The sequence below is a fragment of the Scytonema millei VB511283 genome, from assembly GCF_000817735.3.
In the GTDB taxonomy this organism is placed as follows: domain Bacteria; phylum Cyanobacteriota; class Cyanobacteriia; order Cyanobacteriales; family Chroococcidiopsidaceae; genus Chroococcidiopsis; species Chroococcidiopsis millei_B.
On sequence record NZ_JTJC03000004.1, the window covers coordinates 461,372 to 517,735 of the forward strand.

Below are 56,364 nucleotides of genomic sequence, written 5' to 3' on the forward strand. Positions count from 1 at the left end.
GCGATGCAGCACGTCAGCCGTCCAATCGGGCGCGAGATAGCTGCCATGTCCCCAAATACTGCCAATGTGTTGCCCGCCGCGTGCCAGATAGATTTCTTGTCCCGCTTGTATCTCGGCTCGCGTCAGGATAATTTCTTGTTGCGGGGATTGCAGCACATCGGGGACGGGTGGGGCATTTTTCCAGATCGCTGCTCCGGCAGCTAGCAAGGTTGTAAAGGCAATGATGCAGATGAGTACTAACCAGGCAGGTAGGCTGAGCGATCGCCCTCCAGTTGTGGCGCGATCGCCACTCACTGCTATAGAATCAGTCATTGCCGCACCTCCAAATACAAATAGAAGAACGCCGATTGCAAATCGAATCGTGCCAGTCGAACTCAGTTCAACCCACATTCGCACTCGCAACCTTCATCTCGGTCGTACTTTGAGTTTGACAAACCTGCTCGATGGCATCTCTGAGCTAGCTCATAGTTCGATCCTTCACATAGTTATATACAAAAAACAGCGATCGAGTTGATGTAAAAATTGCCATTGATGTTATTTTTATGACACATAACTGTGTATTGCTTGAAACTTAAAAAAAAGCAAAAAAATTTAGTAACTAGAAGCGATCGCCCAATTGCTAAAACAGGAGTAGAGCGGGCAATTGAAACTGATGAAGCAACAGCGATCGCCTGGATGAACCAGCGACTTGAAATCTTGGGAGTAAAACTAACATGACCATCACTGCAATAGAACTGCCGATGGAGAAAATTCGAGACTTTTGCGAACAATGGCAGGTAGCAGAATTAGCCCTATTTGGTTCCGTTCTCCGAGATGATTTCCGCCCCGACAGCGACATTGATATTTTGATCGCTTTTTCTCCAACCGCAAAACGTGGGTTAACCGAAACCATGCAAATGCGCGATCAACTCCAAGGAATTTTTAATCGAAAAGTAGACTTAATCGTTAAAGCGGCGATCGAGCGCAGTGAAAATTGGTTGAGACGTAAAAACATTTTAGAATCAGCACAAACTATCTATGTCGCGCGATCGAGAATCTCTCATTGACATCGCCAACGCCATCAGACGCATTTTGCGCTATACAGATAGCGTCGGTCGAGCCGAACTAGAAACTAATGATGAAAAGTTGTCTGCAATACTCTATCAAATTACGATTATCGGCGAAGCAACCAAACGACTATCTCAGCCATTTCGTCAGCAACATCCAGAAATTCCTTGGCGAGAAATGGCGGGAATGCGAGATTTCATTGTCCACAAATACGATCAGCTTGATTTTGAGGTTGTATGGGATGTAGTTCAAAATAAACTTTCAGAACTTTTAAGCTCGATTGAGGTTTTGTTATAAGGTTATTAATCCAATCTTGGAGCCGAAAAAGCGAAAGTTGTCTTCTCCTAAACCTCTCTACATCAAATTGAGCGGATCGACATCGATGGTCAAACTCACATTATGAGGACAAAGCGATCGCACCTGCTGCCAATCGGGTAATACTGGTTGCAAATCTGGGGCAATTTTGAGCAGAATTTGCCAACGGTAACGATTAGCTACCCGCAAGATATTCGCTGGCGCTGGTCCCAAAATTTCCCATCCAGGCGTAATGTAATTATTGAAATAGGATGCGATCGCTTGCGCTGTATTTTCTACCGCACTTGCCTCAACACTACTCAAACGCAACAAAATCAATCGTCCGTGAGGCGGATAATTCAACGCCACCCGCTGTTGCAACTCCGCTTCTACAAACCTTTCATATTCATGCTGCTGTACGGCTTGAATCACCGGATGATCGGGAGTGTAGGTTTGTAAAATCACTCTACCAGGATCGTCACCCCGTCCTGCCCTTCCCGCTACCTGAGTTAAAGTTTGAAATGCCCGTTCTGCGGCTCTGTAATCGGGTAAATGCAATAATCCATCCGCCGCTACCACACCAATCAAAGTAACTTGGGGCAGATCTAACCCTTTCGTCAGCATTTGCGTCCCAATTAATAAATCTGCCTCCCTGTTGGCAAACTGAGTTAACAGCGTCCGGTGCGCCCCTTTAGTCCGAGTTGTATCGCTATCAAACCGAATAAATCGCAATTGGGGAAACAATCGCGTAATTTCCTGCGCTACCCGCTGCGTCCCGCTACCAAAAAATTTCAAATAAGGGGAACCGCATTCGGGACAATTACGAGGATGAGATTGACTGTAATTGCAGTAATGACACCGCAACAACTGCGGTGCACCCTCTTCTACATGGTGATAGGACAACGACACATCGCAAGCAGGACACTCCAGCACGTAACCGCAACTGCGACACGAAACAAACGTACTGTGTCCCCGCCGATGGATAAATAAAATTCCCTGCTGTCCCCGTGCTTGCAACTGCTGCAAAGCCTCCGACAGAGAACGGCTGAAAATCGAGCGATTGCCCTCCTGAATCTCCTGACGCATATCTACCACTTCTACAGGTGGTAAGGGGCGGGATTGGATGCGTTCTGGTAAGGAGAGGTAATGTGTTGGTTGATGGTTGATGGTTGACGGTTGACGGTTGATGGTTGACGGTTGATGGTTGACGGTTGTTGGTAATTCCTCCGACTCCCGACTCCCGACTCCCGACTCCCGTTTTCTGACACTTATCCAACTTTCCAACGAGGGGGTTGCAGAACCTAATACTAAGGGACAGTTTTCTAATTCAGCGCGCCACTGGGCGACGGTACGGGCGTGGTAGGTGGGAATGGGGGAATCTTGCTTAAAGCTGCTGTCGTGTTCCTCGTCTAAAATAATTAAGCCAAGACGGGGTAAGGGGGCAAAAATAGCAGAACGAGTACCAATAACAACTTGGGGTTCTCCTAAGAGCATTTGTCGCCAGGTATCGTATCTTTCTCCATCTGAGAGGGCGCTATGGTAGACGCATACTTTGCTACCGAAGCGAGCGCGAAAACGATCGGTAAGTTGGGGAGTTAGACCGATTTCTGGTACTAAAACTAGAGCCGATTTACCTTGACTTAATATGGGCGCGATCGCCTGTAGATAAACTTCAGTTTTACCCGATCCCGTCACCCCATGCAATAAGACGCGATCGCATCCTTCTAGTTGAGTAATTGCCTCTACTGCTTGTAACTGAGCTGCTGTCAGTGTTTTTGGCGCGTCTGCTGCTTGCAACACTCCTTGTTCTTGCCGCAGCATTTCCCGTTCTTCAATGACAACATAGCCCTTCTGTTCTAATGTTTTGAGGGTACTAGGACTAGCGTTACACAGTCGTAACAGTTCGCTCAACCAAATATCGCCGCCCTGCCGTCGCAACACGTCTAAAATTTCCTGTTGTCGAGACGTAAGATCTCGTTCTAACCCGGTACTTACCAATGTCACCGCTTTTTGCAACTTGGGGCGTGTCAGGCGGGGTGGTTCTAGATAACTTTCTACCAACGACAGGCGCAACAATTCTCGCACGCCCCGATAGGCATTCCTGACTTGTCTTTGCAGGTAAACAAAGCTGTAGTCCTTATTCGGTTGAGCTTGCAGCAGTGCCAAAATTTCTTTCGCCGCCGGAGTGCAGAACGCATCAACACCAGGTTTGATTTCCCCAATTAGTTTAATCCGACGCTGCGATCGCCCTAACAATCCAGGGGGCAAAGCAACGCGAATTGCTGCAATCAAGGGAGTGTAGTAGTATGCTGCCACTCGATTGAGTAGTTCCCAATAAGCAGGTGGGAAAAAGCCGCGACTCACCACATCCTCAACAGCTCGAATTTTGTCTGGGGATAGATCGACAGGAGGCTGCTCTACAAATCGTAAGGCGATCGCTCCAACTTGATTTGCTCCAAACGGCACGCTCAGAATATCTCCCGGCTGCACCGTCAATTGAGCTGGCAACTTATAGGTATATATCTCCTGCGTTCCCGGACAATCTACCAAAACTTCCAGCCAACGCTGGTTCGTTTGCGATTGGTAGTATCCTTGTAGTTCAGCTACCACAGATCTGCCTGTTAAATTTACCCCGACCATACCTAAATTAGCCTACTCCTACAATTACCCTTGGCGCGACCTGTGGTAATCCATATTACAATTTGCCTTCTGAATTCGCAATGAAGGAAGCAGTTGTCAGTTATCAGTTATCAGTGGGTATGGTGTGTGTGACTTCTCTCCCCCAGCCTCTCCAGCTCTCTTCTAACTTCTGGCTTCTGAATTCTAATAAGTATTTTCTCCCTATTGATAGAGATTTAAATAGTTAATTCTATGCCATCCTAATTTTTAGGAACAAATACTTTAAGAAAATTTAATTAATTAGGTTGACATATGTGTATAATTAGTAAATTCTATTACTAGCCTAGCATACATTTAGGAATACTAAACATCCTATTGGCTTGGTATACATCATAACTTTCGGAAGAACTATTTGTTTTTCTGAAATACACACCGAACTTTAACAAAAACTTAATAAGTTTGCCATAGAAAAACAGGAAATCTCTTACTATTTACATTGCATTTCAAACGATAATTAGCCTACGATAAGCATGGTTGGAAAATTTAATAAAACTCCCGCTCTCAATTTACAGCGTTTATTGCCGAGTGGATTTGGTGATAAAAAATACGAATTTGAAAGGTTTTCAAGTCGAAAAAAACTGATAATAAGCTTCTAATAAGAAGATAATTACCCAGACAAGTTTCAAGCCTGAAACTTAATTAAAAATTAAGTAGTCTCCCATCTACCTTGTGCCAGTGTTTATGTACGAAAGAAAGCAGCCGTACCAACACGATCGCTTCCCTACCCCGGAATTCAATAGCGATATAGAAATTGCCGAAATAGAGGTAATTACCGCTTTGAATCGAGAAGTCGAATCGGAACCAGAGCAGCTACCCGAGCTAACAACACCCAATATAGAAGAAACAGCGATCGCCTTGACAGAAGGATGGGAGGCAGACGAGCGAGACTTTGATGGGATTGGAGCAGCAAGAGCTTCGGAGTATCAAAAAACTCAGTTTGACGATGCAGTGGGAGCGTTTTTTAAAGAAATGGCGCGTTATCCCTTGCTGAAAGCAGAAGAAGAAGTAGAATTGGCGCGTCGAGTCCGGTTTTTAGTTGAAGTTGAAGAAATTCAAAAAGGACTACAAAAGCAACTCAAACGTCAACCAAACCGCGAAGAATTGATAGCACAGTTAGGAATTTCAGAAAAACAATTAGAACACCACCTGTATTTGGGACGAGTGGCAAAGCGGAAAATGATCCGTTCTAATTTACGCTTGGTAGTTTCCATCGCCAAACGCTATTTGAATCGCGGTTTGCCATTTCTAGATCTGATTCAAGAAGGCGCAATGGGACTCAATCGCGCCACAGAAAAATTCGATCCCGACAAGGGATATAAGTTTTCTACCTATGCCTATTGGTGGATTCGTCAAGCAATTACGCGGGCGATCGCTAATGATGCTAGAACAATTCGGTTACCAATTCACATTGTTGAAAAATTAAATAAACTTAAAAAATATCAACGCGAGCTGAAGCAAAAACTTCAACGCAATCCCTCAGAAATTGAATTAGCCGCAGCATTAGAAGTTCCGCCAGAACAATTACGTCAATTACAACAGTTACGGCGCAAGGCTTTATCTCTGAATCATCGAGTCGGGAAAGAGGAAGATACAGAATTAGTCGATCTCCTAGAAGACAACGACGCTCAATCCCCCGAACAACAGATGAGCGAAACCATGATGAGACAGGAAATTTGGGATGTTTTAGGCGATGTTCTTACTCCCAGGGAAAAAGACGTAATTTCTCTGCGTTACGGTTTGACGACAAGCGAACCTTGTACTTTGGAGGAAGTCGGTTGTTTGTTCAATCTCTCTCGCGAGAGAGTCAGACAAATCCAAAGTAAAGCCATGCGGAAGTTGCGTCGTCCTCATATTGCCAAACGCTTGAAAGGGTGGCTGTTGTAATTTTGGTCGCGCCAAGACGCAAAGGCGCAAAGCGTTACTGATGAATGGTAACTTTTTGCTAGGCATTATACAAAAAAGATATTTTCTTTTAAGACTCGATTACTCTCAAGAAACTCTTCATTCCTTTGCGTCTTGGCACGACACTATCTTAAAATGCCTGATGGACTCTAAATTTCTTTTGCGTCCGGCTCAAAGCGCCGATACAGATGCAATTTTCGACCTAATTAAAGCTCTGGCGGAGTATGAAAAATTATCTCATGCAGTCATTGGTAGTGTTGAGGCATTGCAAGAGCATCTATTCGGTTCTCGTCCTTATATAGAGGCGATTGTAGCTGAATGTGACGAGAAAGCTGTAGGATTTGCACTGTATTTCTACAATTACTCTACCTTTCTCACAAAGCCAGGAATTTATTTAGAAGATTTATTTGTCTTGCCAGAGTATCGCCGCCAGGGGATCGGTAAGGCAATATTCAAATATTTGGCAAAGTTAGCAGTCGAAAAAGATTGCGGTAGATTGGAATGGAGCGTACTAGATTGGAACGAACCCGCGATCGCTTTTTATCAACAGATGGGCGCTAAGATTTTGCCAGATTGGCGAATTTGTCGCCTCACCGATACAGCTTTGACAGAGTTAGCCAGCGATCCCCGCTTGTAGTTACCATTTCTGTAGGGTGCGTTATACGTAACCCACCCTACAAATTCTAAATTACGAAATATGAACTATAGCGATCGCCTAACTTCGCGCTACGAAATTCAACAACAATTGGCAAAAAAAGCCGGACGCAAAACGCTGTTAGGGCGGGATTTAGAAACTCAGCAATTAGTTGTTATCAAACTTCTCTCCTTTGGAATAGATTTTGAGTGGGAAGCATTGAAGTTATTTGAACGGGAAGCAGAAACTTTAAAAGCTTTATCTCACCCCGCTATTCCCAAATATTTAGATTTTTTTGAATTCGATACACCCTACAGTAAAGGGTTTGCTCTGGTACAGTCTTATGTGGAAGGAAAATCTTTAGAGACAGAACTCAAGGCTGGACGAACTTTTAGTGAGGTGGAAGTCAAACAATTAGCTAAATCAGTACTAGAAATTTTGCTCTACCTCCACGGACAAAAACCACCCGTCATTCACCGCGATCTGAAACCTAGCAATATTTTGCTTGGGGATCGCATAGAAAAAATATATTTAGTCGATTTCGGTTCCGTCCAAACTCTAGCTTCCAAGGAAGGCGGAACGATGACAGTCGTGGGGACCTACGGTTATATGCCTCCCGAACAATTTGGCGATCGCGCCGTTCCCGCCTCCGATTTATATAGCTTGGGTACAACTTTAATTTACTTGGTTACGGGGACTCATCCCGCCGATTTACCACACAAAAACGGACACATTCAATTTGAATCGGTGGCAAGTTTGAGTCCTGAATTTACCCGCTGGTTACAGTGGATGACCGAACCAAATTTAGATCGGCGCTTGAGTTCGGCTCGGGAAGCATTAGCAGCTTTAGAACAACCCGTAAATATCGTACCGACAATTTCGCAACCGTTTGGGAGTAAGATTAAATTACATCAAGATGCCAATTTTGTAGAAATTTTGCTTCCTAGCAAAGGTTTTAGTCCTGAAATTGTCTCTTTAAGCTTATTTGCGATCGCGTGGAATTCGTTTTTAGTATTTTGGCTAGCCTCGGCTCTCATAACAGCACCAATGGGCATGAATCTCTTCTTCGCCTTATTTTCACTTCCTTTTTTGGGCGCGGGTGCAAGCATGGTTTGGCGAATTCTCTCAGCTTTATTTGGTAAAGTCCGAATTACTATAGATCCTCAACAAATATCCCGCAGCTACGAAATGTTGGGCTTCCGATTTAAACAGCCGCGCCATCAAGCACCGAGACAAGCGATTGAAAAACTGGCGATTTTATCTTTTGGTCGTGTCTCTCGCCTGACAATTTGGGCGGGAACCAGAAAATACGAACTCGGTAACGATGGTTCCATCTCTCCCTCAGAAGTTGACTGGCTAGCTCAAGAACTCAGCACGTGGTTGGGAATACCGATTAATAAGTCGTAAGTCGTAAGTCGTAAGTCAGAAGTAACTGATAACTGATAACTGATAACTGATAACTGGTTACTGTACAAGCGCGATCGCATCCCATCTATGATTAGTAAGAGAGCAGGTTGACAGGAGAATTCTATGTTTGGTCTAGGATGGGCAGAAGTCGGAGTCATCTTTATCATCGCAATTCTCATCTTTGGTCCCAAGAAAATTCCCGAAATCGGTAGTTCCCTCGGTAAAACACTACGCGGCTTTAAAGAAGAACTGAAAAATCCTCAAGAAGATCGCCCTGAATCGGAAGATTAAACAACAGAAGTCACAAGTCACAAATCGCAACTCGCAATTCAAAATTTCCTGATTCCTGTACGGGCGGGTTCACCTATACTCTCTGTTTAGTACGGAGTTTTTTGGTAAACCTGTCCCTACGACTTCTGACTCCTTGCAAATGACAACTACCAACTACCAACTACCTAAATCTGATTCACCGACGACACGATCCCAGTTGGTGAATCTTGCGCCGCCACGCTGGGAGGCTGGAGGGAATTATCGCTCAAGGGGTTACGGGCTTGAATTAAGCTAATGGCACGGCTGACGCTTTCTGGCAGGATCACAACCAAACTACCATTAGAAGCAGTATCTAAACCCGTATTGATTGCTGTCGTCTCATCTAAGACGATCTCGTAACGACAATCGGACTTAACTTGCATAATCCCCTTGGAAATTAACTCAGCCGCATCTCCTCTAGGGCGACCTCTGTTATCGTCGTCTTCTTTAATAATGATGCGATCGAAAATTTCAGCGGAAAGCTTACCCAGGATGATAAAATCTTCGTCACGGCGATCGCCTGGACCTCCGATGACACCGATCCTTTCTCCTGCCGTCCAGTTGCGCACAAATCCCCCTAACGCCTCGTAGCTGTGAGGATTGTGGGCGTAATCTACCAAGGCATGATATTCACCCAGGTTGAATAAATTCATCCGTCCAGGAGTCTGACTGCTAGAAGCGCGGAACGTAGCTAATCCAGCACGGATCTGTTCGATCTGCACGCCATAGGCATAAGCTGCTAAACTTGCGGCTAAAGCATTGGCAATCATAAACGGTGCGCGTCCGCCCATAGTTAACGGTACGTTCGCCGCCTGTTCGATCCGCAGCGTCCAATCTCCTTGCAAAATTGACAGGTAGCCGTTTTCGTACACCGCAGCCAATCCACCCTGCTGGGTATGCTCCCGTACCACAGGATTATCTGGAGACATGGAAAACCAAGCTAGCTTAGACTTGACGCGATCGCGCATTTCTGCTGTAAGCGGATCGTCGGCGTTGAGGACGGCATAACCATTCGGTTGCACGGCTTCCGCCACCACGCTCTTGAGGTGTGCCATTTGTTCGAGCGTGTCAATATCGCCAATTCCCAAATGATCGGCAGCCACATTCAACACTACCCCGATATCGCTAGCATCAAAAGCCAGTCCCGATCGCAAAATGCCTCCCCGTGCCGACTCCAGTACGGCAACTTCCACCGTGGGGTCTTGTAAAATCAACTGGGCGCTTTGGGGACCAGTATTATCGCCTGGTTCTACCAAATAATCGCCGATATACGTGCCATCAGTGGTGGTGTAACCAACCACCTTGCCACTCTGTTTAATCAGGTGTGCCGTCAAGCGCGTAGTGGTTGTTTTACCATTCGTTCCCGTCAGGGCAATAATTGGAATTCGGCTGGGCGTACCTGGGGGAAATAACATATCTAATACTGCCCCAGCAACGTTACGGGGAATACCGCGACTGGGAGCAACGTGCATCCTAAAGCCTGGAGCCGCATTCACCTCTACAATTACGCCCTCAGTTTCCCGCAATGGACGGCTGATATCGGAGGTGACAATATCGATCCCCGTGATATCTAAGCCAACGATTTTCGCGACTCGCTGCGCTAACCAAGCATTTTCTGGGTGAATGTCATCAGTACGGTCTACCGCGATCCCGCCCGTACTCAAGTTTGCCGTTGCCCGCAAGTAGCAAACTTCGCCCTCTGTTAATACCGTATCTAAGGTATACCCTTGGCGTTCGAGCAATGGGAAACTAGTGCGATCGAGTTGAATTTTGGTCAGAACGTTATCGTGTCCCTCACCCCGATTCGGGTCTTGGTTCGTCTCTTCAATTAACTGCTCGATCGTACTCTCACCATCACCGACAACGTGAGCGGGGACGCGCTCGGCAACAGCAACCACCTTACCATCTACCACCAATACGCGATGATCGCGCCCGACGTAGTAGCGTTCGACAATTACAGCGCGAGAAACTTCTTTAGCAGCATCGTAGGCGGCTTCAGCTTCTTCCCAGGTTCTAATATCGATCGTGATCCCCCGCCCGTGGTTGCCATCCAAGGGTTTAATCACAATTGGATAACCGCCAACAGAGGCGATTGCATCTTCTAATTCATCTAAATAGCTAATTGTCGTTCCTTGAGGAACGGGTACGCCAGCATTGCCTAAAATCCGTTTCGTGCTTTCCTTATCGCAGGCAAGTTCTACACCCAAAATTCCCGTGCGATCGCTCATTGTAGCTTGTACCCGCTTTTGATTCGCACCATACCCCAACTGAATCAAAAACCGCGCCCCTAAATTCATCCAGGGAATGCCCTTAGCTGCTGCCTCTTCTACAATCGCCTCCGTACTCGGTCCTAACGCGGCATCCCGATACAGTTCCTTGAGATCCTGCAAATCTTGCTCTAACTCAGCTTGGGGATATCTTCCTTGCTCCACAATACTCTGGCACATCCGCACGGCAGCCCTTCCCGCATAGCGTCCTGCCTGCTCGTCTTCATAGTCGAACACTACCTGATAAACCCCAGGTGTTGAGGTTTCCCGCGTCCGTCCAAAGCCGACTGACATGCCTGCCAGTTCTTGTAACTCTAAGGCGATATGCTCCACCACATGCCCCATCATCGTGCCTTCCCGCACCCGCATGAGAAAGCCACCACGACACCCAGGAGAGCAGAAATGCGATTCTAAACTCGGCAGAGTCTCGACAAGTCCTTCATAGAAGCCTGGGATCTGGTCAGTCGGTTGCTCGGCTAAATCTTCCAAATCGAGCCGCATCAAGATCAGCTTATGTCGGCGAATGCTCCAATAATTGGGACCGCGTAAAGTCTGGATTTTCAGAATTCTCATGGGATTGGGAAATGGGGGGTGCAACCAATTAACTAGTGTCTCGCTCAAGACTTAGCGACAACTGTATCGGAAACTACTTTTTTACTTGAAATCGAAAATGCAGCTCATATTCTTCCCACCGAAAGAATATAATTCCGAATTCCGACTTTTGTACGGGCGGGTTTAGCAGAGAAATTAGCAGTCTCAGCCGTAAATCTTTGGTCAAAACCCGCCCCTACGAATACTTGACTATTGCGGTAGTCTTTGCACGGGAGCCAAAACGATCCGCTTTTGTAAATGATAGCGATCGCCATAACTCAAGATATGCACTCGCAGGTTATGCAAACTTAAAGGCTCGGCAGCACCAATATCGGCATGGTTAGTGTAAGACATTTCCCCAGGATCGACAATCGTAACTGTACCTTTGCCCATCACCCTTAAAGTGCCATCTTTCTCGACCATAGCGCAAGTATCTTCATCAATCCCGATCCCCAAGCGATCTGGATGACAGGCAACTGCACTGAGCAATCGTCCCATCCGATTGCGATTGTGAAAGTGCTGATCTACGATCGCATCAGGGATGATTCCCAGACCGATCGCCATATCTACCAGCGCTCGATTTGGTGACTCGCCACTGCCACCGCCAGCAATCATGTGATGCCCCATCACGGCAGCTCCCGCACTCGTACCAGCTAAAGTCAGTTGTCCCCGCTGTACCCGCATCCGAATAATATCCATTGCTGGGGTATCTGCCAGCACCGCACACAGACGTAGTTGATCCCCCCCGGTCAAAAAGACTCCCGTACAAGCAGCCAGACATGCTTGAACATTTGGCTCCTCGCACTGTTGTCGTTCTCGGATATCCAAGACTTCGACTTTCTTTGCTCCCATTTCTTCGAAAATGCTAAGATAGCGTGCGCCAATAATTGTTGGTTCGCGAGAAGCAGAAGGAATAATCGCAATATGGGCATCTGTCGATCCGGCACGAGCAAAAAACGTGTGCAGGATTTCCCTTCCGTGAACCTTATCCTCTGCTCCACCGATCACCAAAATGGCTGTTTTTGTAGCTTGGGGAGTCCTCATTTCCAGCGATTGAGCCTCTAATTGCACCATTGTTTCTTTCCTTCTCGTCAACCCCATTCAAAGTCCGCTCCTGCGATCGCTTCAGTGCTGCAAAGCATTCAATCCGAGGTTGAGACCGTACCAATTGAATTTTTTTTACCCTGACCGCTCAGTAATTTGCCAGACGTGACAATATTTAAACATAATTTAAACAATAAGCAACACTTTTGTCATTCGTCATTTGTGAGGAGCCAAGAGTCAGGAGCCAGGAGTCGGAATTAACTGATAACTGGTCACTGGTCACTGATAACTGATAATAGTCATTTTTCTGGTTGATTTTTTGTGCGTTTTGATATAGTTACTCTCTTCCCCGACTTCTTTACCTCTCCTCTTAGCTCAGGATTGATGTGTAAAGCTTTGGCAAAAAAAATTGCCGAGGTAAATCTGGTCAATCCCCGCGACTTTACCACCGATAAGCATCGCAAGGTCGATGACGAACCCTACGGTGGTGGTGTAGGGATGTTGATGAAACCAGATCCGATTTTCGCTGCCGTTGAATCACTCCCAATTTTACCGCGTCGAGAAACGATATTAATGACTCCTCAAGGTCAACCTTTGAATCAATCGTTGCTCAAAGAATTAGCAAGTAACTGCGAGCAAATAGTCATCATCTGCGGACATTATGAAGGGGTAGACGATCGCGTACTGCATCTAGTCACGCGAGAGATTTCTTTAGGAGATTTCGTGTTAACTGGAGGAGAAATTCCCGCTTTGGCATTGATGAATGGAGTTATCCGGCTACAACCAGGAACGGTAGGAAAAACAGAGTCCCTTAAAGCCGAAAGTTTTGAGGCAGGGTTGTTAGATTATCCTCAATATACTCGTCCAGCAGACTTTCGCGGCTGGAAAGTTCCAGAAGTCCTGCTTTCAGGGAATCATCAAGCGATCGCTCAGTGGCGCTACGAACAGCAAATTCAACGCACCCGCGATCGCCGTCCCGATCTGTTAGAGGGAGCAGGGAGCAGGGAGCAGGGGGACAAGGGGGACAAGGGGGACAAGGGGGACAAGGGGGATAATTCTAGCCACCAGCCAGTAGTCACTGATAACTGATAACTGTCAACTGTCAACTGATAACTGTCAACCATCTAGTCTTTTTGCTGCAAATGCGATCGCCTCTTCTACAGTTGAGATTTTGCCTTCGATTTGAGCCAGTTGAATCTGTAACAACATTTCCCCAATCAGCGGACTAGGTGAGAGTTTAAGAGCTTTCATTAAGTCATTACCTGTCAGAATTGGGGTAGGATGGGCAACTGGATCTTTGGGGTTGAGATAGCGGTGAATGAGCGAAGAGAGTAAATCTATACTCGTCCCTTGTACGACAGCTAAAATTACGATCGCGGGAAAAATAACACCAGCAGCACGAAAGAAAAAGTATTGCTCTGCTAAAGTCATTTGTCCGGGCGATTTTGCTTGGAGTTGAGGTAATAGTTGTAAGGCTGTAGTCACGGCTTTAATTTCTGCCCGACTGTAAGCTAATTTATCTAACTCTATTTCTGCTGTGGCTGAATTTGTGGAAACCAGACAAGTCAGTTTGGCAATTCCCAACCAGGAGGTTTTGATTGTATTTCGTACTGGTTGATTGAGTTCTCGAACTAATTGGGAAAATGATGATAAGCTAGCAGCGGCAGAGTTAACCTTGAGTAATCGCTCTACATGCGATCGCGTCATATTAGGAAACCAAGGTGCAAGTAACCCATCTTCCCAAGCAGCTTGCAACCATGCCGTACCGCGATCGCTGTTGAGGAGATAGCCCAATTCTACCCGCACTCGTTCGGCTGCTACTCGTCCGATTAAAGGTGCAAGCTGACGAATTATCGATCGCGTATTTGGTTCGAGAGTGAAATCTAACTGAGCAGCTTGACGATAACCTCTCAGCAACCGTAACGGATCGTCTTGCAAATTTGCAGGCGATACCATCCGTAACAAGCGTTGCTGTAAGTCAGTATAGCCGTGTAAAGGATCGATGAGTTCTTGAGTGTGAGGATTGTAGGCGATCGCATTGATTGTGAAATCTCGTCGTTGCAAGTCGGCTTCGAGAGCAACACCCTCTTGTAAGGCAAAATCAACGGTAGCATTTTTAAACACGACTCTGGCAATCTGCCTTTGCGCGTCGAGTAAGACAAAACCAGCTTTGTAATGTTTGGCGATCGCCCTAGCTGTCTCAACCGCTTTTTCTGGTAGAACAAAATCTAAATCCAAATAATCTGAGTTTCTCCCGAGTAGGCGATCGCGGACTGCACCACCTACTAGGTACGATGGTTGAGGCAACCATTCCCAGCCAAAGGGCAGATCGGTAAATAATTGAGATAATAAAGAGGGAGACATCGCAACAAAAATCAACCCAGCAACTGACTCACATCCAGTTTGTATAAGCTAAATTAACAGAAAAGCAAATGGAGAAGGTTCTATGTGCATCTGCGTCAATTGCCATTACGTGGATCGCTGCATGACCTATCATGCAGTAGAACACCAACACCAGCAACCCCACTTGACCGAAAATCCAAGTTTTGAACCAGTCGAACCAAGCATTAATGTCAATATCCGTCCCAAAGAAGACTACATTGAAATGGAATGGGACGTAGTAGGCTGCCTCAGTTTCAAAGCCGAAATGGGTAAATGGTCAAAACTGCGCCCCGGCGAACTCGTACCGACTTGAGAGGGAGTAGGGAGTAGGGGGACAAGGGAGAATATCTACAAATGACCAATGATAAATGACCAATGACAAATTATGCTCTTGCTCTACACACGACAACACCAGAGTTAGGACTGGCAATTAGTAATTTTCAGGAAGATAGACGCGATCGCGTTGTGCATTTGGGGCGCGATCTGTCAAGTCTTTTGCACCAAAATTTAGCAGAGTTTTTGCAACCTCAAACTTGGTCAAATTTGGCATTTATTGCTGTAGCTAGGGGACCAGGAGGCTTTACAGGGACGCGCATCGGCGTGGTAACGGCGCGGACGCTAGCGCAACAACTCGATATTCCCCTATTTGCCATCTCCACTTTAGCCGCAGTCGCCTGGGGACATCGAGGCGAAAAACCTATCGCCGTGCAAATGCCAGCCCAGCGAGGACAATTATTTACGGCAATTTATCAATTGACTTCAGATTCGCAAGGCTTAACTCCCCTATTGGCAGACACAGTTATGTCTCCCGAAGCATGGCAGCAAACTCTGGCTGATTTTTCAGCTCCTTGTCAACTACTTTCTGCCGAGGGCGATCTAGGGGCTTCTGTTTCTCAGATATTAGAACTAGCCGAACTCGAATGGCAACAAGGCAAACGCCCTCACTGGTCGGCAGCATTACCTTTTTACGGACAGCATCCGGTAGACTGAAAAGTCAAAAGCTAATTGAAAAGTCAAAAGTCAAAAGCTAAAAGTCAAAAAGCACTGGGTTCAGAATTCTCTCTTATTCTTTACTCCCGACTCCCGACTCCCTTATAACTTTTCAGATAAATAACTATCTTTAGTCAGTTTCAGAATTATCGACATTAATTGGTAGGGATTGACAGGTTTAGAGAGATGGACTTGAAAACCAGCAGCGATCGCGCGATCGCGGTCTGAATCTCTAGCAAACCCAGTTAAGGCGATCGCCGGGGTATGAGTACCTAGTCCTATTTCCTGCATTCTAATTTGGTGAATCAGAGCATAACCATCTTCTCCTGGCATCCCCAGATCGCAAACTATAATATCCGGTTTGAACTGGGTAAAGGCAGCGATCGCTTCCGGTACTGAGCCAGCAACAACAATCTCAGCACCGTACTCCGTAAGAGCTACTGCCAATAATTCCAAAGTATCGGGTTCGTCATCAACCGCTAAAACTTTTCTCCCCACTAAGGGATATGGTTCTGATGTCTCCAACCAGAGATCGGCAGTAGAAGGCTGCCGATTTTGACTCAATTTTTGTTTTGGTAGTGGGAGCTGAACTGTGAAAGTTGCTCCCTGTCCGACTCCGTCGCTAGCAACACCAACTGTCCCACCGTGCATTTCGACGATGTGACGGACGATCGCCAGTCCCAATCCTAACCCGCCATGCGATCTGGTGCTAGAGCTATTTTCTTGCCGAAAGCGATCGAAGACATGCGGCAGAAACTCGGCACTAATGCCTTGACCGCGATCGATAATTTGAATTTGAGCTTGGCTGTTAGAATCGTCAGCAACTAATGATAGGCAAATGTCTGCCTGTTGACCTTCGGCAGAAAACTTAATTGCGTTACTCAGCAAATTCCAAAAGACTTGTTGCAATCGGTTAAAGTCACCCAAAAGCAAAATTTGTTTCTCGATTTCTGCGTCTTCCCAATCAGGATCGATTGTAAACTTAAGTTGAATTCTTTTTGCATCAGCCATCGGCTGTACTGTCTTAATTGTTGCGGCAATAATTGACGGTAGATAGACCGGAGCGAACTGAAGTTCGAGCGTGCCTTGAACAATGCGGGAGACATCTAATAAGTCCTCAATTAAATGTTGTTGCCATTTCGCATTGCGTTCGATCGCTTCTAATATTTCCCATTTGGTAATCGTCGTAAATTTTCGCGTGCGAAGTATTTGCGACCAACCAAGAATGGCATTGAGCGGTGCGCGTAGTTCGTGAGACACAACAGCTAAAAACTCATCTTTGATCCGATTTGCTGCTGTTAAACTTTCGGCTTGTTGTCTTAGGGTATCTTCCATCTGCTTCGTGGAAGTAATATCTGTATGGGAACCAACCATGCGGATTGCAGCGCCAGTTTCATCCCACAAGACTTTGCCGCGAGACAAAATCCATTTGTAAGTGCCATCTTTACAACGCAGGCGATGTTCTGTGCGGTAAAATTCAGTTTGTCGGGCAAGATGCTCTTGTAGCGATCGCATCACCGATTCCACATCGTCTAAATGCACGCGGTTTGACCATTCTTCAAAGCAATTCCCAATCTCATTTTCGGCATAACCCAGCATTGCTTTCCACCGGGCTGAAAGAAAAACTGTATGATTTTTAATATCCCAGTCCCAGAGTCCGTCATTAGCACCATCTAATGCTAAGTGCCAGCGAGCTTCACTTTCTTCGAGTTCTAACTGAATGCGTTGGCGTTCTCGTCGGGAAGCAGCCTCTTCCATCTCTCGTTCAATCGCTGGGACTAGACGCGCCAAGTTCCCTTTCATAATGTAGTCGTGCGCTCCAGCTTTCATGGCTGCGACAGCAGTTTCTTCACCAATGTTGCCAGAAACGATAATAAATGGAATATCTAAAGCTTTAGCTTGCAATAAGCGCAAAGCAGCAGTAGCATTAAATTTTGGTAACGAATAATCGGCTAGAATAATATCCCACTGTTGCCGATCTAGGGCGCTCGACATTGCCTCTGGAGTTTCTACCCTCAGCCACTCTACATCGCAGTTATGGCGTTCTAGATAACACACCAACAACTCAGCATCATCTTCTGAGTCTTCAACTAGTAAGATACGTAGAGGTTTACTCACGGTATGATTTACATGGCGGGAATTCATTTAAGTGGAGCCAGTATAACCCAAGCTGCCGAGAAGCTACCAAAAAATCCGTAAAGTTTACAGGTTTGCGCACGTAGCTATTGCAACCTAATTCGTAGCTGTTAATCATATCTTCCTGTTCGTTGGAAGTTGTCAATACGACAACGGGAAGAGAACGAGTTTTTGCATCAGCTCGTAGGCGGCGTATAACTTCTAAACCACTTACCTTCGGTAGATTTAAGTCCAGCAGTACTAATGTTGGTTGCTGTTTGGGGTGGCGATCGCTATATTTACCCGTAAGAAATAAGTAATCTAGTACCTCAGCTCCATCGCGGACAACATCAATTTCATACTCTAAACCACTGCGCTCAAATGCCATCAGCGTTAGTTCTTCATCATCGCGATTATCTTCTACTAGTAAAATCAGTTTTTTAGGCATTTTTATCAGTTATCAATTATCAGTTATCAGTGACTAGTGGCTGGCGGAACCAGTGGTTGGAATTGCTCCTCTGCTTTCTTTTGTCTCCCGTTCTCTCAGTTTTGACTTTTGATTTTTGACTTTTGACTTCTTAAATTCTCTCTTGTAGCGTGAAGAAAAATGTTGTACCTCGATCTAAGGTACTTTCTGCCCAAATTTGCCCTCCGTGACGTAGAACGATCCGCTTGACTGTAGCCAATCCAATGCCATTACCAGGAAATTCATCTTCTGAATGGAGGCGTTGAAAGGCAACGAACAATTTAGCAGCATATGCCATGTCGAAGCCAGCACCATTGTCACTAATAAAATAAACATCGGAGGCAGTAAAAGGAGATAAAGAGCGTTCCGTAAAGAATTTGAGCTGTTTTAATGGAAGCTTGCCAAATTCAATTCGCGCAGATTTTTTGCGTGAGGTAAATTTCCAAGCGTTGTTGAGTAAATTCTCAAATAAAACTCGAATGAGTTGTGGATCTGCTGGTGCGGTGAGATCGGGAGCGATCGCAAATTCTACGGCTCGTTCTGGTTGTGCCTGTTGTAATTCTGAAGCGATATTTCGCACCACTGCGCTCAAATCGAGATTTTGTAACTGCATTTCGCTGCGCGTCACCCGCGATAAGTGGAGCAATTCTTCAATCAGTTCTCCCATTCTTTGACTGGCAGCACGAATACGTTGCAGATAGTGTTTCCCTTTCTCGTCCAAGTTAGTACAGCGTTCTAGTAAAGCTAGACTGAAACCGTCGATACTGCGTAATGGGGCGCGAAGATCGTGGGAGACAGAATAGGAAAATGCCTCTAGTTCTTTATTCGCAGCTTCTAATTGTGCCGTGCGCTCGGTTACCCGCTGTTCAAGATTATGATTGAGTTCTTGTAGAAGTGACTGTTCTTGTTTGCGCTCTGTAATGTCTTGCAAATAAACTGATAAGCCTTTCGCTGCCGGATAAACTCGAACCCCTAACCATTTATCAAGTGGCGCAAAAAATTCTTCAAATCTGACAGTGACTTGCTCGGTTACAGCTCGGCGATATTCGCGCTCGAAAATAGTTCCTACAATGGCGGGAAATTCAGACCAAATGTGACGATTGAGTAATTCATCTGGCGATCGCTGCAACAAGTTTTCGGCTTGAGGATTAATGTAGGTAAATCGCCAGTCACCGTCCAAGGCAAAAAATGCATCGGAAATGCTTTCTAGTAGTTCGGTGACTTCTTGACGAGCCTTTTGTTCGCGTCCCAACAATTCATCCAGTTTTTGATTGGCGTGTAATAATTCGGTGGTGCGTTCTGCAACCGCATTCTCTAAATTACCTTTTGCTTGTGCTAGTTCGGCGATCGCTTTCGCCAATTGGCTTTGAGTCTGAGCTAGCAGCAACGGTCCATCAATCAGTAGCGAATACTGTCGGCGTAGTGCAAAGTAAATTACAGCAATACTAGCAGTCAGCAAGTCCACAACAACTTGCACCTGCACTGTCAGTTGGGCAAATCGTGGATCGACAATTCCACCTACAACATGGACAGAGTGACCCACAGCACAGGTGAAAAAGATAATAACAGTTGCTAGAACGAGTGGGTTCTTGAGTAAATGCTCTTGTCCGCGTCGGAGTCCCTGAAAGATCAGGAAGGATATTGCGAAGTAGCAAACCGCAATGACACTATTTGCACCCAACAACAGACTATTAAGCATAAGCAAGAAAAGCTGGAAAGAATATTAAGGAATAATCCAGCTTAATCCACCTCTACAGTTATCAGTTATCAGTTATCAGTTATCAGTTATCAGGGAGCACGGAGTAGGGAGCAGTGACGATTTACTACTAGTCACCAGCCACCAGCCACCAGCCACTCCCGACTTACGACTTACGACTTATCTCCTACCGTCTGACACTGCGCGGGTCGAGGGCATCGCGCAAGCCATCTCCTAATAAATTAAACGCCAGCACTGTAACAATAATTAATATCGCGGGAGGCCAAACCAACCAAGGTTGTAGCACTAAAATTGAGGCATTTGTTGCTAAAGAGAGCAAATTGCCCCAAGATGGATCGGGTTGCTGAATGCCCAACCCAATTAGACTTAATACCGATTCTGCCGCAATAAATCCAGGTACGGATAGAGTTGCTGAGATGATGATATACGTTGCTGTTTGAGGCAAAACGTGACGGATGATGATGTAGAAAGGATCGCCACCCATAGCTTTAGCCGCTTGAACGAATTCTCGCTCTTTAATCGATAGAACTTGTCCGCGAATGACTCGCGCCAGTCCAGACCAACTGATAAAAGAAGTAATTAAAACGATCAGCATAAATCGCTGGGCGCTACTTAGTCCTGGTGGTAAAACTGCTGCCAAAGCAACCAATAGATAAAGACCAGGAATCGTCATTAATACTTCTACAAGACGCATGATGATGCTATCGATCCAACCACCAAAATAGCCAGAAATACCGCCGACAATCATGCCGAGGGGAAAAGAGATAGCGACTCCGATTAAACCAACGCTGAGGCTAACGCGCCCCCCATGTAGCAGGCGGCTAAATTGATCGCGTCCCTGTTCGTCAGTTCCCAATAAGTTAAATTTAGCTCCAGTTGTACCGAACAAATGCAGATTGACAGGAATGCCGCTAAAAACTTCTACTTCTTCAAAATTATTGCCCAGTGGTAAGCTGAGACGAAATAGTTGGTAGCGATCGCCCGCAACAAAAAAGCGGAACCAAGCAGGCTTAGTACGGTCTACAATCAGTTGGCGATCGCCTGTATTTAAATCTGTCTTACCTTGAGTCGTAGGGTAAACGTGGGGTCCAACAAATTGCCCCTGTGTATTCTGCCAATAAATTTGCGTGGGTGGCAGCAGGGAACCATTAGCTTGAGACTCATAAGGGTCGTAGGGTGCGACACAATCAGCGGCGATAACCGCAATGTAAAAAATGAGTAGCAGAATCGCCCCAAAGCGGGCGAGGGGATTCTTGTTAAGTCTTTGCCACCAGTTCATAATTGGGGAGGAGAGTAGGGGCGCACGGCTGTGCGCCCTTGTAGCCAGTTAAGTCTGTATTTTAAGCTAAATACAAAATATCGCCCTATTCCACATCTTTAATCCGAGTTCTCCGTTCTAAAATCTCCTTCAATACCAACGTCACTACAGCCAATAAAGCCAACAATACGGCAGCAGAGTAAGCAGCCTCAGTTTCATATTGTTTGTAAGCATCTTCAACAAACAGGGGTAGACTTTGGGTTTTTCCCGAAATATTTCCCGAAACTACCGAGACCGCACCAAATTCACCCATAGCTCTCGCATTAGTCAAAATTAAGCCGTAGAGTAATCCCCAACGGATATTCGGCAAGGTGACGCGCCAAAAGATCTGCCAGTCGTTTGCGCCTAGAGTCTTTGCCGCTTCTTCTTGATCCGAGCCTAATTCCTCTAATACGGGAATCACCTCACGGGCAACAAAGGGCATACTCACAAATGCTGTAGCCAGCACCATGCCTGGAAAAGCAAAGATAATATTCAGCCCGTGTTCTTGCAACCAACCACCAAACCATCCTTGTCGCCCGTAGAGCAAGACAATCATCAGACCTGCAACTACAGGCGAGATCGAAAAGGGCAGATCGATCAAGCTTAAAACAAAGGCACGACCTGGAAATCGGTGACGAGTCAGCGCCCAAGCCGCACATAGCCCAAAAACTGTATTCAGTGGCAGGGCGATCGCGGCTAACATGACTGTTAATTGGACGGCATGGAGAAACTCCGGTCGAGTCAGGTTAGCAAAAAATGGACCAACTCCTTTGCTAAAAGCTTGAATAAAGACGTTTAAGGCGGGGATATAAAGTACTAGACTGACATAGGCGATCGCCACGACAATCAGAATGGCTGGAATCCAACTCTTTTGTTCGCTAGGCGCAGCTTTGCTGTTATTCATCTGAGAATTCATCTCCTTCCTAGTCGTCATACCGTCTTCCCCAAGCCTGCAAAAGATTAATCAACAGCAGCAACACTAATGAAATCAGCAGCAACACCGTACCGATAACAGTTGCACCAGAATAGTCATACTGCTCTAAGCGTTGAAAAATCAGTACGGGTGCAATCAAATCTCTAAAAGGCGTGTTGGAGGAAATAATTACGGTTGAGCCGTACTCCCCAACTGCACGGGAGAAACCCAAAGCCACACCAGTCAAGATGGCAGGAAATAGAGGCGGTAAAATAACGCGCCGGAAAGTTTGCCATTGATTTGCTCCCAAACTCCAAGCCGCTTCTTCAATCTCGCGTTCCATTTCTTGCATTACGGGTTGCACTGTCCGTACCACAAAAGGCAGCGAAATAAAAATCATTGCCACCCATACCCCCAAACGGGTGAAGGATACCTTAATTCCCAAAGGGGCAAGTAAAGAGCCGATCCAGCCATTATTGCTATAGACTGTTGCCAGCGTTAGCCCCGCAACTGAAGTTGGTAGGGCAAAGGGCAAATCGATCGAAGCATCAATTAATCTTTTGAAGGGAAATTTGTAGCGCACTAAAACCCAGGCAATCAGAGTGCCAAAAAGTCCATTCATCAAAGCTGCCAAGATTGATGTCACAAACGTGACATTGTACGTTGCTAACGCCACCGGACTCGTAGCAATGCGCCAAAAGTTAACAGGACCTTCAGTACTTGCTTTGAGGAACATTGCTGCAATGGGGACAAATAACATCACTGTGAGATATCCCAGCGTGATGCGCCACGTCCAAGGCATATGAAACAACCATTGCCACAACTTTTGAGCTACTGATGAATTGCGAAAACCAAATCGAGATGCAGGAGATACAGCCATCTGAAAAGTTAAAAGTCAAAAGTTAAAAGTCAAGAATCAAGAATCAGGAGTCGTAGGGGCGGGTTTATTGGCGTTAGCTGTAGCTAGACGAGTCTGCTCTCAGTCAAACCCGCCCGTACAAGAATCAGAAGAATGTATGTAAAATCTCTTCCACGCACCACGCAACCACCCACCACGCAACAATTAACGATTAATTTTGGCTTGAATTTGGTCGAAAACTGCTCCGTCTTCAAAAAACTTGGTTTGGACTACGTTCCATCCGCCAAAATCTTTTACAGAGCCGAGATTTTGCACTTTGGGATATTTATCAGTATTTTCCTTGGTTTGAGCTACTGTCTCGTCCACTGGTCGAAATCCAACTTTGGCAAACTCTTGCTGCGCTTCGGGTGTAAACAAATACTTGACAAAAGCTTCAGCGACTTCGCGAGTTCCGTGCTTGTCCACATTTTTATCCACTACAGCAATGGGATTGTCGATGGAGATGTTGACATCGGGAATTATGTAAGACACCTTCTCGCCTTTTTGTTGCGCTAGGAGAATTTCGTTTTCGTAGTTAATCAGAGCATCTCCCTGCCCTTGCTTGAAAAAGACATCGGTTGCTTCTCGCGCATCTTTAGTTAAAATTGGCACGTTGCCATAAACTTTGCTGACAAAATCGAGTGCTTGTTCTTCGCTAGCACCAGTTTTGATGGCAGAATTCCACAGCGTCAGGAAATTCCAACGGGCAATACCGGAAGTCTTCGGATCGGCTGTAATCAGGCTGACTCCATCTTTGGCTAAATCTGCCCAAGTCTTAATACCTTTGGGGTTTTCTGGACGAGTGACTAATGCGGCAACGGATTTAGAGACAATGGCATTATCGGGGACTTCTTTTTCCCATCCTGGCTCGATGAGTCCTGCTTTTTCGATCCTGCTTGTATCAAGGGCAAGGGCTAAGTGAACGATATCCGCTTCCAAACCATCAATCACGGCGCGAGTTTGGGAACCAGAACCACCGTAGCTCGTCTTGAAGGTCACGTTTTGGTTATGTTCTTGCTTCCACTGCTCGGTAAACTGGGGAATAATCGCGTCGTGAGCGGCTTTGGTGACAGCAAAAGAAACCAGAGTCAGTTCTACATCCTGCTTGTTTGCCGCGACAGGACTCGCAGCAGGATTTTGAGTCGCCGAATTATTGCCGTTCCCACCGGAGCAAGCTGCGATCGCCACGCTCAAACTCACTCCAACTAAAAATAGCGATGTCAAGCTTTTGACCGAATTCCACCTGAGTCTACCAAGTTGCTCAACCCCCATCTGCCATTGCTTCCAGGTCTGCTGCCACCACCTCATGTCATTGTCTCCTGATAATCTACGAATTTTTGGTAGAACTACCGTATTTGATCTGTCTGGTCATAGATATTACCGAGTCAAACCAAAAAAAGCAAGAAAAATCCTCATTCTCCGAGCGAGAATGTGGAGTTTATGGAAAAAGAGGAATATCTGGGTGGAATTGTAATAGCTGATAGTTAATTGTTCGTAACTATTATTGACATTTGTAGGGGCGCACAGCCGTGCGCCCCTACAGATCGCATGTTTTACCCAATTGAAACCGCTATTAAACTGTCATGCAATTACGATGCATTTGCTAAAAACGCTAAGGGCTAGTGCGTCGTTGCACTAGCCCTTAGTTTCTAATTCCATAGCCCTTTTAATCGTTATCCCATTGTTCTCTACCAATCAGATCGCCGATGCGATCGCGTAGCAAGAAATCACATTGCTCTAATTCGCACTCTATGCAAACCCATTCCCGTGCTGGAATGTACTGACACAGAGTATAGATTGGCTGCTGGCGGCTAACCAATCCTTTTTGTACCAACTGACGGGCTTCATCTTGGATTACGTCCAAAGAATATCGGATTGGTGGCACCGTATTTACACTCATAGTTTTAACCTAAGTTTCGATCGGGGTATCGGATGTGTTGTTCTCTCAAGGTGGCAGATGGGTAAAAATTAATTGAAGTTGAAAATTTTGTAGTTGACTATACTGAAATTATCCCTATTTTGACGTTATATCATTCAAATATATATTAACAAATATTGAGACAGTCAACAAATCTTGACAAAATGTTCGCCACCTGTCTATGCTTGAACTTTTTCAAGAGCTGGTGCATAGCCCTTTCAATCCTATATTTTTTGGTTTAGGAATGGGTTAAGGTTTTGTCATATCTAACTCAGGTGAGATAGAAGAGTAAAAAAAATCTATCTTAAGATAGAGAACTAAATCGACCTAGCAAATAATGCAGACAAGGAAACTGCCTGAGCTGTTGGCATTTGCCCGTAAGAGAAAACACAAGGAATAGAGGGTAGCATAGGCAGCAACTGCTGGAGGACATATGGACTACCGTAAACTACCAGTGCTTGAAGATTACCTGAAGCTAATAATTTCTTAACCCATACCTGTCCTACTTGCGCGATTCCAGCACTTCCGCGAAAAGGATTGCCGCGAATGAACATCTGGAGTAGAGTTGGGCAATCGTCATCAGTCTCAAAAACAACAGGGGTATGGCGATCGCAAAGTTGTGTTGTATAGCCGCGTAGAGTAGGGAGAGCGATCGCAGGTGCTTTACGGTGTAAGAAATCGCATCCAAGCAATTCATCAACCACAATCAAATTCCTCAAATTTTTTGACTCTGAGGCAGATGCTGCTGTCATCACTGGCATCAAAGGCAAGTTTCCCCGTACGACCTGGGAAGCACCTAAAATCTCATTCACGACCGCAAAAGCTTCCGGTTTAGCCAATTCTAGTAAGGGAGCAGGGAAATTTTGATTTCTTCCTTGTCCTTCTTGTCTCCTTGTCCCTTCGTTCTCTATCTCGCCGCTAACCCGCAATTTAGCCTTCCAGATCCGCTCTACAGAAGCGCAAATTCGCTCTTTAGAGATGCGTCCGGTTTCAACAGCAGTACAGACAGCTTGAATTGCGCCTTCAGGATCGACTGGCATCAGTAAAATATCTGCTCCGGCTTCCACTGCGAGTACGGGTGCTTCGTTGGCTCCATAGCGATTGGCGATCGCTCCCATAACTAAGGCATCGGTAACAATTAAACCCTCAAAACCCATGTTCTGACGTAGCTGTTGTGTCAAAATATGCGATGAGAGGGTAGCTGGATGTTCCGTATCCCAACTGGGTATGAGTAAATGGGCGCTCATCACCGCATCTACCCCAGCCGCGATCGCCGCTTGGAAAGGTGGTAGTTCGATTTCTGCCAATCTTGCCGGAGAATGAGGAATGACTGGTAAATCTAAATGAGAATCAGCAGCCGTGTCCCCATGCCCAGGAAAATGCTTAGCTGCGGTGAGTACGGGATAAGATTTTGCCCCTTGAATATAGGCACTAGCTAGCTGGCTGACTATCGCTGGATTGTCGCCAAAGGAACGGACGTTAATCACAGGATTGTCAGGGTTGTTGTTGACATCTACTACAGGAGCAAGCACCCAGTTAATTCCAACCGCTAAGGCTTCTTGAGCGGTAATTGCTCCCATTCGAGCTGCATATGTTTGGGCGAGACTGAGGTTGTGGGATGCGATCGCCCCTATTGCCATTGGTGGAGGAAACCAAGTCGCACCAGCAAAACGCTGTCCCACCCCTTCCTCAATATCTGCGGCAATCAATAACGGAATTTTTGCCCAGGATTGCAATTGTTGCGTTTTTAAAGCGATTTCTGCCGCACTTCCACCCAGTAGGATCGCACCACCTACACCTAGTTCTACCAACCGCTTGAGCTTGTCAGTAGTTGGTTCCCAGCTGGGATAGAGAATCTGGTGGTCGAACAAGTAGCCGGAAGCTCTGATCGCGAGCATCTGAGCCACTAGTTCTGTCAAGGAAAGAGTATCGAGATTAGGTAGCGATCGCATGAACTTAGAGATTGAGTTGATGGTTGATTCTTAACTTTGACGGCTCCCCACGAATAGAATTCGGGGGATTCCGAAGGGTAGTTACCCACTCTTCCTCCACTCAAAAATAGACAATTGCTCGTATTTTTGAGGGTTCCTGGACTCAGCAACCAACGTCGCTGATTTCCCCTGTCTTGCAACAGGCTTCTCAGGCGTAACTTTCTGGGGGACTCCCAGTAGTGGCAGCGATATGCCAAGTTCTTTCAATCCGCGTTGCCGGATTACGACAGCGGCATCAATATCTGCATCGGCTATATGACCGCAAGACTCGCACAAAAACTTCTCTTGGTCGCGGTTTGTGGGGCTTTTGTAGCCGCAGCAACTACATTCCTGACTGGTGTGCCTGGGATGAATCGAATGAATCAAAACACCTGACTTCGCAGCCACGACAATTGTTTTTTGTTTCAACTCACCCCAAGCCGCATCTCCGATAACTCGATTCAAACCTCGCTTCGCAGCCTGACCGTTATGTAGGTAGCGTCCGGTTTCGGGATCTACCTTGGGCTTGCAGCGTGCCATCATTCGCTTGATATTGAGATCCTCGAAGATGATGAGATCGGTGGTACGGGTTAGTTTGTGTGCTACTTTCCACTGATAATCCGTGCGTCGCCGCTCTATTTTTTGTTCAAGACAAGCTAGTTTTTTATATGCTTTACGACGGTTCTTAGACCCTTTTCTCTTGCGAGATGCGCGTCTATGTAATATTCGCCGTCGCCTTGAGCTAGATTTCAGGAAGCCTGGGTTGGGAATAATTTCGCCCGTGTCGATAGAAGCTAGTTTGGCTATACCAACATCCACACCAATTGCACTTTTTACAGCTAGTGGTGTTGGGGTGGTTGGGACAGAATTATCCTGCAATCGAACGCTAATATACCAGCCATCAGCCTTAGAGCGGACTGTTACAGTCTTGACGGTAAAGCCGTCTGGAAACGGGCGGGACTGGAAAAACCGACACCAACCAATCCCAGGCAGACGAACGCGATTACCTTGAAAGCGCACGTCTCCAGGAGGATAGCTAAACGAGCGAAATTTACTTCGTCGCTTGGGTTTGGGGTAGCCCGCCTCTCCTCGAAAGAACCGTTGAAAGGCATCGTCTACCCGCCGCAGCATTTGCTGGAGAACGTGGTGCTGAATCTGCCCGTACCAGGGGCGCTCTCGCTTAAGGTTGGGTAAATCGGCATCTTGTTGTGCCAACGCGCTTCGCTTCTTGCCCGATGCTGTCCAAGGAGAGCCGTATAGTGCATTTTTCGAGACAGAGCAAGTTAGAGGACAGCACTCAGATGAAGTTGCTAGATCGCAGTAATTGCCTAGCACCGGACTTTTGGCTTGCTCATACGCTTGGGCTCTTTCACGAATCCGAAAGTTGTATTGCAGTCTTAACATCTCTACGTGCTTCTCCATCACAGCCGATTGACTGGGAGACGGGTTGAGCTTGTAGATATATCCGACTAACATAGTTACTATACACTTAAGCTAAAGTTAGTATACAGCTATGACTTAAATAACACAAATAAAAATTGAAACATCAATTCAAATCCAACAAAAACGTTGTCTACTCCTGTAAGTACCACATCGTCTGGTGTCCCAAATACAGACGCTCAGTACTCAAGTCGGGTGTGGATATTCGACTCAAAGAAATCTTGCAACAGATAGCCCAAGAAATTCAAGTAGATATTTTAGAGATGGAGATTATGCCCGACCACGTACACTTGCTAGTCGAGGTAGACCCGCAGTTCGGGGTACACAAAGCGATTAAACGTTTTAAGGGCGCATCGTCTCGTTATTTAAGACAAGAGTTTCCACACTTGAAAAGCAGACTTCCTACTCTTTGGAGTAACTCGTACTTTATCTCTACTGTTGGTGGAGCGCCTTTAGAAGTAATTAAGCAGTATATTCAGTTTCAGAAAGAAGTTTGACGGCGATTAAAATCGCCTGCGCCCTTATCCCCATAGCTAGAAGACTAGGGGCTTGCGGGCGCGTCTTTCCGGTCAACTGTCAACCGTCAACTGTCAACCACCAACCACCAACTACCAACTATCTGTCACCGCCAAGTTGGGGTTGGGGTAACTGTACCATTAGGCATAATTGTCGCTCTATATCTTGCCCCTCGTGAATTGACTAAATCCATAATTGCACCTCTGAGGTTAGCACCTTCTAGGTTAGCAGCCATTAAACCAGCACCAGTCAAGTTGGAGTTGACCAGAAGAGCAGATTTGAGGTTTGCACCGATCAGTAATGTCTCAACTAAATTAGCACTTGAAATATTTGCTGTTTCTAAATTTGCATCGCTTAAATCTGCACCTGCCAAAATCGAACGAGATAAGTTAGCACCTTGAAGATTGGCATTACGCAAATTGGCTCTGCTGAGGTTTAAGTTATTCAGGGGTGCGTTACTTAAGTCACATCGAGGGCAAGCATTTGTACGTTTTAATTGTGCTAGGTCTTGGGGATTATAAGCCCGAGCTGAAGCCATGAAACAAAGAGGAGCTAGCAAAGCAACGGTAGCAAGAATCGAAATTTTCATTGTCTAGATAACTTAATAATCATGTGTTGATGTTTTTTGGCTACTGGAGCCAGGCATAACAATTCGCGCTCCCGACTCAAAATCAGAGCGCCTCAAATAGTTCGGTTTAACAGAGCTGCCCAGCAGCAAGACTCTAATTATAAGATTCCCAAATCTGCTCCTTTGTTTCTCTTTTTAACCGTAGTAACTCGGTTCGTTACCAGGTTTCCACTTAATATTGCATCCGACACTAGGTTTTTGATCGGTTGGCACGGGACGCGAGGCAAGAACTGCATCAATAGCAGCTCGCAAATCTGCACCCGTTACAGGCTTACCATTACTAGGACGGCTATCATCTAACTGTCCGCGATAAACTAATTTTTGTTCCGCATCGAACAAAAAGAAATCTGGAGTGCAAGCAGCGGTATAAGCCTTAGCTATTTCCTGGCTCGCGTCATAGCATACGGGGAATGGCAAATCTAATTCCACTGCCATTGCTTTGAGCTTTTCTGGAGCATCATCGGGGTAGTTGTGAATATCATTGGCACTGATAGCAACCATCCCTACATTTTGATCCTTGTAATCTTTACCGAGTTGCGCTATCTCCGTTTTAACGTGTTTGACAAAAGGGCAATGCTGACAGATAAACATCACTAGCAAAGCCTGTTTGCCAGCAAATGTAGATAAAGAGATCGTGTCACCAGAAACAACATCTGGAAGTTGAAAATCTGGGGCAAGAGTCCCCAGGGGCAACATAGTAGAAGTTGTTAAAGCCATAACTAAGAACTCATAAGTTAAAATTCTCTATTACTCATTTTCTGGATGATAACCAATCGCTGTTAAAGTACAGGGGTTGTAAAGTACAGTAGTTTTCAAAGAGAGCGCTCAAATTAGCTCGCACTTAAGTCTCTAGATTTAAAATCTTACAGTAAAAGATATTACAAGATTTAGTGTTGTCTCACATCTTGCACTCCTGCCCTCAAAATAGAATTCTGAGGCTATACAAACAAAGTCCGCCTGCGCGGACTCATGATACGGAGATCCGAAACCCGCGCACCATCTGAGTTTTGTCTGTGTAGTTCCGCGACTTGCAGTTGCCTGGTACTTTAGATGTGGCTACTTTTATGGTGAAGCTGTTGGTTGCGGCTGGGGTTGATTTGGCGGCTGTTGATTTGGCGGCTGTTGGTTGTTTTGCGGTTGCTGTTGCGCTTTCAGGGCTTCTTGAGCCGTCATCCCCTCACCACCATTACCAAAAAACCAAATCGCTGATGCAGCTTCGGCGCGGGTGACAGGTTTTTTCGGCTGTAACAGTGTGGTATATCCGAAAACCCTGCGAATATTCGACTGCTCTCCGTTTTGAAAATCTGCTATGACTGCACGTAAAGCTTTGGGGTCGATCCGCGCTGCATCTTGAAATCCCCATGACTCTTTTACAGCCTCTAAGGAGGCGTTAGGCAAGGCTTGGCGGGTATCGAGAGGAACTTTCCAAAGAATCAACTGTTCCCGCGTTAACGGGGCATCAGGACGGAATAAAACCGCCGTTCCGTCTCCCGATAAGGAACTGGGAATTAACCCCGCTTCCGCGAGTCCCTGGATAACGGAGAAATCAGGATCGTTTCGCGGTACGTCTCGAAATGCTGGTTGAGCTGCCGATGATGCGGCTCGAATTTGTAGTGCTGGACGAGTGGCTTGAATGCGATTATTGGCTTCAAACAACCAACGAGCAAATTCCCTGCGGCTGACGATCTTGCTGGGATTGAATTGCCGGACGGAATCGGCTTGGCTGCTTTTGGTGTTGGTTGGTTCGAGGGGCAGGACACCCAAAGCCGCCAGATCTGTAATATATTGTTGCAATTCTTGAGGGGCTTGGCTTAGGTCGTTGAAGTTTCGCTCGGCTGTGTCAGAAGTGACTGGGTTGCCTGTCTGTGTTTGAGCTGAGTTTTCCTCGCTGGCTTGGGGTGGTGTAGGAGTGGCGGCTGTAGCTGGAGCATTTCGCTGGTATTGAATGGTAAATTCCGTGCTAGCAGCAGGATCTATTCCAGGGTTCGGCTGGTTGGGTGTAGGAGTCGCATTCGGCGGAGGGGTAGATGTCGTTCTCGGCGCGATCGCTATTTTGACTAACAAGTCATTCTGCCGCGCCTCAATCGTAGTGTTGTTCGTTTCTCCCTCTGATGGTGGATTGACAACTTGCCAATTATTTTTCTGGAATTCTTGCTGATAAAAGCTTTGCACGGCGTTGATCGGCGCAGTAGTCACCCAACGGGTTTCGTTCGGCTGCTGCGGCTCGTTTGCTTGTGTCACAGCTACAAGCTGGGTATCGTAGCGGGAATCGTCAAAGGGAGGAATCTCTGAAGGGAAGTCAGATGGTAGCTGGGCGATCGCCCCATTCGGCTGATTTTGCCGATTTGAATCGGTGGTTTGTGTAGAAGTGCCAGAACTGCTAAACGGTCGATTGGTCTCCAACTCAGGATCGGCAGCTAGAGTCCGCTCCAACTGCTGAGCGTTAGGACTGTTAGCGCAGGCAGTTACAGCAAGCAATAAGCAGGTTAAACTAGCTAATCGAGCGCTTTTTGAAAAAAACACGGTTTTCAGTATATGTACTAGTTTTACGCTAGCGTAGGACTGCCCAATATCTGTAATTCTACGCTCCTTAACATCTTAGCTATATGCAAAAACTAAAATAGATATTAAATTTAAGAGGAGGCTGATTTATAATCCGCTATGGCTACTTCTTTCACCTCTCACTAAGCGTTACCTGTTAGTTGCCCGTGCTGAAACAAGATTGCATGCAGGTTTCTTCTGAACAGCCGACCTCGACTGAAGCTAGGCTTCAATTACTGCTATTTGTAGATGAGCGTCCCAGTTCACGACAGCAAATACAGCAAATTCGTCGTTATCTCAAGCAGCTACAAGCTGAGTACCCGTTTGAATTACAGATTGTCAATGTCGGGGAACAGCCCTATCTAGCGGAACACTTTAAACTGGTGGCTACACCCGCTTTGATCAAGATTTATCCAGAACCAAGACAAACTCTTGCCGGAAGTAACTTGATCGAGCAACTGAGTAACTGGTGGATGCGGTGGCAGCAATCAGCCGAGTCTCAGGCAAATTTGGTGGCAGAGTTAGCCGAAACCTCAACGAAACCGAAGGATTTAGAAAACTTAAACAACTCGGGCAACTCGGGCAATAGTTACGGGACTTCCAATGTTGCCGCGATTCGTTCTGTAGCTGATTCGGTAGAAGTAATTCGGCTTTCTGATGAAGTCTTTCGCCTCAAACGCGAGCAGGAAAGATTATTGGAGCAGCTTCAGTTTAAAGATCGCATTATTGCAATGGTAGCGCACGACCTGCGCAATCCTCTGACCGCTGTGTCTATTGCTGTAGAAACTCTCGAATCTCAATTTCTATCGACTAAAAAGGGGAGTTTCTCTGCATCGCCTGCTTTATTAACCCAGTTGTTCAAACAAGCCCGCAGCCAAGCTAAGATTATCGATCGCATGATTGCGAGTTTGTTACAGGTAACGCGGGTTTCCAGCGCCGAACTACAAATTCAACCCCACAAGCTAGATTTAATCGAGTTATACCAAGATGTAGAAGCGCATATCCAAGACCGCGCTCGGAGTAAATCGCAATCTATCCAAACCGATCTTCCGAACGATTTACCTGCGGTTTATGCCGACAGAGAAAGGGTAAGGCAAGTCTTGATCAACTTGCTTGACAATGCGATGAAGTATACTCCCGAAGGAGGCACGATCCGCATTTCTTGCTTGCACCGCACAACACAGAAGGTACAAGTCAGCGTTTGCGATACTGGACCTGGAATTCCTGAAGAAAATTACGATCGCATCTTTGAAGAACGGTTTCGCCTCAAGCGCGATGAAGCTAAAGATGGTTATGGTATCGGTTTAGCTTTATGTCAACGGATTATTAGAGCGCACTACGGACAAATTTGGGTAGACTCAGCCCCCAATGGAGGCAGTTGTTTCCATTTCACGCTGCCAGTTTATTCTTTGTAGTGAGTAGGGGCGCACACCTGTGCGCCCCTACTCGTTATTTATAATCTTTTATTGCAGCAATAATCTGCACGTTAGCGGCTGGAAAATTGTACTGTTCTATTTCATCTAGAGTTACCCAACGGATCTCCGCACACTCGATTGGCTGAGGAACTCCACTCAAATAATGACAGTGGTGTACTGCTAGCGTGACGCGCAAGTGAGAGTAGTCATGTTCGATAGTGATGAGGCGATCGCCAACTTCAACTTCTACCCCTAACTCTTCCATCAGTTCGCGCTTGATGCATTCTTCTACCGTCTCTCCTGGCTCTAATTTCCCGCCGGGAAATTCCCACAATCCGCCCATTGCACCTTCTGGACGACGGCGATCGATTAAAATTTGTTGTTGAGCGTTCCACAGAACGCCCACGCCGATAATTTTATGCGGAATTGAAATGGGTTTTGAAGTCATGGACGGTTTGTTCTACTTATTCCTGTGTCCCGATGACTTCCGTTGCTTCTAGTGACTTTTCAAACATCATGCGTTGTTCGGCATTGCGTAAGAAATAACCACTAATCATTGCTGAAGCGAGTAATCTACCCAAACTTTCGCGGTTAGTTGTAATCGTTATCCCAAAATTTTCTCCAGGTAAACTACCTAAGATACCGATGATATTACGCTCGATCATCTGCAATACTTCAGTAGAGCTAGGCTTAGATAGCTGAGTAATAGCCTCTGGACTTAGCGACTGGACGTATTGCCATAAGGAATCGCTGTCCTTTGATTCTCCTGGGAAAAACTCGGAAACTTCATGTGATGAATCGTTCACTGATGACCTCCCTTACAGTTCGGTTGCCAAATTGTAACCGATCAACTTGCTGTTAGTGTTGTTTACAATTTAGCCGACAAATAGCGTCTTTATGTAAATTTAATGTAACAGGTAGGCGCGGATATGGTAGGTGGCAAAACCGAACTGAATTTGGAGGGTTGTTGCTCCACAATGGGGATTACAAGTAATTGGTAGTTGGTAGTTTTTTCTCCCTCAGCAACCTTGCGCTCCCTCAGCTCCCTCAGCTTTCTTTTCCCCTGCTCCCTAGCTAGCCAAATACTGGTCGAGGTCTGCTTTACGCTTGCGGAGCTTGGTGAGGGCTTCGCGCTCGATTTGGCGTACCCGTTCGCGACTGATATTAAGGCGATCGCCAATCTTGGCTAACGTCATGGCTTGTCCGTCAGCTAAGCCAAAGCGTAATGATAAAACCTCCCGCTGCTGTGGAGTCAAATCCGCCATCAGCTTCTCAATATCGGTAGATAGGCAGGATTCCGTCACGAATTCTTCTGGGGAAAGACTCGTATCTTCTAATAGTTCGCCCAATTCTGTATCTTGGTTGTCTCCTACCCGCAAATCTAAGGATAGTGGTAGTCGCGCTCTTTCTAAATACTCGCGTACCTGTTTGGGCGTGAGTTCTAACGCTGTAGCTAACTCCGCAATACTTGGGGCGCGTCCCAGGTTTTGTGAAAGTTGACGCTGTGCCTTTTTGATTTTGTTTAATTTTTCGGTAATGTGAATCGGTAGGCGAATGGTTCGTCCTTTTTCCGCGATCGCCCGTGTGATTGCTTGCCGAATCCACCAATAAGCATAAGTAGAAAATCTATAACCTTTAGTTGGGTCAAACTTCTCTACCCCCCGCTGCATCCCAATCGTCCCTTCTTGGATCAAATCCAATAAGTCTACGTTACGCTTGATGTACTTTTTAGCGACGGAGACGACTAGTCGCAGGTTAGCTTCTACCATTCTGCGCTTAGCAATTTCTCCTTCGGCGATCGCTGTAGATAAGGCTGTTTTATCTATCCGCGCTGCTTCACTCCACTCTTCTAAGGTTGGTTCGCGCCCCAGCTTTGCAACTAACTCTTCTTGGAGCGCGTACAGGATGCTGAGTCGCTGCACTTGCTTGCCATATACAATCTCCTGCTCGTGGGTCAGTAATGGAACACGACCAATCTCACGCAAGTAAGTACGTACAAGGTCAGTGGTTGTCTGAGCGGTTTTCATGGCGCTAGGTTTCTTTATCAGTAGTAAGCAGCTGTGTGGAAATAAAAGAGTAACACTTATTTCACTACCAAGCCCTCTGCTGATGAGACAAGCTTTTTCTGTTACATATCCAGACAGCAGAAGGCTATAGTGTTACACGAGTTGGACAACATCTAGTTGTTTGCAGAAATTTAATTTTGTAGCTGTCTCTAGGGGTAGAGCAGCTTTACTACCCTCCAATCGGTCATTGGATCGCTTAAGATTAACATTCTACACTATTAACAATTGTAACATTTCTGAGAGCAAACTGCCACTACCTGCACTTTCTGTCTCAGCCTAAGAGCTGATTTAGATTTGTGACTTGCCCTCACAGGGCGCGCGCACTCCAAAGTTAAACTGTTTCACGCACACAAAAGTTGCATTTTTTAGTCAAAGTTAACTAGTAATTTGACTAAAAAATGCATCAGAGAAGACAAAAAACAGTAAATGTTTTAATGTTTTGCGTTTTGAGTGACTTATGTTGAAGTATGTTAGGGGGCAGGGAGCAGGGGAAAGAGAGCTGAGGGAGCGCAAGGTTGCTGAGGGAGAAAGAAATTTAAAATCTCCACACCCTACACCCCACACCCTACACCCCACATCCCACACCCTCGCTCCTCGCTCCTCGCTCCTCACTCCTCGCTCCTACCTAGAGCCGTTCCCCATGAAACCTAGCGTTAGGCTGTCGTGGGCGAGGAAATGCCCTAAGTGGTATGCTCTTTCTTCGGTTTCAAGTAGGATTTTCTCGTACAGGTAACGGGTAGCGCGATCGCCTAAACTTTCTGCTTGAGCGGCTTGACGACGGATCAACCCAATAATTGCCTGTTCTGCCGCTAGGTCGTGTTCTACCATTTGACGGCAAGCAAAAACACCGTCTGGTTCTGGCTCGAAGCAGCACATTTGAGCGAGTTGGCTAAAAGTAGCTACGGGTACGCCACCCAGTCCATCTAAACGTTCGCCAACATCGTGAACGTGTCCCTGGACTTCTTCATAGCTTTCGCTGAAATACTGGTGCAGCATATAGAATTCTGCACCCTCAACAACAAAATGATGTTTTTGGTATTGCAGGTACAAACCCTGAAAGCTAGCAAGAGCAATATTTAATCCTTCGCAAACAGGAGTGGTGACACTGCGATCGAGCAGAATAGGGTTGTCATATACCTGACCGAAGTTCCGTAGAATTGTTGCCTCAGACATGGTTCTCCTCTCTTTGCTGGTTGTGATGCTGTTATCGATGACTCACTGCTACTTTCATTATCGCTCTCTCGTCAAGCTTTAAACAGCGCAATCGCTATGTATTTCAATGCTTTTGACTGCTGAGATCGTCCATGATTAAAGAAAACTTTTTGCAAATATCATGAGAATAATTTGCATTTAGGGTATGCTATTGGGTAAAGTTAAACTGTCGGCAACTAGCACGGCTAGTCACGGCAATTAAGATGACGAAATGTAATTTGAGCATCGGAGGGTATGGGCTTGAAGCCGTTAGGTTGCGAACCGGAAGTTAGAGAGATTGTGGAAGTGAAATGGGCAGATAGATGGCAAGTGTATCAACGTTTACAAGAGTTAGAGATTTCTTGTTGGTGCGATGCCGGACAGCCATTAAAAGTTGAAATCGCCGATCCCACAACGGCAGTTCAGTTAAGTAGCGTGTTGAAACAGTTCACTGCATCCCGCCAAGATTTGGTGGGGTGGTTAAAGCAGTGCTGGTAAAACCTTAGATAAATCTTTAGATAAAGCATCAATTGTCATTCATATCGAAGGTGATAAAGCTATGAGTAGTCGCTTTGGTAAAGAAGTATCAGCCTTTAGCTTAGAGGGAAAATTTCTCAGGTTTGAATTAGAAGATGGCTATAAGCGCAAATATTTGCAAATTGGCACTTTAGAAGGTGAATATCGAGTCAAACTACCTAAGTATCTGCGTTCACCTATGGAGTTAAACCTGAATCCAGGGGATATAGTACAAATTTTCGGTGAGAGAAAGTTTGACTATAAGAAAAATTCGCTCAAATTGAAGGCAGAACGAGCGATCGTTATCGATCGCCAACCGCCAGCTATGACTCCTGCTACGCCTGTCAAGCAACGAACCAAAGCTAAGGCTAGTATTTTGGTGTGTCAGAAGTCTGATTGCGTGAAACGGGGTGCAAACGGAGTTTGTAAAGCATTACAAGCATCTTTGAGCGATCGCGGTTTGGAAAATGAGGTAGAAATTAAGGCTACTGGTTGCCTTAAACAGTGTAAAGCTGGACCAAATGTCGTAGTGATGCCCGACAAAACTAGATATACTCGCGTACAAACCAAGCAGGTTGCAGAATTGATTGACAAGCACTTTACTACAGATGAAAGTTGCTATAATGAGAATGTGCAGCAATTAGCATTAGTTGGTAATCGCATTTTTCCTGTTAGCTGAGCATCATGCTAAATGAAAAGATTTGCCAAGTAGATTTGAGTTAGATCGCTAAGAGAGTCTGGGAGAATTTGTTGAAAATTCTTGACAGAAATCGATTGCTCTGGAACACAAAAATATACGTTTGTATGTCTGAAAAAATGAAATAATAGTTAAATTATTGAACGAATCTTCAGGTAATGAATCCAGGTGTGGTTGCGGCGATCGCCTATGGGATTTTAGCCATAATTGGCGGCGCGATCGGCTATAAGCAAGCTCAGAGTAAGGCTTCGCTGGTTTCTGGTACTGCTAGCGGCTTATTGCTGATTCTGGGAGGAGTTGCGCGATCGCTCGGTCAAGCCTGGGGTCTCGGTTTAGCTGCTATAGTTACAGTAATATTGGTGATTATTTTTACTACTCGTCTGATAAAAACACGCAAATTCATGCCAGCAGGATTAATGACTGTTGTAGGTGTAGCAGCATTGGTAGTTATGTTGAAAAATTTGTAGAGACGCGATCTCGTGCATCTCTACATTGATTTTGAGGTACATTTAGACAAAGTTAATTCTCTTCGCTAGGATCTGATTTATAGCGAATCTTCAGCATTAAAATCATTCCAGCAAAGATAAATGTTACGATGTTGGCGGCGATGATAGGAATATCGTGTACGTAGAAGCCGTAAACCAACCACAGAATTATTCCCGTACATAAAACGATGAGCATACTCCATGAAAGATCGTGAGCTGATTTCGTCTTCCAGGTTTTGATCAACTGGGGTAAATATGCGATCGTTGTCAAGACTCCTGCAAATAGTCCCAGAGGGGTGATGAAATTAAAATCTTCCATGTTTATGCGTTCTAGTTACAATGTCCCCTATTATTCTCGCAGAATTCCGATCCCTGCTTCTCTTTCTATGTAATCGACTAAGCTAATAAAATCATCTCGCGGATAGCACTTGCCACCAATCAGCTGAAATGCCAATTCACTCGATGGATTGTTAGGATTCTCTAAAATATGGATTCCCCAGTAGTATAGTTGGTCGCTAGTACGAATGCAAACTTGTTCTGGATCGATACAATGAAACTTTTCATCGTGCTGGCTAATCTGTTTATAGACTGATAAGAATGACTCTTTTAAAATTTTAAATCGTCTAATTCCTGGATCTCTGAAGTTATTCACTAAAACAAATAAATGAGCAGCTTGATTAATACTTCTAATTTTTTGTACTGTATCTTGAATCACGATTCCATGTTTGTTAATACCTAGAGGGTTTAAAGTTGTAGGAATAATACAATAATCAAATTTCTCAATCAGTTCTCGTGGGTTGCGTTCTAAAGCAGGAGAACAATCGCATATAACTATTTTGCAATCACGGGCAGCGTTTTCATCCCAAGCTCTTGCATCGTAGACTTCAATAGTTGTACCCATACCTTTACTATTAGGAACGTAAACCCCATCACCTACTAATTTGTGTAAGTTTTGTTCTGGATCTAAATCTACCAAAGCGACATTGAATCCTTGTAAGGCAAATGCTCCCGCTAAGTGCGCCGCAACTGTAGTTTTTCCAACTCCACCCTTACAAGTGAAAATACCAAAATAAATCTTGTCTTGTTTTGGTGGTTGGGGTGGTGGTGTACCGTCATCACCGTTCACCCAAGTAATTTTATGTTCAGAAGCGATACCACAGCGAATTCTCGAATCTTTTCCCCAAGATTTAATTAGGGCGCGAGCTGGTCCACTATAATCTTTTGTAGTAATGAAAATACCATAATTAAACTGACAAGCTGCTTGAGATTCAAGAAAGTCAACAAACTTCAAAATTTGCGGTGCGGCAACGTTATTTTTAAGCCACTTGACTTGGACGGCTGCAATGATATTGCTTTTACTGACAACTAAATCGTAACCTGCTTGGTTTTGTTCGGGAGTAACAACCGTCCACCCGTGTCTGTGAAAAATTCTGGCTACGTGCTGCTCGAAGTGAGTGAAATCCTGTATGTATGGTGGTTGCAGAGATGAGGACATAGACAGATAAGGCGCGGGGCTAAGATTATTAAAACCCTTATTTGGTCTAGTGTCTATGGGTGAAAGGCAGGATTGCTTTTTTACCCATTAAGATGAAAACAGTTTACGATCGTATCTATTACCTTCAATTACTTTGTTCTTAAGACTAACTACTCTAATTCTCACTGCATTGAGACCGAGATTTTAGGCGATCGCAAAGTGGTAGTAATTAGCGAATTAGTCAACTGAAACATGCCTAGCGATTTTAATAGTAAATTGTGACAATTAAGCCTCGGTTTTTATTAGTATCAATTTTTACCGAAAAAATTGTATTTACTCACAGTAAGCTTGGTTACATAAATTCAAACTATAGAACTCATACTTATGGTAGATTGCCCGTTTTTCAAAGACAGTACAATTGAAAAAAAAGAAAAAAATAGAGTATACTCTGTAACAGAATAAAGAATAAAACACTCAGACTCTTTTAAATTCAAGTTAGTATCGATAAAAAATAATAGAGTTTCAAGAGAACTCAAGTTTCTATTCTCAGGGTGTCAAGGAATTTCAATCTTTCCAGATCGGGGACTGTCTATCTTCTACTAGGCAGTCAATTCGCGGCAGCTAACTCAAAATAGTTAGAGAAGAATTTACAATATGTCATTATTAATCCTTGTCGTCGATGACGATCCGGCTATTCGACTGCTGGTTAGTTGTTCTTTGAAGCAGTGGGGATATTCAGCGATCGCAGCTGAGAATGGTAAAGAAGCAAAGAAGCAGATTGAGGAATCTCAACCACATCTCGTCATTACTGATATTAGTATGCCAGAGATGGATGGCTACGAGTTAATTGAGTGGATACGCCAGCATCCAACATTTCGACTCCTACCCGTAATGTTTTTGACAGCACGAACAGATACAGAAGGACGAATTCGCGGCTATCAGGTAGGGGGAGATGCATATTTAGCCAAGCCTTTTGAGTTGAATGAATTATATGCTGTGGTACGTAATTTACTAGAGCGATCGCAGTTAATATCCCAATTAATGCAGTGGGAATGGCGCTTAAGGCTTCAACAGCAAAATATAGAACAGCAACAAGGCAAAACATCTAGTACACTACACTATCCTTCAAGCCAAGAAGAACCAACTGTTCGAGTCGATACACCGTGCTATAATCCTTACCAGGTTCACCAACCGGAAAGGACAACTGATACTAAGACTTTCGATAACTTTTCCTTCACTAAAAGAGAGCAAGCAGTACTTCAACTTTTAGTCAAAGGTTTATCAAACTCTCAAATAGGTTCTAGCTTATACCTCAGTCCTCGAACAGTAGAAAAGTATGTTAGCAATTTACTGTGTAAAACTGGAACCAACAATAGAGTAGAACTCGCGTGCTTTGCTAGAGAACGCCATCTAATTAATAGTTGACGGTTAACAGCAGTAAGTCTAAAGATTGAAAATATTTATTTTCTGAACCAAGCTAGATGCAGAAGTTGCTAATATTTTGGCTTTGAGTAGCGATCGCTAACTCAATAGTCAGAATAGCTTTTGCACTAGCTTGGTTTTATGTTGCAAAATATTTTTGACGGTAAATCAGTAAGACAAATAATCTCTCTTAACATATATCATCTGAAAGATAGATGTTATTTTGACTTGTTTCGCTGAGCGTAATCCTACTCAGGGAACATACCCAGTTTTTTAGGTAAACACACTATAGAAATTAAATGTGTGATTCTGTATTAAAGACAAAAATATCAGTAAATACACTTAGGGCAAATACCTAGTGGATTGGGGAGATACGCTGTGGAATTCAACAAATGCTTTTTCTATATTGTTAATAGATAGATATTCAATTTCTTATGCAGTTAGTAGGTGAATATCTAACATCTGAAACATCTAAATTTAGAAGGAGCTAAAGCTATGTTCGATACAGATATGCAATCTGGATTGTTTTTAGATTTATCCGACGAGCAACAACAATTAGTTGCAGGTGGTGGTTCTACAGGGGATGCACTGCGCGACAAACTTGCCACTTACTACAAAGCCAATAACAGTATAACCAACTTGGATGTAGCTCAACAGTCGGGTCCTGAAGGTAGTACAAATCTACAAAAATTCCAGCATGATACTCTCGATATTAGTACCGCAGCTTATAAGGATTTCTTTGCCAAATTAGGCTAATTTATTTCGGCAATAAATCCAAAAGCTCTTTACTAGAGATAACCCGATTAGTAAGCGCTCTCACCAGTTTAAACTTAGGAGATTTTTCCCATGATCGCTAATAATATCAAGTCCGAGTTATTTGTGGAATTGTCTGAAGATCAGCAGCAGTTGGTTGCAGGTGGTGGCAGCTCAGGCGATGTTTTGAAAGATAAGCTGGCGACTCATTTCAAAGCTAATGAAACCATAACAAACCTGGAAGTGGCTCAGGAATCGACTCCAAAGGGCAGTACGAATCTGCAAAGCTTCAAGCACGATACTATGGATGTTAATACCGCAGCTTATAAGGATTTCTTTGCCAAATTAAGCTAATTGACGCGACGTGCAACATTTGATAAAAAACTGCGATAAGGTAGAGTGTTTACCTGCACAAACTACCTGAACATAGATTCCAGAGCCTCCTAAATTCTTCATTTTGCACGCTCCGATCGTCTTGCTGCACAAATAAGAACAATGCAAAGGAATAAGGCTCTGGAATCTTTTTATGAGATTCCCTACCAGGATTTGAGCAGTTTTCTTGTCGATCGTTTTAGCTCGATTAAGTGGATAGCAATCAATCAGCGAGGTAACAATAATGTTCTTTTCCAAGAACCAATCCTCAGAATTATTTATAGACTTATCTGAGGAACAACAAGAAACTGTGGCTGGTGGTAAGGTGTACGAAAACAACAAGCAGTATTACATTAAAACCGAAACATCAGATGGAGGTAGTACAGACTCAGATTCTCAAAAAGAGAAACAAGATAAACCAATAAGAATAGAGCCGATCGCATGGCGATCTCCGTTAGGGATAGGGGAACAGTTGATGTTTCCAAAGATGATGATCTAGAGACTTCCTCTTGCTAACTGCCTGAATAACCTAGTTTATCTAAGAGTGGAATTCAAGTGCCGATCTCAGAGGTTGTAGTTATGGTGAGTGAAATCGATCCCGCATTCGGTGCCGTTGAAACTGATGAGTTTATCCCCCCAATCGGTTCTTTAACAACACTCGGCGGCGGGATGGCGATCGCTATTTTTAGTGTAGGAGTGTCTCTAGCTGCCACGCTCAGCTACAACGTCACAGTCAAAGCACCTGCAAATATCCGTCCGACAGGAGAACTGCGGGTTGTTCAGGCAGCAACAGAGGGAACGATTACAAGCATTAACGCGCAAGAAAATCAAGCTGTAAAAAAAGGTGAGCCAATTGCTGAGATCGACAATTCACAACTTCAAACTAAAAAACAACAATTGCAAACTAACATTCAGCAAAGCCACTTACAATTAGTACAAGTTACAGCTCAACTCAATTCCTTAGATCGTCAGATAGCTGCTGAGACAAACTTAATGCAGCGTTCTGTAGCTGCGACAGCAGCGGAACTGATGTTGCAACGTAGAGAATATCAAACTAAGGAAATTGCCACAATTGCAGAAGTACAAGCAGCTCAAGCCGCTCTAGGATTGGCACAGGAAGAGAAGCAAAGATATCTGCAACTAGCAAATACAGGCGCGATCGCGCAGTTACAAGTTAAGGAAAAAGAACAAGCTTTCAAAGCAGCTAGAGCCAAACTCAAACAAGCTGAAGCCAGCCTCAATCCTAGTAATGCCACGGTGATTATAGCTAACGAGCAGATCGCTCAAGCCAAAGCCAGGGGACTTGCAACGATAGCGGCATTAAACAAAGAGCGCGAAAATCTGATCGTCAGCAAAATTGCCCTGCAAAATCAACAACAGCGAGATACAAAAGAACTACAACAAATTGGCTTGGAACTGAGGAAGACATTTATTCTTGCCCCTACAGATGGCACAATTCTCAAGCTAGAACTGCGTAACCCAGGACAGGTGGTAGGTATGGGGGATGCGATCGCCCAAATTGCTCCCCGCAATGCTTCCTTAGTGGTAAAAGCTCGTGTTGCAGAACCAGATATTAGCAAAGTCAAACCCGGGCAACAAGTTCAAATGCGCGTTTCTGCCTGTCCTTATCCCGACTACGGCACTCTCAGGGGTGTCGTTCAAGCTGTTGCTCCAGATGCAATACCCGCAGCTAGCACGGGGTTAGAAGCGATCGCCCCATCTGTCTATGAAGTGACGATTAAGCCAGAAAACAAGTTTGTCGGTACAGGCGATCGCGTCTGTCGGTTGCAACCTGGGATGGAAGGTGCAGCCGATATTATTTCTCGCTCCGAAACCGTACTGCAATTCATTCTGCGAAAGGCAAGACTGGTGACGGATTTGTGAATTAGTCATTGGTCATTTGTGAGTAACTCACGACTCAGTTTCCTTAGTCATTAATCATTTGCTAAGAACCAAATATCAATTACGAATTCCGAATTCCGAATTACCCATTACCTATTACCTATTATGGTTAGCCTGTTTAACAAAAAATATCCATGTGTCTTACAGGCAAGCGAAGAAGATTGCGGGGCAGCTTGTCTAGCTACAATTTGCAGGCATTACGGACGGGTTTTAAGTATTAACCGTTCTCGGGAAGCGGTTAGTACTGGACAGTTGGGAACGACAATGTTGGGCTTAAGGCGTGGTTCGGAGTCTTTGGGTTTCAACACTCGACCAGTTAAAGCTTCGCGAGAGGTTGTGGGCAGAATCAATGACATTCCCCTACCGGCGATCGCGCATTGGCAGGGCAACCACTGGGTAGTATTGTACGGGCGACAGGGTAAGAATTACGTCATTGCCGATCCAGCTGCGGGTATTCGCTACCTAAGCAGGCGAGAATTAATGAAAGCATGGAATGGTATCTTGCTTTTGCTAACTCCCGATCCCAATAGCTTTCATACTTGGGAGGAAGAAGATTCTTTAGGCGGCTTTGCCCGTTTTTTTCAACGGATATTACCTTATCGAGCGGTATTAATTGAGGCTTTGGGCATTAATCTTGTCTTAGGTTTACTTGCCTTAACTAGCCCATTTTTAATTCAAATTCTCACAGATGATGTTCTAGTACGGGGAGATGTTCAACTACTCAGTGTTGTTATAGCTGCTGTGGTAGTTACAACTCTGTTTAGCAGTACAATGCAACTATTACAAACTACAATGATTGCTCATTTTAGTCAAAAGTTGCAGTTAGGGTTAGTGTTAGAATTTGGACGTAAACTTTTGCATCTACCTTTAGATTATTTTGAAACTCGCCGCAGTGGAGAAATTGTCAGTCGCTTGCGAGATATTACTGAAATCAATCAGTTGGTTTCGCAAATTGTTGCCTATCTACCCAGCCAGTTTTTTGTTGCCTTAGTTTCGTTTGGCTTCATGCTGTTTTATAGCTGGAAACTGACTGTTGCGGTGATGGCGATCGCCACAATTATGATTTTATCAACACTACCGTTTTTACCAGTTCTACGACAGAAAACGCGCAGTCTTCTCGTTTTATCGGCGGAGAATCAGGGTGTTTTGGTAGAAACTTTTAAAGGCGCAATGGTGATGAAGACTACAGCGGCTACACCCCAATTTTGGGATGAGTTTCAAAGTCGTTTTGGTCGCTTAGCTCATTTGACTTTTAGTACAATTAAAATTGGCATTATCAACGGTGTTTTTACCCAAACGTTAAGTAGTCTTGGTGGCATCGCTTTACTAGGATTCGGTAGCACTTTGGTAATTAATAAGGAACTCAGCATCGGGCAAATGCTAGCGTTTAACACGATGCAAATTAATGTTGTTGGTTTAATTAATTCTCTAGTTGGTTTAACGGATGAATATTTTCGTTCTCAAACAGCCGTCAATCGTCTTTTAGAAGTGATTGATGCAACTCCAGAAGCGGTTGGAGACATTCGTAAGCCCTTCGCTGAAATTTTACCAGATGTAGATATTGAGTGTACGAATCTCTATTTTCATCATGCTGGTAGAGTCGATCTACTCGAAGATTTTTCAGTCACGATTCCTGGCGGTCAAGTTATTGCTTTGATCGGTCAATCTGGATGTGGTAAAAGTACTTTAGCCAAATTAATTGCAGGGCTGTATCAACCTCAATCGGGAAACATTCGGATTGGGACGTATAATTTGTCAGATATCGCTATTGACTGTTTGCGTCAGCAAGTTGTTTTGATTCCTCAAGAACCTCATTTTTGGAGTCGTTCGATTTTAGAAAACTTCCGTTTAGGAAATCCTCACCTCCCATTTGAGCAAATTGTTAAAGCTTGTCAAATTGCAGATGCCGATAGTTTTATCAGTCAATTACCTAATAAATATCAAACAGTTCTAGGAGAATTTGGCGCAAATTTATCTGGCGGACAGCGACAAAGATTAGCGATCGCCCGCGCTATTGTCAGCGATCCACCTATTCTCATCTTAGATGAAGCAACTTCTGGACTCGATCCGGTGAGTGAATTTCAAGTTTTGGAGCGATTGTTAAACTACCGCAAGGGTAAAACTACAATTATTATCACCCATCGTCCGAGTGCGATCGATCGCGCTGATTGGGTGGTGCTACTCGATCGGGGAAAGTTACAACTTCAAGGTTCTTTATCAGTTTTGCGTAACAAACCTGACGAAAATTTAAGATTTTTCTTACCTTAATTGGAGTAGATACTAATATGTCTGAACCTCACGAAGACAAGAGCGATCGGCTGTTAGATGAGTTATCCGATCGGGAACAAGAATCTGTAGTAGGTGGATTTGGCTGGGAAGATTTTTTCGGTTCTTTCTTTTTTCAAAAAACTGATATAGACACTTTCGCTGATGCTCAAGATAAGTTTACGGATGGCAGTTCTATTTCTCGCCGTACGAGTTACAAATTATCACAAATTACTCTGGCGTTTACTATGCCGTTTTTTGGTGGATCTGGTAGACGTAGATCTCGTTCTAGTAGCTCTAGAATGCGAAATATATTTAATTTATTTCAATCGTTTTGGGACAGCTAGTTAGCTCGAACTAGAAAATTATAATGAGATATTTTGTATTAAGACGCAGCTTTTATCTTACTTAAAAAGCCTTAATAGTCACCACTTAGCTGACTCAATATTACGATGACAAGTGGTTGTATTTATGAATCCCGCACCTCAGTCCGTTGATTTTTTTGGTTTATCTATAGAATTTGCTGAAATCGTTAGTTATTTGCGAAAGAATTTGCAATTAAAGGAAGTCTGTCAGCAGATTTTATATCACCGAATCATTGAACGAGTGGCGCGGGAAAGAGGCTTAACAGTTGAAGCTGAGGAAATTCAAGCTGAGTTGGAACGCCAGCGTCGCGATCGCGATTTAGAAATGGATGCCGATCTGTTAACTTGGCTGACAGATCGGCTGCTCGATCGAGAAAATTGGGAGGCTAGTATTCGCGATCGCCTGTTAGCTAAAAAATTAAATCAACGTCTATTTTCTTTAGAAGTAGAACGATTCTTTAATCAACATCCAAATGAATTTGAACGAGTCTTACTTTATCAAATTGTCGTGTCCAGTGCAGCTGAAGCATTAGAGATTTTATATCGATTGCAAGAGGGACAAATTAGCTTTTATGAAGCCGCTCACTTTTACGATATTAGCGAACAACGGCGACTTCAATGCGGTTATGAGGGGATCGTCTATCGTTCTCAGTTACAACCAGATATAGCAGCGATCGTTTTTAGTGGTGCTGTGGGACAGGCGATCGGTCCTCTGCAAACTGAAACAGGTTATTGTTTGCTATTAGTAGAAGAGTATTTTTCAGCTCAGTTAACTTCGGAAAGATTTCAAGAAATTTTAGAACGGCTATTTCAGCGGTGGTTGGCGTTGGAGTTAAGTTCGATGCTGCAAAGTCATAGTTAATGAGTTGTTTGTTAGTTTTTATTTTTATAGAATAGCTATGTAGAGGGATGCAATCGTATCTCTCTACTACCTAATTGAGGAGGTTTGTTTCATTCCCTCATAATTAAGTTATATCCTACAGTTTGTGTCATGCAAAGACGCAAAGACGCGAAGAAGGTAAGAAGTAGCTGTTGATGTGAGCCAATAAGTTTGGCGACTCTAGTAGCAGGCTGTCATGATAGGGAAAGAAGCGATCGCGCTTTCCCATAAAGGTACTTGTCATGGCTGTGGAATACGATCTTGTGGTTATTGGTGGCGGTTCGGGTGGTTTGGTGGTGGCTGGTGTCGCCGCTGCACTTAAGGCGAAGGTGGCGCTAGTTGAAAAGCATCGCCTGGGTGGTGATTGTCTCTGGTATGGTTGCGTCCCCAGTAAGTCTTTGATTCGTGCTTCTCGCGTGGCTTATGAGGTGAAACATGCGGGAAGATTTGGGATCTACTGTAACGATCCGCAAATTGATTTTGCCAAAGCGATCGCCCACGTCCAAAATACAATTACTACCATCAAACCTCACGACTCGCCGGAAAGATTTGAGGGTTTGGGTGTAGAAGTCATTTTTGGTGATGGTAAGTTCATCGATAAAAAAACGTTTGAAGTTAATAACCGCCGCCTCAAAGCTAGAAGTTTTGTCATCGCTACAGGTTCTCGTCCCGCCACGCTACCAATCCCAGGACTCAAGGAAGCGGGATTTATTACTAATGAAGAAGTGTTTGAAATTACCGAACGTCCAGATACGCTAGCCATTATCGGCGGGGGGCCAATCGGTTGTGAGTTAGGACAAGCATTTTCCCGCTTAGGATCGAAAGTTACCATTATTGCTAGTCGCGATCGCCTCCTTCCCAAGGAAGATCCTGAAGCAGTTGAAGTTATTCACCAACAATTTAAATCTGAAGGTATTAATTTTCTCCTCAATACTAAAGCAGAAAAAATCGAAGTTGTAGATGGTAAAAAATATATTTGGACAGGGAAAGAAAAGATTATCGCCGATCAAATTTTAGTTGCAGCCGGACGAGCGCCAAATGTAGAATCTTTGAACTTAGATGCAGCAGGTGTAAAAGTAGGTAAAAAGGGAATTCAAGTCAATTCTAAACTGCAAACTTCCAATCCCCATATCTACGCTTGTGGCGATGTTTTGAGCGGTTATCAATTCACCCACGTTGCTAGTTATCAAGCAAATATCGTTCTCAAAAATGCTTTGTTTTTACCAATATTTAAAGCAAGCGATCGCGTCATTCCTTGGGCAACATTTACCGAGCCAGAATTAGCAAGGGTGGGATTGACGGAACAAGAAGCTAGGGAAAAATATGGTAACGATGTTCGCGTTGTTAAACAAGAATATGCAGATGTAGATCGCGCCCAAGCTGACGGAAAGACAGCCGGATTTGCTAAGATTATTACCAAACGTAACGGGCAAATACTCGGCGCTCATTTAGTTGGTGCAGCGGCGGGCGAACTTATCCATGAGATTATATTAGCAATGTCGCATAATCTAAAGCTATCTGCTCTGAGTGGAATTCACATCTATCCCACCTTATCAGAAGTGAATAGTAAGGCAGCTTTTGCTCAAACTCGCCAAAATTACGAACAAAACCACAGATTGCAGCAGATGTTATCTAGTATATTTCGCGTCATCCGTCGCTTCGGCTAAGCTATAATCGCGCTGTTTGAGGAGTGAACCCAAGCTTGTATGCACTGGCTATTGACTGGATCTTTGAGTGTAGAGAAACTGACGGTAGCGATCGCCGACTTACCTGCATCTTTGGTAGGGACGAAGATAGTGCAACTGTCCGATCTGCATTACGACGGTGTTAAACTCTCAGAAGAGATGTTAGAGCAGGCGATCGCTGCTACGAACGAAGCCGATCCCGATCTAATCGTTTTAACAGGCGATTACGTTACCGACGATCCTAGCCCCATCCATCAGTTAGTCTTGCGACTCAAGCACCTGCAAAGTCGCTATGGAATTTATGCTAGCCTGGGCAATCACGATATCCACTATCCCCATTCCAAAGCCGAAGTCACTAAAGCCTTGACAAGTGTGGGCATTTGTGTGCTGTGGAATGAAATTGCTTACCCATTTGGGAAAAAATTACCTCTAGTTGGACTGGCTGATTATTGGTCGCGGGAGTTCGATGCGAAATCGGTAATGAAACAGCTAGACCCGCAAATACCCCGAATTGTCTTATCTCACAATCCAGACACAGCCGTACCGTTGAAAAAATGGCGCGTCGATTTACAATTATCCGGTCATACTCATGGGGGTCAGTTTGCCTTACCTGGTATTGGTCCCGCGATTACCTGGTATCAAGATTTGCGCCGCAGTCTGCCTAAAAATATGCGGCGTTGGATGCCATTTATGCAAGCTGAGTGCGCTAAAGTCGTGCGTCACTGGGAATGGGCGCAGGGTTTTCACCAAGTTGGTGAGAACCAAATGTACGTCAATCGCGGCTTAGGAACTTATGCCCCAGGTCGATTTTTGTGTCCGCCAGAGGTGACGGTCATTACTCTGGTATCTCAATCTAACTAATCTCGGCGATCGCCTTTGCTAGGTTCAGTGACAAACAGCTTCTTTTTACCTGTTATTTGTCTCTAAATTGTCACTTTGTTGTCTCGAACAAGTCACTTTCTTTGTCTATATTTTGATTTCATGCAAACAAAGACAACAGGAGAAACTTATGAGAGGTAGCCACAGAATCGACAAATCCAAGCTAGTTGATAAAATCTATATGCTTCATCAACTCCATCAAAAAAATACTGAAATATCAGAACAAGCTCCTAAAAAATATGATTCTCAAGTTAGGAGAATTCACGATAGAGATGAAGACGATTTCAGGAAAGCTGCGTAACAAAAGCTCACAACCATAAGTTAGCAGCAGGGGAAGAAAAACCCTGCTTTTTATTTTCAGTTTTGTTTTGCTAGATGCTTCTATAGAGACGTTACACGTAACGTCTCTACAAAAATTATGGTTCCATCGGATCTGGTAACGGTCTACCCTTGGGTTCGGGTAATCTCGGACGGCGATCGCCATATGGCATCGGGATATACTGGACGCTGGGACGACCTCCTTGCGGTTGAGGATACAATTCCATCAAGTCGTAAATATTTCTCGGCAACCCGACTGTAATTGGTAATCCCAGTTCTGTCGCTTCTTCTACCGTGATCGGATAGTCGTGAGTTACCTGTCCTGTCGTCAGCGCATCGACAATCTTTTCAATATTTTCCGGTAAAATTTTCTGCTTGGGGGTTTCGTCTTTTAACAACGTGCGGACAAAGCGCTGAACCTGAGCGATCGCTTTACGCGACAAGTCCGCCATAATTAGGGTTTGATCCTCCACCTCGCTAATCGGTTTATCTTCCACCACTTTGAGAATACTTGCAGCGGGGAAGTTGCCTAACTGCGGATCGACTGGTCCCAACACAGCGTTAGCATCCATCACAATTTCATCAGATGCCAGGGCTAGCATCGTGCCACCACTCATGGCATAGTGGGGTACAAACACCGTGACTTTAGCTGGATGGCGAATTAAGGCTCTAGCAATTTGCTCTGTTGCTAAGACTAAACCCCCAGGAGTATGCAGAATTAAATCGATGGGGACATTAGGTGGAGTGAGGCGAATTGCTCTAAGTACCTGTTCTGAGTCTTCAATCGTGATGTAACGAGATAGGGGAATTCCCAACAAACTGATCGACTCTTGACGGTGAATCAGCAGGATCGTACGGCTGTTGCGATTGCGTTCAAAATCTTGAATGGTTTTGACGCGGCGAAATTCCATCTGACGACGCTGCCATATTGGTTGCAGCGAAGAAAAGAAGAGGAAAACCCAGAATAGGTCAAAAAAACTAAAGCTCATAGTGATTATGACTTTTAAATTAGAGTTAACCCCTCTATTGTTTCAATTTCTCACAAATTGCAAGTCTATCTTAGGAACTATGGTGTTGTGTCAGAGCGCACAGTTGTGCGCTCTGACATATCCTTTAATAGCCGCCGCGATCGCGTTTGAGGTCGTAGATTACCTTTTCCATGTACCAATCAACTGACTGGTGGGGGTTTTTCCTTTGAGCTTGCGATAAAAGGCGGTTGGCTGTTTCTCTTTCGTCATGCAACAAACTCATTAATCTCTTCTGAAGATGACGGCTACCTTGCTCGACGCGAATGGAACCACCTACAGCAACAGGACGCGATTTTGCTGGAGATTTGAAGTGTCCGTTGTTTTTAGCGGCTAAGGCGATCGCCGCAGCGCCGCCTGCCAAGCCTGCTAAAGCTAGCATCAGGTTAGGATCTATTCCTTCTTCGTTCCTGGGGTTCGATCGGTATATTTGTGCCGTCAAAAATTCGCGGTGACTTTGCTCAACTTCTCTGGTAACGGTTTGAGCGGCAATAGGCAAACTGCTGCTACTAATCTGAGCGCCAAGAATAGCAGCGATCGCAGCACTCAAATGCAACAACTTTAACATTGGATTAGTTCAACTTCCGAACTCTTTAGATGTTTCTATTCTGAGGCATAAATATGACAAGAATGTGTCAAGACAACCCGTATAAATATGACGATAGAATTACAACCAATCGCGATATCATCGTTGTTATACAGGCAATCTAGCAGTAGAGATTGTTGACTGACTTGAAGAGATTCGTTAGTTTAAATCTTTCCTGTTGCGATTAATATTGACTTTTAAAGCCAGTAATAAAATCGAGCAATTGCAAAACCAGTATCCCGACCTGAAAAATTTCAGCGCCCAACAATTACGCTCCGAACTGCTAGCAACGGAGGCGAATACATATGCAGAATTTGTCAAAATCGGACGATTGAACAAAGAACTGTTGCCATTTCTTCCAGAAGTGTTGCAAGCTGGAGATGGGCATAGCGATTCAGTACAATTAATCGCGCTCGACCAACAGTCCCCGCTTGCCGATCCGAATCAGCAAGCGGCGCACGTCATCTTCTAGTGTCTCGCCTCGATATTGTGTTTTTAACCGTTGCGCGATCGCCCCAACGGTGTGTTTACCATCGCACAGTGCTAATACAGCCGCCGCCGTAGAATTTAATATCAACGCACCTTCTGGCATCAGCAGTAAATGCTGCTGTCTCAACTCGTCCCACTGCAAGCGTACACCTTGGGCTAAATGCGGTCGCGAGTGGTTTTTCATGTTACTCATATTGGAAGGAGTCGAGAGTCGGAAGTCGCAGATTAATTACAAATTACGAATTACGAATTATTTCTTGTATCGCCTCTGGCGATCGCTTCTAACTGGCTCCAGAGTAGATCGCACTTGAACGCTAAAGCTTGAACTGCTCGTTCTTGAGATTCGCGGTTGCGACAATACTTCAAGACTAAATCTAAAGCATATCGGGCATCTCGCGGTGCTTGCTCTAGTCGCTTCCTAAAGTAATCGAATCCTGCCGGATCGATCCAGGGATAATGTTGTTCTAGGGCAACCAAGCGGACTCGGATTGCATCTGGTCCAAATAATTCTGTCAGTGAGGCAGCAACAGCCTCAATCCAAGGTCGAGTGCGACAAAAATTGACGTAAGCATCGACAGCAAATCGTACTCCTGGGATTACGTGTTGCTCGTCTAACAACTCTTGGGGGGACAAGCCAACTGCTTCACCTAATTTTAGCCATGCTTCAATTCCGCCTTCGCCCTCACTGCGTCCGTCATGGTCGATGATGCGATCGAGCCATTGCCGTCGCACTGCTAAAATTGGACAGTTGGATAGGATAGCAGCATCTTTGAGGGGAATGCTTTTTTGATAGTAAAATCTGTTTGCCACCCAACGCCGCACTTCTTCTGGTGTTAAGTCTCCATGATTCATGCGAACGTGGAAGGGGTGTAAGTGATGGTAACGTTGGTGCTGCGATCGCAACGCTGCCTCTAGTTCCGCCTCACTCCAAGCCTTGTGTTCTGAGTGCATCAGTTCCAGCACGGTTGTTTCACCTCCTACAACTGGATTGTCAAACCATCGTAACCAACTTCAATTCCTGCTGCTTCAACAATTTGGCGTTCCTGGGAATTAGGAATCAGAATCGGGTTGGTATTGTTAATATGAACGAGAATTTTGCGAGGGTGTTGCAGTTGGGCGAGATGCTGGATACTGCCTTGGCTTCCCGAAAGGGGTAGGTGTCCCATTTGTCGTGCTGTGCGTTGGGCAATTCCCAAATTTACCAATTCCTCATCCTGCCAACAAGTCCCATCTACCAGAATGCAATCGCTGGACTCCAAGCGGTCTAGAATTTTTTCATCCACTTGAGCTAAACCTGGAGCGTATGTAACAACTTTGCCACTGGTAGAATCGCGAAACGTCAAGCCGACAACCCAAACTTCATCTGCTACGACCTTGTGACGCATATATTTTGGCGGTTTGGCAGCAAGGGGAAATGCTTCTACTTCCAATCCATTTGCTCCACCTTTTCCCAAATTTATCGGTCTACCAGGTTCGAGTAACGACCATTCCACACCGCAATAGCCTTCTAATGTGGAGAGTAGTGGAAAACCTTCTGTCAACGCTCGGCGGACTGTATCCGTACCATAGAGCCGCAACGGTTGAGCCGATTCTCGCAACAAGATTAGTCCTGTAGTGTGGTCGATTTCGGCATCACTTAGCACGATCCCCGCGATCGGGCTGGAACGGATAGACGCTGGTTTCCCCTCCCGCAATAACTCAAGTTGTTGTCGCACGTCTGGGGAAGCATTGACCAAAAACCAAGGTCGGTCATTTGCCCGTACTGCAATGGAGGATTGATTCAGCCAGCATACACCTGTTGTAGAAGTTCGCGCGGCTTGACAACCAGGGCAGTTACAGTTCCATTGCGGCAATCCTCCACCTGCGGCAGTACCGAGAATTTTTATCTGCATAGCTTTTGGAGCAGTTGGGGCAAACAGTTGTCAGTTATTAGCAACTTACGACTTACGGCTTCTTACCCTAGCCCCCGATCATTGCCATTGGTAAATATATGTTGTGACTTCCATACATAGGTCAAGTTCGTCATAGTCTGGTTGCTCCCAATCCGTTAGGGGCTTGCCGATGGGTGGATGGTAAGAACTTTCTCCAGGTGTACCTTGGGGGGCTTTAGAACTGTTGCTTTGCTCGTCTGGTGTAGAGCGATCTGTTTTGTCCCAAACCATCATGGTTCTCCTTATGCGATCGTGTCATTAACCTAACTTTTGCTCGGGTCTTTCAGGGTGCGTTCTCTCTATCTGTTTACGTAGGCGTTGAGTCATCGAGCGGCGATCGCTCTCTACCCTAGTAACGATACTAGCAATTGTCAATTACATATTATCTATTACTAGCCGCTCAAGGGGTGTCATTTTTCAGTCACAATTGGCGGTCGCGCTAATCAACATACTTTAGTAGCAGGGGTCGCAGTACTTACTGATTTTAATTTTGAATGTGCAACCAAATTGTCAGAATTCGCAATGGTACGATCGCGTCCTTATAGCAATTCTCGATTGCGTAGATGACGTTGGTAGGGGCGCACAGCTGTGCGCCCCTACCAATCATATATTTCACCCAATTGAAAACCGCTATTAGTCAAAAACGCTCCTCTCTACCCGCGATGGAAATGTTGCCCTATTTATTTACGATTCAGTCCAACCAGTCAGCTACGTCCTAGAGTTACCAGCAGGCAGTCCTAATAGACTTGGTATACAACCAGGTAGAAAATGCTATTGTTTGCGCCAATAGTTTACGGTCATGAAGTGATGCCATTGCCCGTCATCACTCAATACATGCGAGGTCATGACTCGGCGATCGTCACTCTCGAACTCGATCGCGTCCTTGTACTTTGCCATCTTCCCCTCGCCAATCATAGCAGGTCCCTCAGAATCGAGCGTCAACATCTTTTCAGCCGCGTCCAATTCGCCACTGTCGTACACCCACAGATGTGTCATCATCGACCCGATCCACGTCCCCACGTACCGCTGTTTCTGCGGGTCGTAGCCAAGCGTCATCATCGTTGTTGCCTCACCGCAGCCAGGCATCTCGCCCTGTGCTTCGGCTAGAATCCACAGTCCGCCCAGCGATCGCACCCTCTCAGTTCCCGTCGATTTTTCGGCAGGTCGATCCGCTCCCATCTTGACCTCAATCTCATACGTCCACTCACCAATGAGTTTTTGCAGCCACTGATGTTCCTTTTGTGGTGTGGTATTCATGGTTGAGTTCTGTTGTGTTTTGGTTGTCTCCATTGTTTTAGCTCCTGTTGATGAATTCTGAGGGAATGCGATCGCGCGAAACGATGGAAATTCACAGCCTGTAATAGTACATAAGTTCTATTATCCTCGCTCTGCCGTTCGACAAGCTCTTTGCTTAAGAAAGAGACAAGAAGCAGGTTGAAGCTAGCTTAGAGGTGGCGCGTCTCGACTGGCGGGGACTGAAGGTTATTGTTAGTTGCCTGCTCGCAGTTAACCATCCACGGCGTGCCGAACCGATCGACCAACATGCCAAAGCGGGCAGACCAAAAGGTTTGTTCCAGTGGCATCTTCACCTTGCCATTTTCTGCCAGAGCGTGAAAAATACGTTCTGCCTCGGCTGGTTCGGCAACGCTAATCTGCACGTAGAAGCCTTGGGGTGTTTCA

At 45.1% G+C, this 56,364-nt stretch carries 60 protein-coding genes (2 of these 60 only partly in view); 26 read left to right on the forward strand and 34 right to left on the reverse strand.

Features of this window, described 5'->3' with window-relative positions; translation table 11 throughout:
• Positions 1–312: the 5' portion of a nitric-oxide reductase large subunit gene (locus tag QH73_RS17120; protein ID WP_039717752.1), read on the reverse strand. 2,010 nt of this gene lie to the left of the window's left edge; 312 of the gene's 2,322 nt are visible here — the first part of the coding sequence; its start codon is at positions 310–312; its stop codon lies off the left edge, out of view.
• A 252-nt stretch (positions 313–564) separates the two neighbouring features.
• Between QH73_RS17120 and QH73_RS17125 the strand changes: the two genes are divergently transcribed.
• From QH73_RS17125 to QH73_RS17135, 3 genes are read left to right on the forward strand one after another with little or no spacing between them, the layout of a single operon-like run.
• The gene (locus tag QH73_RS17125) at positions 565–717 is read left to right on the forward strand and encodes a hypothetical protein (protein WP_165587706.1); all 153 of its coding nucleotides are present in this window, start codon (positions 565–567) and stop codon (positions 715–717) included.
• Positions 714–1,046, forward strand: a complete 333-nt coding sequence (locus tag QH73_RS17130; protein WP_201278188.1) for a nucleotidyltransferase family protein — start codon at positions 714–716, stop codon at positions 1,044–1,046. The genes QH73_RS17125 and QH73_RS17130 overlap by 4 nt, the downstream gene beginning before the upstream one ends.
• Positions 1,018–1,344, forward strand: a complete 327-nt coding sequence (locus tag QH73_RS17135; RefSeq protein WP_039716988.1) for a HepT-like ribonuclease domain-containing protein — start codon at positions 1,018–1,020, stop codon at positions 1,342–1,344. Before QH73_RS17130 ends, QH73_RS17135 begins: the two co-directional genes overlap by 29 nt.
• 57 nt (positions 1,345–1,401) lie before the next feature.
• Here the strand turns inward: QH73_RS17135 and priA are convergent, their stop codons facing one another.
• Positions 1,402–3,981: a primosomal protein N' gene (priA, locus tag QH73_RS17140; RefSeq protein ID WP_039716987.1), complete on the reverse strand. Its 2,580-nt coding sequence runs from the start codon at positions 3,979–3,981 to the stop codon at positions 1,402–1,404.
• Between the two features lie 720 nt (positions 3,982–4,701).
• On the opposite strand from priA, the gene QH73_RS17145 reads away from it, so the two are divergent.
• From QH73_RS17145 to tatA, 4 genes are all read left to right on the forward strand, one after another.
• Positions 4,702–5,904, forward strand: coding sequence for an RpoD/SigA family RNA polymerase sigma factor (locus QH73_RS17145; RefSeq protein WP_132867186.1), 1,203 nt, complete (start codon positions 4,702–4,704; stop codon positions 5,902–5,904).
• 160 nt (positions 5,905–6,064) lie between these two features.
• Positions 6,065–6,559: a GNAT family N-acetyltransferase gene (locus QH73_RS17150; RefSeq protein ID WP_039716986.1), complete on the forward strand. Its 495-nt coding sequence runs from the start codon at positions 6,065–6,067 to the stop codon at positions 6,557–6,559.
• 60 nt (positions 6,560–6,619) lie between these two features.
• Entirely contained in the window at positions 6,620–7,963 is a 1,344-nt protein-coding gene (locus tag QH73_RS17155) for a serine/threonine protein kinase (protein ID WP_039716985.1), read from the forward strand.
• 123 nt (positions 7,964–8,086) lie between these two features.
• Entirely contained in the window at positions 8,087–8,254 is a 168-nt protein-coding gene (gene tatA / locus QH73_RS17160) for a twin-arginine translocase TatA/TatE family subunit (protein ID WP_039716984.1), read from the forward strand.
• A gap of 164 nt (positions 8,255–8,418) precedes the next feature.
• Here tatA and cphA read toward each other — a convergent pair whose 3' ends face one another.
• Positions 8,419–11,112 (reverse strand): cyanophycin synthetase, encoded by a 2,694-nt coding sequence (cphA, locus tag QH73_RS17165; RefSeq protein WP_039716983.1) that lies wholly within the window; start codon positions 11,110–11,112, stop codon positions 8,419–8,421.
• 228 nt (positions 11,113–11,340) lie between these two features.
• Positions 11,341–12,204, reverse strand: coding sequence for a cyanophycinase (locus tag QH73_RS17170; protein ID WP_039716982.1), 864 nt, complete (start codon positions 12,202–12,204; stop codon positions 11,341–11,343).
• A 291-nt stretch (positions 12,205–12,495) separates the two neighbouring features.
• Here QH73_RS17170 and trmD point away from each other — a divergent pair, with 291 nt between their 5' ends.
• Positions 12,496–13,263, forward strand: coding sequence for a tRNA (guanosine(37)-N1)-methyltransferase TrmD (gene trmD, locus QH73_RS17175; protein WP_052290209.1), 768 nt, complete (start codon positions 12,496–12,498; stop codon positions 13,261–13,263).
• A 27-nt stretch (positions 13,264–13,290) separates the two neighbouring features.
• Here the strand turns inward: trmD and QH73_RS17180 are convergent, their stop codons facing one another.
• The gene (locus QH73_RS17180) at positions 13,291–14,538 is read right to left on the reverse strand and encodes a CCA tRNA nucleotidyltransferase (RefSeq protein ID WP_039717748.1); all 1,248 of its coding nucleotides are present in this window, start codon (positions 14,536–14,538) and stop codon (positions 13,291–13,293) included.
• Positions 14,539–14,620: 82 nt separating this feature from the next.
• Between QH73_RS17180 and QH73_RS17185 the strand changes: the two genes are divergently transcribed.
• Entirely contained in the window at positions 14,621–14,869 is a 249-nt protein-coding gene (locus QH73_RS17185; protein WP_039716981.1) for a Ycf34 family protein, read from the forward strand.
• Between the two features lie 62 nt (positions 14,870–14,931).
• Complete coding sequence (gene tsaB / locus QH73_RS17190; protein ID WP_039716980.1) at positions 14,932–15,546, forward strand: tRNA (adenosine(37)-N6)-threonylcarbamoyltransferase complex dimerization subunit type 1 TsaB; 615 nt, start codon at positions 14,932–14,934, stop codon at positions 15,544–15,546.
• A gap of 102 nt (positions 15,547–15,648) precedes the next feature.
• Here the strand turns inward: tsaB and QH73_RS17195 are convergent, their stop codons facing one another.
• The 10 genes from QH73_RS17195 to QH73_RS17240 all read right to left on the reverse strand — a co-directional run bounded on the left by QH73_RS17195 (position 15,649) and on the right by QH73_RS17240 (position 28,319).
• A complete protein-coding gene (locus QH73_RS17195; protein ID WP_039716979.1) occupies positions 15,649–17,664 on the reverse strand; it encodes a hybrid sensor histidine kinase/response regulator in 2,016 nt (671 codons plus the stop codon).
• Positions 17,657–18,109 carry a response regulator gene (locus tag QH73_RS17200; protein ID WP_039716978.1) on the reverse strand — a complete coding sequence of 151 codons (453 nt, stop codon included), beginning with the start codon at positions 18,107–18,109 and terminating at the stop codon, positions 17,657–17,659. Before QH73_RS17200 ends, QH73_RS17195 begins: the two co-directional genes overlap by 8 nt.
• A gap of 130 nt (positions 18,110–18,239) precedes the next feature.
• Positions 18,240–19,826 carry a sensor histidine kinase gene (locus tag QH73_RS17205; protein WP_052290208.1) on the reverse strand — a complete coding sequence of 529 codons (1,587 nt, stop codon included), beginning with the start codon at positions 19,824–19,826 and terminating at the stop codon, positions 18,240–18,242.
• A 184-nt stretch (positions 19,827–20,010) separates the two neighbouring features.
• Positions 20,011–21,123, reverse strand: a complete 1,113-nt coding sequence (locus QH73_RS17210) for an ABC transporter permease (protein ID WP_039716977.1) — start codon at positions 21,121–21,123, stop codon at positions 20,011–20,013.
• 85 nt (positions 21,124–21,208) lie between these two features.
• Positions 21,209–22,078 carry a sulfate ABC transporter permease subunit CysW gene (cysW, locus tag QH73_RS17215; protein WP_039716976.1) on the reverse strand — a complete coding sequence of 290 codons (870 nt, stop codon included), beginning with the start codon at positions 22,076–22,078 and terminating at the stop codon, positions 21,209–21,211.
• Positions 22,068–22,937: a sulfate ABC transporter permease subunit CysT gene (cysT, locus tag QH73_RS17220; RefSeq protein WP_039716975.1), complete on the reverse strand. Its 870-nt coding sequence runs from the start codon at positions 22,935–22,937 to the stop codon at positions 22,068–22,070. The genes cysW and cysT overlap by 11 nt, the downstream gene beginning before the upstream one ends.
• A 183-nt stretch (positions 22,938–23,120) precedes the next feature.
• Positions 23,121–24,263 carry a sulfate ABC transporter substrate-binding protein gene (locus tag QH73_RS17225; RefSeq protein WP_039716974.1) on the reverse strand — a complete coding sequence of 381 codons (1,143 nt, stop codon included), beginning with the start codon at positions 24,261–24,263 and terminating at the stop codon, positions 23,121–23,123.
• A 358-nt stretch (positions 24,264–24,621) separates the two neighbouring features.
• A complete protein-coding gene (locus QH73_RS17230) occupies positions 24,622–24,855 on the reverse strand; it encodes a DUF4327 family protein (RefSeq protein ID WP_015155351.1) in 234 nt (77 codons plus the stop codon).
• 335 nt (positions 24,856–25,190) lie between these two features.
• The gene (locus QH73_RS17235) at positions 25,191–26,825 is read right to left on the reverse strand and encodes a glycoside hydrolase family 3 protein (RefSeq protein WP_039716973.1); all 1,635 of its coding nucleotides are present in this window, start codon (positions 26,823–26,825) and stop codon (positions 25,191–25,193) included.
• Between the two features lie 81 nt (positions 26,826–26,906).
• A complete protein-coding gene (locus tag QH73_RS17240; RefSeq protein WP_039713397.1) occupies positions 26,907–28,319 on the reverse strand; it encodes an RNA-guided endonuclease InsQ/TnpB family protein in 1,413 nt (470 codons plus the stop codon).
• A 62-nt stretch (positions 28,320–28,381) separates the two neighbouring features.
• Between QH73_RS17240 and tnpA the strand changes: the two genes are divergently transcribed.
• Positions 28,382–28,780: an IS200/IS605 family transposase gene (gene tnpA, locus QH73_RS17245; RefSeq protein WP_039713398.1), complete on the forward strand. Its 399-nt coding sequence runs from the start codon at positions 28,382–28,384 to the stop codon at positions 28,778–28,780.
• Between the two features lie 125 nt (positions 28,781–28,905).
• On the opposite strand, the gene QH73_RS17250 is transcribed toward tnpA, so the two are convergent.
• The 3 genes from QH73_RS17250 to QH73_RS17260 all read right to left on the reverse strand — a co-directional run bounded on the left by QH73_RS17250 (position 28,906) and on the right by QH73_RS17260 (position 31,950).
• Positions 28,906–29,388 (reverse strand): pentapeptide repeat-containing protein, encoded by a 483-nt coding sequence (locus tag QH73_RS17250; RefSeq protein ID WP_039716971.1) that lies wholly within the window; start codon positions 29,386–29,388, stop codon positions 28,906–28,908.
• Positions 29,389–29,562: 174 nt separating this feature from the next.
• Positions 29,563–30,144: a thioredoxin family protein gene (locus QH73_RS17255; protein WP_039716970.1), complete on the reverse strand. Its 582-nt coding sequence runs from the start codon at positions 30,142–30,144 to the stop codon at positions 29,563–29,565.
• Between the two features lie 345 nt (positions 30,145–30,489).
• Entirely contained in the window at positions 30,490–31,950 is a 1,461-nt protein-coding gene (locus QH73_RS17260; protein ID WP_039716969.1) for an S-layer homology domain-containing protein, read from the reverse strand.
• Between the two features lie 185 nt (positions 31,951–32,135).
• Between QH73_RS17260 and QH73_RS17265 the strand changes: the two genes are divergently transcribed.
• Complete coding sequence (locus QH73_RS17265; protein WP_309476493.1) at positions 32,136–33,383, forward strand: histidine kinase; 1,248 nt, start codon at positions 32,136–32,138, stop codon at positions 33,381–33,383.
• 34 nt (positions 33,384–33,417) lie between these two features.
• Here QH73_RS17265 and mutT read toward each other — a convergent pair whose 3' ends face one another.
• The 4 genes from mutT to dpsA all read right to left on the reverse strand — a co-directional run bounded on the left by mutT (position 33,418) and on the right by dpsA (position 36,622).
• Positions 33,418–33,831 (reverse strand): 8-oxo-dGTP diphosphatase MutT, encoded by a 414-nt coding sequence (mutT, locus tag QH73_RS17270; RefSeq protein WP_039716967.1) that lies wholly within the window; start codon positions 33,829–33,831, stop codon positions 33,418–33,420.
• Positions 33,832–33,847: 16 nt separating this feature from the next.
• Positions 33,848–34,189 carry a DUF760 domain-containing protein gene (locus QH73_RS17275; protein WP_039716966.1) on the reverse strand — a complete coding sequence of 114 codons (342 nt, stop codon included), beginning with the start codon at positions 34,187–34,189 and terminating at the stop codon, positions 33,848–33,850.
• A 264-nt stretch (positions 34,190–34,453) separates the two neighbouring features.
• A complete protein-coding gene (locus QH73_RS17280) occupies positions 34,454–35,410 on the reverse strand; it encodes an RNA polymerase sigma factor, RpoD/SigA family (RefSeq protein WP_039716965.1) in 957 nt (318 codons plus the stop codon).
• A 660-nt stretch (positions 35,411–36,070) separates the two neighbouring features.
• Positions 36,071–36,622, reverse strand: coding sequence for a DNA starvation/stress protection protein DpsA (dpsA, locus tag QH73_RS17285; protein WP_039716964.1), 552 nt, complete (start codon positions 36,620–36,622; stop codon positions 36,071–36,073).
• 279 nt (positions 36,623–36,901) lie between these two features.
• Between dpsA and QH73_RS17290 the strand changes: the two genes are divergently transcribed.
• The 3 genes from QH73_RS17290 (at position 36,902) to QH73_RS17300 (ending at position 38,320) form a co-directional block, all read left to right on the forward strand.
• Complete coding sequence (locus tag QH73_RS17290; RefSeq protein WP_374189043.1) at positions 36,902–37,138, forward strand: Asr1405/Asl0597 family protein; 237 nt, start codon at positions 36,902–36,904, stop codon at positions 37,136–37,138.
• A 61-nt stretch (positions 37,139–37,199) separates the two neighbouring features.
• Positions 37,200–37,835: a (2Fe-2S) ferredoxin domain-containing protein gene (locus tag QH73_RS17295; protein WP_039716962.1), complete on the forward strand. Its 636-nt coding sequence runs from the start codon at positions 37,200–37,202 to the stop codon at positions 37,833–37,835.
• Positions 37,836–38,011: 176 nt separating this feature from the next.
• A complete protein-coding gene (locus QH73_RS17300) occupies positions 38,012–38,320 on the forward strand; it encodes a TMEM14 family protein (protein WP_039716961.1) in 309 nt (102 codons plus the stop codon).
• A gap of 52 nt (positions 38,321–38,372) precedes the next feature.
• Here QH73_RS17300 and QH73_RS17305 read toward each other — a convergent pair whose 3' ends face one another.
• Together QH73_RS17305 and QH73_RS17310 are read right to left on the reverse strand one after the other, a co-directional pair.
• Positions 38,373–38,657, reverse strand: coding sequence for a SemiSWEET family sugar transporter (locus QH73_RS17305; RefSeq protein WP_039716960.1), 285 nt, complete (start codon positions 38,655–38,657; stop codon positions 38,373–38,375).
• A gap of 30 nt (positions 38,658–38,687) precedes the next feature.
• A complete protein-coding gene (locus tag QH73_RS17310) occupies positions 38,688–39,833 on the reverse strand; it encodes a nucleotide-binding protein (protein ID WP_039716959.1) in 1,146 nt (381 codons plus the stop codon).
• 633 nt (positions 39,834–40,466) lie between these two features.
• Between QH73_RS17310 and QH73_RS17315 the strand changes: the two genes are divergently transcribed.
• The 8 genes from QH73_RS17315 (at position 40,467) to QH73_RS17350 (ending at position 47,753) form a co-directional block, all read left to right on the forward strand.
• Positions 40,467–41,237 (forward strand): response regulator transcription factor, encoded by a 771-nt coding sequence (locus tag QH73_RS17315; protein WP_039716958.1) that lies wholly within the window; start codon positions 40,467–40,469, stop codon positions 41,235–41,237.
• A 492-nt stretch (positions 41,238–41,729) separates the two neighbouring features.
• On the forward strand, positions 41,730–41,990 hold the full coding sequence (locus QH73_RS17320) for a CTB family bacteriocin (RefSeq protein WP_039716957.1): 261 nt from the start codon (positions 41,730–41,732) through the stop codon (positions 41,988–41,990).
• Positions 41,991–42,080: 90 nt separating this feature from the next.
• Complete coding sequence (locus tag QH73_RS17325) at positions 42,081–42,341, forward strand: CTB family bacteriocin (protein WP_039716956.1); 261 nt, start codon at positions 42,081–42,083, stop codon at positions 42,339–42,341.
• A gap of 262 nt (positions 42,342–42,603) precedes the next feature.
• On the forward strand, positions 42,604–42,858 hold the full coding sequence (locus QH73_RS17330) for a CTB family bacteriocin (protein WP_039716955.1): 255 nt from the start codon (positions 42,604–42,606) through the stop codon (positions 42,856–42,858).
• Between the two features lie 80 nt (positions 42,859–42,938).
• Positions 42,939–44,243 carry an HlyD family secretion protein gene (locus QH73_RS17335; protein ID WP_039716954.1) on the forward strand — a complete coding sequence of 435 codons (1,305 nt, stop codon included), beginning with the start codon at positions 42,939–42,941 and terminating at the stop codon, positions 44,241–44,243.
• A gap of 123 nt (positions 44,244–44,366) precedes the next feature.
• Positions 44,367–46,529 (forward strand): peptidase domain-containing ABC transporter, encoded by a 2,163-nt coding sequence (locus tag QH73_RS17340; protein ID WP_039716953.1) that lies wholly within the window; start codon positions 44,367–44,369, stop codon positions 46,527–46,529.
• A gap of 17 nt (positions 46,530–46,546) precedes the next feature.
• On the forward strand, positions 46,547–46,873 hold the full coding sequence (locus QH73_RS17345; RefSeq protein WP_039716952.1) for a hypothetical protein: 327 nt from the start codon (positions 46,547–46,549) through the stop codon (positions 46,871–46,873).
• Positions 46,874–46,985: 112 nt separating this feature from the next.
• Positions 46,986–47,753: a peptidylprolyl isomerase gene (locus QH73_RS17350; RefSeq protein WP_309476494.1), complete on the forward strand. Its 768-nt coding sequence runs from the start codon at positions 46,986–46,988 to the stop codon at positions 47,751–47,753.
• Between the two features lie 127 nt (positions 47,754–47,880).
• Here the strand turns inward: QH73_RS17350 and QH73_RS28870 are convergent, their stop codons facing one another.
• Positions 47,881–48,015, reverse strand: coding sequence for a hypothetical protein (locus tag QH73_RS28870; RefSeq protein ID WP_286194123.1), 135 nt, complete (start codon positions 48,013–48,015; stop codon positions 47,881–47,883).
• On the opposite strand from QH73_RS28870, the gene QH73_RS17355 reads away from it, so the two are divergent.
• On the forward strand, positions 48,014–49,438 hold the full coding sequence (locus QH73_RS17355; protein ID WP_039716950.1) for a dihydrolipoyl dehydrogenase family protein: 1,425 nt from the start codon (positions 48,014–48,016) through the stop codon (positions 49,436–49,438). The genes QH73_RS28870 and QH73_RS17355 overlap by 2 nt on opposite strands.
• Positions 49,439–49,477: 39 nt before the next feature.
• On the forward strand, positions 49,478–50,317 hold the full coding sequence (locus tag QH73_RS17360) for a metallophosphoesterase (RefSeq protein WP_039716949.1): 840 nt from the start codon (positions 49,478–49,480) through the stop codon (positions 50,315–50,317).
• 434 nt (positions 50,318–50,751) lie between these two features.
• On the opposite strand, the gene QH73_RS17365 is transcribed toward QH73_RS17360, so the two are convergent.
• Together QH73_RS17365 and QH73_RS17370 are read right to left on the reverse strand one after the other, a co-directional pair.
• Positions 50,752–51,642 (reverse strand): SDH family Clp fold serine proteinase, encoded by an 891-nt coding sequence (locus QH73_RS17365; RefSeq protein WP_039716948.1) that lies wholly within the window; start codon positions 51,640–51,642, stop codon positions 50,752–50,754.
• 124 nt (positions 51,643–51,766) lie between these two features.
• Positions 51,767–52,246 (reverse strand): hypothetical protein, encoded by a 480-nt coding sequence (locus QH73_RS17370; protein ID WP_039716947.1) that lies wholly within the window; start codon positions 52,244–52,246, stop codon positions 51,767–51,769.
• 196 nt (positions 52,247–52,442) lie between these two features.
• On the opposite strand from QH73_RS17370, the gene QH73_RS29205 reads away from it, so the two are divergent.
• Positions 52,443–52,736 carry a hypothetical protein gene (locus tag QH73_RS29205; protein WP_309476495.1) on the forward strand — a complete coding sequence of 98 codons (294 nt, stop codon included), beginning with the start codon at positions 52,443–52,445 and terminating at the stop codon, positions 52,734–52,736.
• Here the strand turns inward: QH73_RS29205 and pqqD are convergent.
• The 7 genes from pqqD to QH73_RS17405 all read right to left on the reverse strand — a co-directional run.
• Positions 52,668–52,937 (reverse strand): pyrroloquinoline quinone biosynthesis peptide chaperone PqqD, encoded by a 270-nt coding sequence (pqqD, locus tag QH73_RS17380; protein ID WP_236147051.1) that lies wholly within the window; start codon positions 52,935–52,937, stop codon positions 52,668–52,670. The two genes, QH73_RS29205 and pqqD, sit on opposite strands and share 69 nt — an antisense overlap.
• 59 nt (positions 52,938–52,996) lie before the next feature.
• A complete protein-coding gene (pqqC, locus tag QH73_RS17385; RefSeq protein ID WP_309476496.1) occupies positions 52,997–53,716 on the reverse strand; it encodes a pyrroloquinoline-quinone synthase PqqC in 720 nt (239 codons plus the stop codon).
• A 14-nt stretch (positions 53,717–53,730) separates the two neighbouring features.
• Positions 53,731–54,645 carry a pyrroloquinoline quinone biosynthesis protein PqqB gene (gene pqqB, locus QH73_RS17390; protein WP_039716944.1) on the reverse strand — a complete coding sequence of 305 codons (915 nt, stop codon included), beginning with the start codon at positions 54,643–54,645 and terminating at the stop codon, positions 53,731–53,733.
• A 78-nt stretch (positions 54,646–54,723) separates the two neighbouring features.
• A complete protein-coding gene (gene pqqA, locus QH73_RS17395; protein WP_132867192.1) occupies positions 54,724–54,918 on the reverse strand; it encodes a pyrroloquinoline quinone precursor peptide PqqA in 195 nt (64 codons plus the stop codon).
• Positions 54,919–55,168: 250 nt separating this feature from the next.
• The gene (locus tag QH73_RS28875) at positions 55,169–55,300 is read right to left on the reverse strand and encodes a hypothetical protein (RefSeq protein ID WP_286194124.1); all 132 of its coding nucleotides are present in this window, start codon (positions 55,298–55,300) and stop codon (positions 55,169–55,171) included.
• Between the two features lie 155 nt (positions 55,301–55,455).
• Positions 55,456–55,974 carry a DUF1579 domain-containing protein gene (locus QH73_RS17400; RefSeq protein WP_132867194.1) on the reverse strand — a complete coding sequence of 173 codons (519 nt, stop codon included), beginning with the start codon at positions 55,972–55,974 and terminating at the stop codon, positions 55,456–55,458.
• A 155-nt stretch (positions 55,975–56,129) separates the two neighbouring features.
• Positions 56,130–56,364 carry the 3' portion of a VOC family protein gene (locus QH73_RS17405; protein ID WP_052290207.1) on the reverse strand. 218 nt of this gene lie beyond the right edge of the window, so the window shows 235 of its 453 coding nt (coding positions 219–453); its start codon lies off the right edge, out of view; the stop codon is at positions 56,130–56,132.

What these genes read in the sequence shown, in the direction of transcription:
- QH73_RS17130 (WP_201278188.1), top strand. Translation starts at nt 714, where the DNA reads ATGACCATCACTGCAATAGAACTGCCGATGGAGAAAATTCGAGACTTT.
- QH73_RS17135 (WP_039716988.1), top strand. Translation starts at nt 1,018, where the DNA reads ATGTCGCGCGATCGAGAATCTCTCATTGACATCGCCAACGCCATCAGA.
- priA (WP_039716987.1), bottom strand. Translation starts at nt 3,981, where the DNA reads ATGGTCGGGGTAAATTTAACAGGCAGATCTGTGGTAGCTGAACTACAA.
- QH73_RS17145 (WP_132867186.1), top strand. Translation starts at nt 4,702, where the DNA reads ATGTACGAAAGAAAGCAGCCGTACCAACACGATCGCTTCCCTACCCCG.
- QH73_RS17150 (WP_039716986.1), top strand. Translation starts at nt 6,065, where the DNA reads ATGGACTCTAAATTTCTTTTGCGTCCGGCTCAAAGCGCCGATACAGAT.
- QH73_RS17155 (WP_039716985.1), top strand. Translation starts at nt 6,620, where the DNA reads ATGAACTATAGCGATCGCCTAACTTCGCGCTACGAAATTCAACAACAA.
- tatA (WP_039716984.1), top strand. Translation starts at nt 8,087, where the DNA reads ATGTTTGGTCTAGGATGGGCAGAAGTCGGAGTCATCTTTATCATCGCA.
- cphA (WP_039716983.1), bottom strand. Translation starts at nt 11,112, where the DNA reads ATGAGAATTCTGAAAATCCAGACTTTACGCGGTCCCAATTATTGGAGC.
- QH73_RS17170 (WP_039716982.1), bottom strand. Translation starts at nt 12,204, where the DNA reads ATGGTGCAATTAGAGGCTCAATCGCTGGAAATGAGGACTCCCCAAGCT.
- QH73_RS17180 (WP_039717748.1), bottom strand. Translation starts at nt 14,538, where the DNA reads ATGTCTCCCTCTTTATTATCTCAATTATTTACCGATCTGCCCTTTGGC.
- QH73_RS17185 (WP_039716981.1), top strand. Translation starts at nt 14,621, where the DNA reads ATGTGCATCTGCGTCAATTGCCATTACGTGGATCGCTGCATGACCTAT.
- tsaB (WP_039716980.1), top strand. Translation starts at nt 14,932, where the DNA reads ATGACAAATTATGCTCTTGCTCTACACACGACAACACCAGAGTTAGGA.
- QH73_RS17200 (WP_039716978.1), bottom strand. Translation starts at nt 18,109, where the DNA reads ATGCCTAAAAAACTGATTTTACTAGTAGAAGATAATCGCGATGATGAA.
- QH73_RS17205 (WP_052290208.1), bottom strand. Translation starts at nt 19,826, where the DNA reads ATGCTTAATAGTCTGTTGTTGGGTGCAAATAGTGTCATTGCGGTTTGC.
- QH73_RS17210 (WP_039716977.1), bottom strand. Translation starts at nt 21,123, where the DNA reads ATGAACTGGTGGCAAAGACTTAACAAGAATCCCCTCGCCCGCTTTGGG.
- cysW (WP_039716976.1), bottom strand. Translation starts at nt 22,078, where the DNA reads ATGACGACTAGGAAGGAGATGAATTCTCAGATGAATAACAGCAAAGCT.
- cysT (WP_039716975.1), bottom strand. Translation starts at nt 22,937, where the DNA reads ATGGCTGTATCTCCTGCATCTCGATTTGGTTTTCGCAATTCATCAGTA.
- QH73_RS17225 (WP_039716974.1), bottom strand. Translation starts at nt 24,263, where the DNA reads ATGAGGTGGTGGCAGCAGACCTGGAAGCAATGGCAGATGGGGGTTGAG.
- QH73_RS17230 (WP_015155351.1), bottom strand. Translation starts at nt 24,855, where the DNA reads ATGAGTGTAAATACGGTGCCACCAATCCGATATTCTTTGGACGTAATC.
- QH73_RS17235 (WP_039716973.1), bottom strand. Translation starts at nt 26,825, where the DNA reads ATGCGATCGCTACCTAATCTCGATACTCTTTCCTTGACAGAACTAGTG.
- QH73_RS17240 (WP_039713397.1), bottom strand. Translation starts at nt 28,319, where the DNA reads ATGTTAGTCGGATATATCTACAAGCTCAACCCGTCTCCCAGTCAATCG.
- QH73_RS17250 (WP_039716971.1), bottom strand. Translation starts at nt 29,388, where the DNA reads ATGAAAATTTCGATTCTTGCTACCGTTGCTTTGCTAGCTCCTCTTTGT.
- QH73_RS17255 (WP_039716970.1), bottom strand. Translation starts at nt 30,144, where the DNA reads ATGGCTTTAACAACTTCTACTATGTTGCCCCTGGGGACTCTTGCCCCA.
- mutT (WP_039716967.1), bottom strand. Translation starts at nt 33,831, where the DNA reads ATGACTTCAAAACCCATTTCAATTCCGCATAAAATTATCGGCGTGGGC.
- QH73_RS17280 (WP_039716965.1), bottom strand. Translation starts at nt 35,410, where the DNA reads ATGAAAACCGCTCAGACAACCACTGACCTTGTACGTACTTACTTGCGT.
- dpsA (WP_039716964.1), bottom strand. Translation starts at nt 36,622, where the DNA reads ATGTCTGAGGCAACAATTCTACGGAACTTCGGTCAGGTATATGACAAC.
- QH73_RS17295 (WP_039716962.1), top strand. Translation starts at nt 37,200, where the DNA reads ATGAGTAGTCGCTTTGGTAAAGAAGTATCAGCCTTTAGCTTAGAGGGA.
- QH73_RS17300 (WP_039716961.1), top strand. Translation starts at nt 38,012, where the DNA reads ATGAATCCAGGTGTGGTTGCGGCGATCGCCTATGGGATTTTAGCCATA.
- QH73_RS17305 (WP_039716960.1), bottom strand. Translation starts at nt 38,657, where the DNA reads ATGGAAGATTTTAATTTCATCACCCCTCTGGGACTATTTGCAGGAGTC.
- QH73_RS17310 (WP_039716959.1), bottom strand. Translation starts at nt 39,833, where the DNA reads ATGTCCTCATCTCTGCAACCACCATACATACAGGATTTCACTCACTTC.
- QH73_RS17315 (WP_039716958.1), top strand. Translation starts at nt 40,467, where the DNA reads ATGTCATTATTAATCCTTGTCGTCGATGACGATCCGGCTATTCGACTG.
- QH73_RS17320 (WP_039716957.1), top strand. Translation starts at nt 41,730, where the DNA reads ATGTTCGATACAGATATGCAATCTGGATTGTTTTTAGATTTATCCGAC.
- QH73_RS17325 (WP_039716956.1), top strand. Translation starts at nt 42,081, where the DNA reads ATGATCGCTAATAATATCAAGTCCGAGTTATTTGTGGAATTGTCTGAA.
- QH73_RS17330 (WP_039716955.1), top strand. Translation starts at nt 42,604, where the DNA reads ATGTTCTTTTCCAAGAACCAATCCTCAGAATTATTTATAGACTTATCT.
- QH73_RS17335 (WP_039716954.1), top strand. Translation starts at nt 42,939, where the DNA reads ATGGTGAGTGAAATCGATCCCGCATTCGGTGCCGTTGAAACTGATGAG.
- QH73_RS17340 (WP_039716953.1), top strand. Translation starts at nt 44,367, where the DNA reads ATGGTTAGCCTGTTTAACAAAAAATATCCATGTGTCTTACAGGCAAGC.
- QH73_RS17345 (WP_039716952.1), top strand. Translation starts at nt 46,547, where the DNA reads ATGTCTGAACCTCACGAAGACAAGAGCGATCGGCTGTTAGATGAGTTA.
- QH73_RS17355 (WP_039716950.1), top strand. Translation starts at nt 48,014, where the DNA reads ATGGCTGTGGAATACGATCTTGTGGTTATTGGTGGCGGTTCGGGTGGT.
- QH73_RS28870 (WP_286194123.1), bottom strand. Translation starts at nt 48,015, where the DNA reads ATGACAAGTACCTTTATGGGAAAGCGCGATCGCTTCTTTCCCTATCAT.
- QH73_RS17360 (WP_039716949.1), top strand. Translation starts at nt 49,478, where the DNA reads ATGCACTGGCTATTGACTGGATCTTTGAGTGTAGAGAAACTGACGGTA.
- QH73_RS17365 (WP_039716948.1), bottom strand. Translation starts at nt 51,642, where the DNA reads ATGAGCTTTAGTTTTTTTGACCTATTCTGGGTTTTCCTCTTCTTTTCT.
- QH73_RS17370 (WP_039716947.1), bottom strand. Translation starts at nt 52,246, where the DNA reads ATGTTAAAGTTGTTGCATTTGAGTGCTGCGATCGCTGCTATTCTTGGC.
- pqqD (WP_236147051.1), bottom strand. Translation starts at nt 52,937, where the DNA reads ATGAAAAACCACTCGCGACCGCATTTAGCCCAAGGTGTACGCTTGCAG.
- pqqB (WP_039716944.1), bottom strand. Translation starts at nt 54,645, where the DNA reads ATGCAGATAAAAATTCTCGGTACTGCCGCAGGTGGAGGATTGCCGCAA.
- pqqA (WP_132867192.1), bottom strand. Translation starts at nt 54,918, where the DNA reads ATGATGGTTTGGGACAAAACAGATCGCTCTACACCAGACGAGCAAAGC.
- QH73_RS17400 (WP_132867194.1), bottom strand. Translation starts at nt 55,974, where the DNA reads ATGGAGACAACCAAAACACAACAGAACTCAACCATGAATACCACACCA.